General features: G+C 62.3%; 52 protein-coding genes (2 of these 52 only partly in view). 16 read left to right on the top strand and 36 right to left on the bottom strand.

Going from position 1 to position 57,333, the window contains the following annotated elements:
* The 5 genes from KEM63_RS07280 to KEM63_RS07260 all read right to left on the bottom strand — a co-directional run.
* A protein-coding gene (locus KEM63_RS07280; protein WP_223655526.1) for a sensor domain-containing phosphodiesterase crosses the window boundary here: on the bottom strand, nucleotides 1-2,800 show its 5' portion. Its footprint begins 323 nt before the window's first position; only the first 2,800 of its 3,123 coding nucleotides appear in the window; its start codon is at nucleotides 2,798-2,800; its stop codon lies beyond the left edge, outside the window.
* 11 nt (nucleotides 2,801-2,811) lie between these two features.
* The gene (locus KEM63_RS07275) at nucleotides 2,812-3,603 is read right to left on the bottom strand and encodes an acyl-CoA thioesterase (protein WP_223655525.1); all 792 of its coding nucleotides are present in this window, start codon (nucleotides 3,601-3,603) and stop codon (nucleotides 2,812-2,814) included.
* 98 nt (nucleotides 3,604-3,701) lie between these two features.
* A complete protein-coding gene (locus KEM63_RS07270; protein ID WP_223655524.1) occupies nucleotides 3,702-4,412 on the bottom strand; it encodes a hypothetical protein in 711 nt (236 codons plus the stop codon).
* On the bottom strand, nucleotides 4,396-5,421 hold the full coding sequence (locus KEM63_RS07265) for a DUF697 domain-containing protein (protein ID WP_223655523.1): 1,026 nt from the start codon (nucleotides 5,419-5,421) through the stop codon (nucleotides 4,396-4,398). Before KEM63_RS07265 ends, KEM63_RS07270 begins: the two co-directional genes overlap by 17 nt.
* Entirely contained in the window at nucleotides 5,418-6,776 is a 1,359-nt protein-coding gene (locus tag KEM63_RS07260; protein ID WP_223655522.1) for a YcjX family protein, read from the bottom strand. Before KEM63_RS07260 ends, KEM63_RS07265 begins: the two co-directional genes overlap by 4 nt.
* Before the next feature lie 74 nt (nucleotides 6,777-6,850).
* On the opposite strand from KEM63_RS07260, the gene KEM63_RS07255 reads away from it, so the two are divergent.
* The 7 genes from KEM63_RS07255 (at nucleotide 6,851) to KEM63_RS07225 (ending at nucleotide 15,370) form a co-directional block, all read left to right on the top strand.
* On the top strand, nucleotides 6,851-7,252 hold the full coding sequence (locus tag KEM63_RS07255) for an NINE protein (protein WP_223655521.1): 402 nt from the start codon (nucleotides 6,851-6,853) through the stop codon (nucleotides 7,250-7,252).
* 88 nt (nucleotides 7,253-7,340) lie between these two features.
* On the top strand, nucleotides 7,341-7,697 hold the full coding sequence (queD, locus tag KEM63_RS07250; RefSeq protein ID WP_223655520.1) for a 6-carboxytetrahydropterin synthase QueD: 357 nt from the start codon (nucleotides 7,341-7,343) through the stop codon (nucleotides 7,695-7,697).
* A 2-nt stretch (nucleotides 7,698-7,699) separates the two neighbouring features.
* Nucleotides 7,700-9,253 (top strand): acyl-CoA ligase (AMP-forming), exosortase A system-associated, encoded by a 1,554-nt coding sequence (locus KEM63_RS07245; RefSeq protein WP_223655519.1) that lies wholly within the window; start codon nucleotides 7,700-7,702, stop codon nucleotides 9,251-9,253.
* Between the two features lie 135 nt (nucleotides 9,254-9,388).
* The gene (locus KEM63_RS07240; RefSeq protein WP_223655518.1) at nucleotides 9,389-11,980 is read left to right on the top strand and encodes a bifunctional diguanylate cyclase/phosphodiesterase; all 2,592 of its coding nucleotides are present in this window, start codon (nucleotides 9,389-9,391) and stop codon (nucleotides 11,978-11,980) included.
* 83 nt (nucleotides 11,981-12,063) lie between these two features.
* A complete protein-coding gene (locus KEM63_RS07235) occupies nucleotides 12,064-13,845 on the top strand; it encodes a putative bifunctional diguanylate cyclase/phosphodiesterase (protein ID WP_223655517.1) in 1,782 nt (593 codons plus the stop codon).
* 61 nt (nucleotides 13,846-13,906) lie between these two features.
* Entirely contained in the window at nucleotides 13,907-14,131 is a 225-nt protein-coding gene (locus KEM63_RS07230; protein ID WP_223655516.1) for a DUF3820 family protein, read from the top strand.
* An 18-nt stretch (nucleotides 14,132-14,149) separates the two neighbouring features.
* Nucleotides 14,150-15,370, top strand: coding sequence for a pyridoxal-dependent decarboxylase, exosortase A system-associated (locus KEM63_RS07225; protein WP_223655515.1), 1,221 nt, complete (start codon nucleotides 14,150-14,152; stop codon nucleotides 15,368-15,370).
* A gap of 1 nt (nucleotide 15,371) precedes the next feature.
* Here the strand turns inward: KEM63_RS07225 and KEM63_RS07220 are convergent, their stop codons facing one another.
* Both KEM63_RS07220 and rnd read right to left on the bottom strand, forming a co-directional pair.
* A complete protein-coding gene (locus KEM63_RS07220; RefSeq protein WP_223655514.1) occupies nucleotides 15,372-15,665 on the bottom strand; it encodes a YcgL domain-containing protein in 294 nt (97 codons plus the stop codon).
* Nucleotides 15,655-16,809 (bottom strand): ribonuclease D, encoded by a 1,155-nt coding sequence (rnd, locus tag KEM63_RS07215; protein ID WP_423747839.1) that lies wholly within the window; start codon nucleotides 16,807-16,809, stop codon nucleotides 15,655-15,657. The genes KEM63_RS07220 and rnd overlap by 11 nt, the downstream gene beginning before the upstream one ends.
* Nucleotides 16,810-16,998: 189 nt before the next feature.
* On the opposite strand from rnd, the gene KEM63_RS07210 reads away from it, so the two are divergent.
* Nucleotides 16,999-18,441 (top strand): methyl-accepting chemotaxis protein, encoded by a 1,443-nt coding sequence (locus tag KEM63_RS07210; protein WP_223655513.1) that lies wholly within the window; start codon nucleotides 16,999-17,001, stop codon nucleotides 18,439-18,441.
* Nucleotides 18,442-18,476: 35 nt separating this feature from the next.
* Here KEM63_RS07210 and KEM63_RS07205 read toward each other — a convergent pair whose 3' ends face one another.
* From KEM63_RS07205 to leuC, 17 genes are all read right to left on the bottom strand, one after another.
* A complete protein-coding gene (locus tag KEM63_RS07205; RefSeq protein WP_223655512.1) occupies nucleotides 18,477-18,758 on the bottom strand; it encodes a ComEA family DNA-binding protein in 282 nt (93 codons plus the stop codon).
* Between the two features lie 190 nt (nucleotides 18,759-18,948).
* Nucleotides 18,949-20,160 (bottom strand): O-succinylhomoserine sulfhydrylase, encoded by a 1,212-nt coding sequence (locus KEM63_RS07200; RefSeq protein WP_223655511.1) that lies wholly within the window; start codon nucleotides 20,158-20,160, stop codon nucleotides 18,949-18,951.
* 45 nt (nucleotides 20,161-20,205) lie between these two features.
* Complete coding sequence (gene purF / locus KEM63_RS07195) at nucleotides 20,206-21,711, bottom strand: amidophosphoribosyltransferase (protein WP_223655510.1); 1,506 nt, start codon at nucleotides 21,709-21,711, stop codon at nucleotides 20,206-20,208.
* A 54-nt stretch (nucleotides 21,712-21,765) separates the two neighbouring features.
* Entirely contained in the window at nucleotides 21,766-22,248 is a 483-nt protein-coding gene (locus tag KEM63_RS07190; protein WP_223655509.1) for a CvpA family protein, read from the bottom strand.
* A gap of 73 nt (nucleotides 22,249-22,321) precedes the next feature.
* The gene (locus KEM63_RS07185) at nucleotides 22,322-22,927 is read right to left on the bottom strand and encodes an SPOR domain-containing protein (protein WP_223655508.1); all 606 of its coding nucleotides are present in this window, start codon (nucleotides 22,925-22,927) and stop codon (nucleotides 22,322-22,324) included.
* Complete coding sequence (gene folC / locus KEM63_RS07180) at nucleotides 22,920-24,206, bottom strand: bifunctional tetrahydrofolate synthase/dihydrofolate synthase (RefSeq protein WP_223655507.1); 1,287 nt, start codon at nucleotides 24,204-24,206, stop codon at nucleotides 22,920-22,922. The genes KEM63_RS07185 and folC overlap by 8 nt, the downstream gene beginning before the upstream one ends.
* The gene (gene accD, locus KEM63_RS07175) at nucleotides 24,206-25,105 is read right to left on the bottom strand and encodes an acetyl-CoA carboxylase, carboxyltransferase subunit beta (RefSeq protein ID WP_223655506.1); all 900 of its coding nucleotides are present in this window, start codon (nucleotides 25,103-25,105) and stop codon (nucleotides 24,206-24,208) included. The genes folC and accD overlap by 1 nt, the downstream gene beginning before the upstream one ends.
* Before the next feature lie 42 nt (nucleotides 25,106-25,147).
* Nucleotides 25,148-25,951, bottom strand: coding sequence for a tryptophan synthase subunit alpha (gene trpA / locus KEM63_RS07170; RefSeq protein ID WP_223655505.1), 804 nt, complete (start codon nucleotides 25,949-25,951; stop codon nucleotides 25,148-25,150).
* A gap of 12 nt (nucleotides 25,952-25,963) precedes the next feature.
* Nucleotides 25,964-27,181, bottom strand: a complete 1,218-nt coding sequence (gene trpB, locus KEM63_RS07165; RefSeq protein WP_223655504.1) for a tryptophan synthase subunit beta — start codon at nucleotides 27,179-27,181, stop codon at nucleotides 25,964-25,966.
* Nucleotides 27,174-27,788: a phosphoribosylanthranilate isomerase gene (locus KEM63_RS07160; RefSeq protein WP_223655503.1), complete on the bottom strand. Its 615-nt coding sequence runs from the start codon at nucleotides 27,786-27,788 to the stop codon at nucleotides 27,174-27,176. The genes trpB and KEM63_RS07160 overlap by 8 nt, the downstream gene beginning before the upstream one ends.
* A 62-nt stretch (nucleotides 27,789-27,850) precedes the next feature.
* The gene (gene truA / locus KEM63_RS07155; protein ID WP_223655502.1) at nucleotides 27,851-28,708 is read right to left on the bottom strand and encodes a tRNA pseudouridine(38-40) synthase TruA; all 858 of its coding nucleotides are present in this window, start codon (nucleotides 28,706-28,708) and stop codon (nucleotides 27,851-27,853) included.
* 3 nt (nucleotides 28,709-28,711) lie between these two features.
* Nucleotides 28,712-31,768: a motility hub landmark protein FimV gene (locus KEM63_RS07150; RefSeq protein ID WP_223655501.1), complete on the bottom strand. Its 3,057-nt coding sequence runs from the start codon at nucleotides 31,766-31,768 to the stop codon at nucleotides 28,712-28,714.
* Between the two features lie 187 nt (nucleotides 31,769-31,955).
* Nucleotides 31,956-32,972 (bottom strand): aspartate-semialdehyde dehydrogenase, encoded by a 1,017-nt coding sequence (locus tag KEM63_RS07145; RefSeq protein ID WP_223655500.1) that lies wholly within the window; start codon nucleotides 32,970-32,972, stop codon nucleotides 31,956-31,958.
* A 90-nt stretch (nucleotides 32,973-33,062) separates the two neighbouring features.
* Nucleotides 33,063-34,175, bottom strand: a complete 1,113-nt coding sequence (gene asd / locus KEM63_RS07140) for an aspartate-semialdehyde dehydrogenase (RefSeq protein ID WP_223655499.1) — start codon at nucleotides 34,173-34,175, stop codon at nucleotides 33,063-33,065.
* An 80-nt stretch (nucleotides 34,176-34,255) separates the two neighbouring features.
* Entirely contained in the window at nucleotides 34,256-35,335 is a 1,080-nt protein-coding gene (gene leuB / locus KEM63_RS07135; RefSeq protein ID WP_223655498.1) for a 3-isopropylmalate dehydrogenase, read from the bottom strand.
* A 57-nt stretch (nucleotides 35,336-35,392) separates the two neighbouring features.
* Entirely contained in the window at nucleotides 35,393-36,040 is a 648-nt protein-coding gene (leuD, locus tag KEM63_RS07130) for a 3-isopropylmalate dehydratase small subunit (protein ID WP_223655497.1), read from the bottom strand.
* Nucleotides 36,037-37,470 carry a 3-isopropylmalate dehydratase large subunit gene (gene leuC, locus KEM63_RS07125; protein WP_223655496.1) on the bottom strand — a complete coding sequence of 478 codons (1,434 nt, stop codon included), beginning with the start codon at nucleotides 37,468-37,470 and terminating at the stop codon, nucleotides 36,037-36,039. The genes leuD and leuC overlap by 4 nt, the downstream gene beginning before the upstream one ends.
* Nucleotides 37,471-37,600: 130 nt before the next feature.
* Here leuC and KEM63_RS07120 point away from each other — a divergent pair, with 130 nt between their 5' ends.
* The 3 genes from KEM63_RS07120 to KEM63_RS07110 all read left to right on the top strand — a co-directional run bounded on the left by KEM63_RS07120 (nucleotide 37,601) and on the right by KEM63_RS07110 (nucleotide 41,733).
* Nucleotides 37,601-38,470: a LysR family transcriptional regulator gene (locus KEM63_RS07120; RefSeq protein ID WP_223655495.1), complete on the top strand. Its 870-nt coding sequence runs from the start codon at nucleotides 37,601-37,603 to the stop codon at nucleotides 38,468-38,470.
* Between the two features lie 85 nt (nucleotides 38,471-38,555).
* The gene (locus KEM63_RS07115; RefSeq protein WP_223655494.1) at nucleotides 38,556-41,072 is read left to right on the top strand and encodes a sensor domain-containing protein; all 2,517 of its coding nucleotides are present in this window, start codon (nucleotides 38,556-38,558) and stop codon (nucleotides 41,070-41,072) included.
* Between the two features lie 124 nt (nucleotides 41,073-41,196).
* Complete coding sequence (locus KEM63_RS07110; RefSeq protein ID WP_223655493.1) at nucleotides 41,197-41,733, top strand: glycine zipper 2TM domain-containing protein; 537 nt, start codon at nucleotides 41,197-41,199, stop codon at nucleotides 41,731-41,733.
* Between the two features lie 30 nt (nucleotides 41,734-41,763).
* Here the strand turns inward: KEM63_RS07110 and KEM63_RS07105 are convergent, their stop codons facing one another.
* Entirely contained in the window at nucleotides 41,764-42,660 is an 897-nt protein-coding gene (locus KEM63_RS07105; RefSeq protein WP_223655492.1) for a LysR family transcriptional regulator, read from the bottom strand.
* A gap of 100 nt (nucleotides 42,661-42,760) precedes the next feature.
* Here KEM63_RS07105 and KEM63_RS07100 point away from each other — a divergent pair, with 100 nt between their 5' ends.
* Nucleotides 42,761-43,534 (top strand): ferredoxin--NADP reductase, encoded by a 774-nt coding sequence (locus KEM63_RS07100; protein WP_223655491.1) that lies wholly within the window; start codon nucleotides 42,761-42,763, stop codon nucleotides 43,532-43,534.
* A 3-nt stretch (nucleotides 43,535-43,537) separates the two neighbouring features.
* On the opposite strand, the gene KEM63_RS07095 is transcribed toward KEM63_RS07100, so the two are convergent.
* The 6 genes from KEM63_RS07095 to aroC all read right to left on the bottom strand — a co-directional run bounded on the left by KEM63_RS07095 (nucleotide 43,538) and on the right by aroC (nucleotide 48,181).
* Nucleotides 43,538-44,095 carry a histidine phosphatase family protein gene (locus KEM63_RS07095; protein WP_223655490.1) on the bottom strand — a complete coding sequence of 186 codons (558 nt, stop codon included), beginning with the start codon at nucleotides 44,093-44,095 and terminating at the stop codon, nucleotides 43,538-43,540.
* 2 nt (nucleotides 44,096-44,097) lie between these two features.
* Nucleotides 44,098-44,859 carry an SDR family oxidoreductase gene (locus tag KEM63_RS07090; RefSeq protein WP_223655489.1) on the bottom strand — a complete coding sequence of 254 codons (762 nt, stop codon included), beginning with the start codon at nucleotides 44,857-44,859 and terminating at the stop codon, nucleotides 44,098-44,100.
* A gap of 4 nt (nucleotides 44,860-44,863) precedes the next feature.
* The gene (locus KEM63_RS07085; RefSeq protein WP_223655488.1) at nucleotides 44,864-45,055 is read right to left on the bottom strand and encodes a PLDc N-terminal domain-containing protein; all 192 of its coding nucleotides are present in this window, start codon (nucleotides 45,053-45,055) and stop codon (nucleotides 44,864-44,866) included.
* A 108-nt stretch (nucleotides 45,056-45,163) separates the two neighbouring features.
* Entirely contained in the window at nucleotides 45,164-45,697 is a 534-nt protein-coding gene (locus KEM63_RS07080; protein WP_223655487.1) for a hypothetical protein, read from the bottom strand.
* 70 nt (nucleotides 45,698-45,767) lie between these two features.
* Nucleotides 45,768-46,916 (bottom strand): MFS transporter, encoded by a 1,149-nt coding sequence (locus KEM63_RS07075; protein WP_223655486.1) that lies wholly within the window; start codon nucleotides 46,914-46,916, stop codon nucleotides 45,768-45,770.
* A gap of 173 nt (nucleotides 46,917-47,089) precedes the next feature.
* Complete coding sequence (gene aroC / locus KEM63_RS07070; protein WP_223655485.1) at nucleotides 47,090-48,181, bottom strand: chorismate synthase; 1,092 nt, start codon at nucleotides 48,179-48,181, stop codon at nucleotides 47,090-47,092.
* A 116-nt stretch (nucleotides 48,182-48,297) separates the two neighbouring features.
* On the opposite strand from aroC, the gene KEM63_RS07065 reads away from it, so the two are divergent.
* A complete protein-coding gene (locus tag KEM63_RS07065; protein WP_223655484.1) occupies nucleotides 48,298-49,068 on the top strand; it encodes a TSUP family transporter in 771 nt (256 codons plus the stop codon).
* A gap of 53 nt (nucleotides 49,069-49,121) precedes the next feature.
* Nucleotides 49,122-49,880: a hypothetical protein gene (locus KEM63_RS07060; protein WP_223655483.1), complete on the top strand. Its 759-nt coding sequence runs from the start codon at nucleotides 49,122-49,124 to the stop codon at nucleotides 49,878-49,880.
* Here the strand turns inward: KEM63_RS07060 and prmB are convergent.
* Nucleotides 49,877-50,776, bottom strand: a complete 900-nt coding sequence (gene prmB / locus KEM63_RS07055) for a 50S ribosomal protein L3 N(5)-glutamine methyltransferase (protein ID WP_223655482.1) — start codon at nucleotides 50,774-50,776, stop codon at nucleotides 49,877-49,879. The two genes, KEM63_RS07060 and prmB, sit on opposite strands and share 4 nt — an antisense overlap.
* A 101-nt stretch (nucleotides 50,777-50,877) precedes the next feature.
* Between prmB and KEM63_RS07050 the strand changes: the two genes are divergently transcribed.
* Nucleotides 50,878-51,450 carry a Smr/MutS family protein gene (locus tag KEM63_RS07050; protein WP_223655481.1) on the top strand — a complete coding sequence of 191 codons (573 nt, stop codon included), beginning with the start codon at nucleotides 50,878-50,880 and terminating at the stop codon, nucleotides 51,448-51,450.
* 268 nt (nucleotides 51,451-51,718) lie between these two features.
* Here KEM63_RS07050 and KEM63_RS07045 read toward each other — a convergent pair whose 3' ends face one another.
* The 4 genes from KEM63_RS07045 to KEM63_RS07030 form a co-directional block, all read right to left on the bottom strand.
* Entirely contained in the window at nucleotides 51,719-52,480 is a 762-nt protein-coding gene (locus KEM63_RS07045) for an SDR family oxidoreductase (protein ID WP_223655480.1), read from the bottom strand.
* A gap of 211 nt (nucleotides 52,481-52,691) precedes the next feature.
* Entirely contained in the window at nucleotides 52,692-53,813 is a 1,122-nt protein-coding gene (gene mnmH / locus KEM63_RS07040) for a tRNA 2-selenouridine(34) synthase MnmH (protein WP_223655479.1), read from the bottom strand.
* Nucleotides 53,813-54,850 (bottom strand): selenide, water dikinase SelD, encoded by a 1,038-nt coding sequence (gene selD / locus KEM63_RS07035; protein WP_223655478.1) that lies wholly within the window; start codon nucleotides 54,848-54,850, stop codon nucleotides 53,813-53,815. Before selD ends, mnmH begins: the two co-directional genes overlap by 1 nt.
* 55 nt (nucleotides 54,851-54,905) lie before the next feature.
* Nucleotides 54,906-55,907, bottom strand: a complete 1,002-nt coding sequence (locus KEM63_RS07030; RefSeq protein ID WP_223655477.1) for a patatin-like phospholipase family protein — start codon at nucleotides 55,905-55,907, stop codon at nucleotides 54,906-54,908.
* 88 nt (nucleotides 55,908-55,995) lie between these two features.
* Here KEM63_RS07030 and KEM63_RS07025 point away from each other — a divergent pair, with 88 nt between their 5' ends.
* Nucleotides 55,996-57,333: the 5' portion of a penicillin acylase family protein gene (locus KEM63_RS07025; RefSeq protein ID WP_223655476.1), read on the top strand. Its footprint extends 1,095 nt past the window's final position; only the first 1,338 of its 2,433 coding nucleotides appear in the window; it begins with the start codon at nucleotides 55,996-55,998; its stop codon lies beyond the right edge, outside the window.

The raw sequence follows: 57,333 nt of genomic DNA, 5'->3' as shown, positions 1-57,333 counted from the left end.
TCAGCTCATGCAGCGTCTGCTCGCCCTGCTCGGCGTTGGTCATCAACGCGCTTTCGGTGATTTCCAGCTCCAGCATGCTCGCCGGCAGGCCGCTGTCGCGCAGCGCGGAGCTGACCAGCGCGACCACATCCTGCTGCACGAACTGACGCGGCGACAGGTTGACGGCGACTGACTCGAGCCCCAGCCCCTGCTGCTGCCAGAGTCGGGCCTGGCGGCATGCCTCGTTCAGCACCCAACGCCCGATGGGTACGATCAGTCCATTCTGCTCGGCCAGCGGAATGAACACGTCCGGACTGACCATTCCCCGCTCGGGGTGGCGCCAGCGCAATAGCGCCTCCACGCCGATCGCACGCCGAGTGCGGACCTGAATCAGCGGCTGGTAGTAGAGTTCGAGCTGGTCGTTCTCCAGTGCCTTGCGCAGCGCCCGGTCCAGCTCGAAGCGTTCGTTGGCGGCCTCGGTCATTTCCCTCGAGTAACCGCACACGCGGTCGCGACCGAGGACCTTCGCGTTGTCCATCGCGGCGTCGGCGTTACGCACCAGGTCAGCCGAACAGTCGCCGTCCTCGGGGTAACAGGCGTAACCGACGCTGGCGCCGATGTAGACTTCGCGCCCGTCACCCAGAACGATCGGCATGCGCATGGTCGAACAGGCACTTTCCGCCAGACGCTGAATGGCGTCGCGATCACGATCCTGTGCGATCAGCAGGAATTCGTCGCCGCCCAGCCGGGCGAGTATGTTGCCCGGCTCGCATACGGCGAGCAGCCGCGCGGCCACCTGACGCAGCACCGCATCGCCAGCTGCATGACCCAGCCCGTCGTTGATCGCCTTGAAGCGGTCGAGATCGATGAACAGGGCGGCGATGCTGCTGCTGTTCACCTGCGCCATCTGCAGTCCGCTTTCCAGGCGCTGCATGGCAAAATTCCGGTTCGCCAGCCCGGTGAGACTGTCGTACTGCGTCAGTTGCTGCAACTGCTCCTGACTACGGCGCAAACGGCTGATGTCACTGAACATGATGACATTGCGGCTGACCTTGTCGTCGGCATCGCGAATGGCCGATGCCGTCACCAGCAATGTCACGCCCCGCTCGCGCTCGGTATCCAGGACCGCCTCGCCCTGCCAGTAGCCGTCCTCACGCAACGCATTGGTGATATTGCGGATGAGGTTGCGGTGTTCGTGGACGCGATCGCGCACGAACGGACGGCGGCCGATGGCCTGTTCCCGCCCCATGCCGGTGATGCGCTCGAATGCCGGATTGACGTTGACGATGCGGAAATCCGAGTCGGTGATCAGCATGCCCTCGCGGCTGCTTTCAAACACCGCAGCCGCTTCGCGAAGTGCCTGCTCGCTGCGCCGCCGATCATCGATCTCCTCGGAGAACAGTACGAAATACAGTGGGTTGCCAGCATCATCTCGTACCAGCGTAACGGTGAGCCTGACCCAGTTATACGGCTCTTCCGTGCCACGGTATCGCGCCTCCATCGCCACGCTGGCCACCTGACCGGCGAGCAGACTGCAGAGACCGGCCTGAAGAGCTGGAAGATCGGCAGGATGTACCAGGTCGCGGGCCTGAAAGCTTATCTCGTCCCCGCGCGCAAGACCTGTGCGTTCATAAAAACGCGGATTGCCGCTGAGCAGTTTGCCGTCGGGCGTGATCAGGCTGATGCAGATCGCCGCATACTCGAAGATCGCCTGGAAGCGCTTTTCCGATGATTTTCGCTCCGCAGCCAGCCGGGACTTCTGCACTACCAGCGCCACCAACCGGCTGAACTCCCCCAGTGCCGCGATTTCTCGAGTATCCGGCAGGCCGTCACGGTCACCGTATACGGCAAAGGTACCGAGCGCTGCCCCGTGTTCATCCTTGAACGGCACCGACCAGCTCGAGCGAATGTTCCATTGCGCGACGATATCCCGAAAGTCGGCCCACAGCGGGTCGCTGGCTGCGTCAGCGACATACACCGGCTCACCTCGGTGAATCGCGGCGCCACAGCTGCCCACCGAGGGTCCGGGGACCAGACCTGTGAGCCGCTGGCGGTAATCTGCACCGAAGCTTGGCGCTGCGGCTACCACCAAGGATCCATCCGGCTGCATAAGCAGGATGGTTACACGGTGGCCAGGCTGGAAGGTTTCCCACTCGCCGGCGATACGATCGAGCAGAGCGTCAAGGCTGGTGTGGCTCAGCAGCCCGTCGAGCACGCTGGTTCGGGCAGCCTGCAAACGTGCCTGCTGCTGATCGCCGTGTGTATCGTGCAAGGTGCCGATGACCGCGCTGCCGGTCTCCAGCGTGGTGAAGCGTTTGGCAGTGAGCGTTGCCCAGCGATAGCGTCCGGTTTGCGAAAGCACCTTTACCGTGGCTTGCAGCGCCTCGCTATCACCGTCGCGCACCCGCGCAAAGAAGTCTTCCAGCTCGGATCCACTGCCCGAGCGGATGTAGTCGAGCAGGTTGCGACCGAGCACCTCGGTTGGCGGAATGTCGGTGAGGTCCTGCCAGGCCGGGTTGATGTAGGCGATCCGGCCTTCAAGGTCGGTCCGGTAGATGACGTCCTGAATATTGCCGAGCACCTGGACATTGCGCCGCATCACCCGCGCCGCGTCGTCGCGCATCGTGGCGATAGTGCATTCTCTGGCGCGGATGGCGCGGCGCATAGACACCATCAGGAGCGCCAGGCAAGCCAGTGCCAGGACCGCCATGGCCGGTATGTATACCGGCGGGATGAAAGGCAACGAGATCGCGATCAGCGCGAGCAAACCGGCGGATGCGTACAGGATTCCACCAGGATAGGGACGACGGGGCGTCAGCACGTAGTGAACGCCTATCCGAAGACCGTAACGGTCTGTCGACTGATGGCGACCAATTCACCGTCCGGCGTCCAGACCATTGCCGCAGCATGGCCGTAGCCGTCACGGGCGTGTTCGATATCGGCGCGATACAACAGCCAGTCGTTATTGCCGATGGCAGGCTGCGGCTGGACGAATTCGATGGTCCAGGTCAGCGAACTGGCCGGCGCCTTGGAGGTAAGGTGCGGCAGTACCGCCGGCGGCCAGACGTCCACGAGACCGAGCAGATGCGCCGCACCGATTTCACCCTCGTCTTCCTTGAAGCGCATCCAACCGCCCATCTCGCGCTTGCGACTGCCGCTGAACGGCAGATCGCCGAACGCCCAGCGCACGGAGAAATGGCGGATGAAGCTCGGGTTGACGCCTTCTCTGTACGGCATCTCCACGCAATCATGCGCGGGCCGGGCATGCGGAGCGGGTTCGGCTTGAACGTTGACTACCGATTCGCGCGAGGCACCGAAGCTGCCCTGGATGATGCACATGGTTTGCCCGCCCTGGACTGCGCGACCGAACATCTGGGTCACGGCCTTGCCTTCGCGCAGCACTTCAGCTTCCACCTGCATCGGCTCGCCGGGCGCCACCGGGCCGACGAAGGTGATGGCCAGCGAACGCACCGGTCGACCGGCGGCGACCTTCTGCCGCATCCCCTCGTAGACCAGCGCGGCGATCAGGCCGCCGTAACCGGCGCGACCCTGAGCCCAGCCGGGCGGCACGGTAACCTGATTATCGGAAGCGGCGAGTTCAGCGAGTAGCTCTGCGAATGTCATGCTCTGGCAATCCCTGTAATAAACATCAGCCGATGGTAGGCTGGCGGTACCGTGGTCGCAAAGGCGCGAAGAGTATCATAGCGTCACGGAATGATCAGTCATTTTCCAGGCGCCATTCTTTCGCCATCATGTGCCCGCAAAAGCGCTATCCAGCCGAACGCGAGCCATGCAGCGGGTATATCGGGCCAGTCATTTTCGCCTGCCCCGCCGTGCCCCATCTGCTGGGCTCCGCCGTACGCAAGCAGGCGTTCATACCACCATCGCAGATACCCGCCCTGGCCAGGCGCCATGTCATTGGCCATCACCGTGCGCAAACGCATCGGCAGTGATTCGAACAACAGCTCGTCAATGCGCGGCATGATCTTGCGCTCGTTCTCGATATAGGCCGCCGGGGCCGCGCTGGGCAGCCCCAGCTCCTGGGCCAGCGTCGACAGCTGCTGCGCATACTGACGGTGCGTGTGCAGCGGATCCAGCCGGGCACGCCAGTCAAGCTGCAGGCGCTCGATCGCCTCGACCAGGGTCTCAGCGCCCGCAGCCGGGGCATCGACCAGGACGGCGAGCCAGCGGCGCTCTTGCAGCGGCAAGGCGCGAAGAACCAGTAGCAACTCTGCGCTGCTTGAGCCAGGCGCTGGCGTCCAGTCGCTGAAGTTGGCATCGGCAACGCTGCGCATGCGCGCACAGCGGGTTGGCCAGTCGGCGGGCACCAGCTGCTTGCGCAGCGTGCTCCAGTATTCGGCCAGATCGTCGGTGCGAGCCTTGACCCAGCGCTCGATCAACCAGCGCGGCCGGGACTTATACCTGTTCTTCATCCCTGCCTCTGCCCAGCCGCTCCTTCAGACCCTTAACAATGCCGCGATTGTCTTCCACCAGCATTTCCCTGTCGGTTATCGGCACGGCCCGGCAAAGATCAAGGGTGAAATGACCCAGTCGCGAGCTGTACAGACTGATGCCCACGCCTTGCCCGATCCGCGCCGCGAGCTTTTCCATCAATCCTGAAAGCAGGCTGTCACTCAGCGCTCCGATGGCCATCTCGGTACCGCCGGCCAGCGCGATGTTGCGCAACACATGCCGCGCCAGCCGCCAGCGACCCAGCTGTCCGATCGGCAAGCCAAAGCACACGGCGACCTTCTGCATCATGCGGATGTTGCGCCAGACCACCAGCATCAGGTCCACTGCCACCCAGGGGCTGGTCGCGACCAGCATGCCGGTGCCTATGGCGTCACGCCGGATCATCCGTCGGGCCTGTTCGTCCAGCGGCTTGTAGAACAGCAGATTGAGTCGTCGGGCGACTTCTTCGGCGCTGTGTGACCCGTCCAGCTCCTTGCATACGGCGCGTAACCGACCGGCCAGTGGCGTGTCACGGTACAGCGCCTGGAGTCGCTCCAGCCAGTCGACGCTGAGGCGCTCGTTGTCAGCCAACGCACGCTGCATCTCCAGCCGAAGCTGTTCCAGTTCATTCAAGCGGGTGCGCTGCCGACGTATATCGCGCCACGCCAGTAGGCCACTGCACACCAGCGCCGCCCCGATACCGCCGAGCAATACGCCGGCCACGGGCTGCCAATGCCAGGCGCTGACCGTCCATTGCGCCCACTCATACGTCGCACCGCCAAATACCGCTGCCAGCGCCAGCCGCCCCAGACGCTGCGGCCAGCGCGTCAACGGTGGGGCATTCAGACTGCCGGGCAGCGGCAATTGCTCTGCCAGCTCCTGCTCGCGCGGCGACAGGGTCGCTTCGCCGAGAACACGGGTGATATCCGGCTCGCTCGCGACAGTCGGCTCCCAGGTTTCCAGGATACGTGTCTTGCCCGGGTCCTTCATAACGAGCGGCCCTCCAGCATCCACGCCAGCACGTCGTCCATACGATAGTGCGGAAACGGCTCACTGCGGTGCAGTCCTGGTGGCGGGCGCAGCCGAAGCAGTTCGGGGCCATTGACCGTCAGATCCAGTGGCAGGTGCTCGGGAATGCTGCCGGGCTGGTAGCGCACCCAGCCCTGCTGGCCTACCAGCCCCGCAACCAACGCATCACCCTCCTGGCGCGTTGCGCGCACGGCCGACAACGGCAGCCCCCGCACGGTCACGCCGCCGTGTCGTACCTCGGACAGGCTGTCGGTGATCAGGTCTTCCAGGCACTGCTGTACGGCGCGTTGTTGGTCAGGCGTAACCTGATCCACCTTGGTGGCGCAGATCGCCAGGCGGTTGATGCGCGGCTTGAACAGCCTTTCGAAAAAGCTGCTCGGGCCGTAACGAAAGCTTTCCATGACCGCCTCGAGTGCGGACTTCAGATCGGTCAGCGCCGGCTGACCCGCATCCATCGGAGCCAGCATGTCGACCAGCAGTACCTGCCGGTCCAGACGACTGAAGTGTTCATCGAAGAAACCCTTGACCAGATAGTCCCGGTAATAGCGAAAACGCGCATCGCACTGTGCCCACCAGCTGCCCGCCTCTCCACCGGCGTGTCGGTTGCCCGACAGTAAAGGTACGAACGCCAGCATCTCTGCGGAAACGCCGCTACCGGGCAGCAGGAAGCGACCGGGCTGATTGCGTGACAGGCCCGCCTCGGTACGGCAGCGCTTGAGGAAATCGGTCCATTGGACAACAAGTTCGTCCAGCTCCTGCTGATCATGGGGTTGTGCCGGATCGATGGCCAACAGGCGCTCGCGTAGTGGGCCTGCCAGGGTTCGGCGCGGTTCGGCGTCCAGCCAGGCGCGCATCTGTTCGCACCATTGGCCGTAGTCCAGACGCAACAGCGGCAGATCGAGCAACCACTCGCCTGGGTAATCGAGTATCTCCAGGCGCAGCGAACGGGCTCCCTGCACCTTGCCCAGCAGGCCCTGGGGCCGGAAGCGCAGGTCGATCACCACCCGCGACAGGTCGGTGGTCGAGTCAGGCCATTTCGCCGGGTCGGACGCCAGCGCCGCAAGCGACTCGATATAGCCGAACGGCTGCTCGATGCCGTCCTTCAGCCAGCGGACCGACTCCAGCCGGTCAAACGGAGGCCGCCGGGCCAGCAGGCCGCGGCGATGGTTTTCAAGCTGATTGATCAGGCTGGTGATGAAGGTGGTCTTGCCGGCTGCGCTCAGCCCTGTCACGCCAACGCGCAGATGAGTGCCGACCAGACGACTTGCCTGCTCCCTGGCCTGACGCAGCCAGCGCTGATTTTGCATTCCCGCCATGCACTCACTCCGAAAATCATTTAAGGTCTAGCCCAGTATTGCATAACCACTCAGCGCTATAGAGGATTGAGCCCATGGCCTACTCGGACACGCACAGCAAGGGAATCGGCTATCTGCTCTGGATTTTCGGCTTCATGGGTGCGCACCGTTTCTACTACGGAAAGCCCTGGACGGGGACCCTGTGGTTTTTCACCCTCGGCCTGTTCTTCATCGGCTGGATCATCGATCTGTTCCTGATTCCGGCAATGGACCGCAAGGCGGACCTGCGATTCCGCAGCGGGCGGACCAATTTCAACCTGTGCTGGGTATTGCTGACCTTCCTCGGCATCTTCGGCGCGCATCGTCTGTATATGGGCAAGTGGATCACGGCGATCATCTACTTCTGCACCGGCGGCCTGTTCCTGATCGGCGTGCTCTACGACTACTGGACGCTGAACGAGCAGATCTCGGTCAAGAACATGCAGCGGGACTGGTAGGCAGACCGAGTATCCGGAGCACAACGCCACCCTTCGCAGCGCGCACGGATCAGGTACACTGCGCTTTTTTCAGATTAGGTGGTCCAGCGTGGAGATCTTCAAGGAATTCACTTTCGAGGCAGCTCATCGTCTGCCGCATGTTCCGGAAGGCCACAAATGCGGGCGCCTGCACGGTCACTCGTTCATGGTTGCCATCCACATCGCCGGCGAGGTGAACCCGCATACAGGCTGGATCCGCGACTTCTCCGAGCTTAAAGCCATCTTCAAGCCGATCTATGATCAGCTCGATCACAACTATCTCAACGACATTCCAGGCCTGGAAAACCCCACCAGCGAAGTGCTGGCGCGGTGGATCTGGGTCGAGCTCAAGCCTCTGCTGCCCGAGCTTTGTCAGGTCACCATCCGCGAGACCTGCACCAGCGGGTGCATCTACCGCGGCGACTGAGCATGCCCTACCGGCTGTATCAGCTGATCGAGCGCGCGGCAAAACGTAACCCTGATGCGCAGGCCCTGCTCTGGCGCGACGAAGTGCTGACCTACTCGCAGCTCTGGGCGCATATCGAAGCGCTGGCCGGGTCGTTGCAGGCACTAGGACTCGAGCGCGGTGAACGCGTCGCGGTGTATCTGCCCAAGCAGTTCGAGACGGTCATCTCACTGTTCGCCTGCAATCGCGCCGATGCGGTGTTCATCCCGATCAATCCTCAGCTCAAGCCTGAGCAGGTGGCGCACATTCTGGCGAACGCGGGCACCAGCCTGCTGGTGACCAGCGCACAGCGCGCCCGCCAGCTTGACCGCGAGCTGCACGGAATCACGTCCCTGCGCGGCGCGATTCTGACTGACGGTCCCGCGGAGTTGTCAGTTCAACACTGGCAATGGGGAGCATTGACGCGACGGACGCCGACGCCAGCGCAGAACATCGATACCGACCTCGCCGCACTGCTCTATACCTCAGGCAGCACCGGCTTGCCCAAGGGTGTCATGCTGACCCAGCGCAATTTGCTGTGCGGCGCCGAAAGCGTGGCCGACTACCTGCGCAATGAGCCGCAAGACCGCCTTCTGGCGGTGCTGCCACTGTCTTTCGACTACGGCCTGTCGCAGTTGACGACGGCGTTTCACGTAGGTGCGAGCGTGGTACTGTGCGAGTACCTGTTGCCACGTGACGTCGTCCGCGCCGTGGCCCGCTATCAGGTCACCGGTCTCGCCGGCGTCCCACCCCTGTGGCATCAACTGGCGGCGGTCGACTGGCCCGACGATGCCCGCTGCCTGCGCTATTTCACCAACTCCGGCGGCCGGCTGCCCGACGACACGCTGAACCGACTCCGGACACGTCAGCCGCAGGCCGAACCGTATCTCATGTACGGCCTCACGGAGGCCTTTCGCTCCACGTGGGTGCCGCCGGCGTGGCTGGAGCGCAAACCGGGTTCGATCGGCATTCCCATTCCCAATGCAGACGTGCTTGTCGTGCGCGAGGACGGCTCGGTGTGCGATGCCTTTGAGGAAGGCGAGCTGGTGCACCGCGGTAGCCTGGTGGCATCGGGTTACTGGGCCGACCCTGAACGCACCCGCGAGCGGTTTCGGCCGCTTCCGCAAGGTCCCGGCAGGCCGGCGGCCGACGCGGTAGCAGTCTGGTCCGGGGACCGGGTCTATCGCGATGATGACGGCTTCATGTTCTTCGTAGGCCGACGTGACGAGCAGATCAAATGCTCGGGCTATCGAATTTCACCCGATGAGATCGAACAACAGATCCTCGCCAGCGGACTGGTCGATGAAGCGGTGGTGACGGCTGCCGAACACCCTGCTCTCGGCGAAGCGCCAATCGCCATTCTGACCGGCGACCCGCAGCGACTGCCAGAGCTGCAGCACTGGATCAAGGCCCGGCTGCCCGGTTACATGCAGCCACAGGCCTGGCTCTGGTATCCCGCAATCCCGCGCAATGCGAATGGCAAGTACGATCGCAGCCTGCTCAAACGGACGCTTGCAACACAGTTCCGGTCGGCCTGATCGCTCGTCTGTCGGGAAAACCCGCCATACCTGCTTATATAGCTATTCGCCACCACATGCCGTCGGTATACTGACGCCAGCTTTTTGCAACACGGACGTTGCCTGACCTTTACCGTCCACCTGCCGGGGCTGCGAATGCCGCACACCGAACCGCGGGCTGCTTCAACGGAGGCCGGCCCGAGCCTTCGACACACACGGCGCTCCCTGTTGCTCATCGCCGGGCTGATGCTGTCGTTGTTTCTCGTCGCCAGCGCCACGCTCGTCGTCATCGCGTTTCAACAGAACCACGCCGCCCTCGAACACTCTCGGCAATATGCCGCAAGAGCCATCGACTCACAGTTGCGCGCGCTGGAAACCGTGGTAAGCGACTATGCATTCTGGGGCGACGCCTATCGCCACCTGCACGTTACCGTCGATACAGGGTGGGCCTACGAAAGACAGAACATGGGGCCGTCGCTGTATGAAGACTTCGGCTACGAAGGCCTGCTCGTCATCGGTCCCGACGACACGACCACCTACGCGGTGATACGCGGCGCGCTGACCGATCTTTCCGCGGAGCGCTGGCTGGGACAGGGGCTGGACGGCGTCCTTGCACTTGCTCGGGCGCAGTACGAGGCAGAAGAGCCGGTGAGCGTCATCCACAACATGAATGGACAGCCGGTGCTTGTTGGGGCCGCGCCGCTGACGGTCGGCAGCGATCCGACAGTAACGCCGATGCGGGGCGGGACGTCGGTTGTGCTGTTCGTCTCCATCATGAGTCCGGAGAAGCTGCTGCAAATTGGCAGGGATCTTGGTGTCGATGGATTGCGCGTGGCAGATCAGGGCGCTTCCAACGAGCGGGCCTGGCTCGATCTCGACACGCAGGGTCCGTCCATCGCTCTTACCTGGGATCCGGCGCGCCCGGGCGAGCAACTCTTGTACGTGATGCTCCCCCTGCTACTGCTTACCGGGATTCTGTGTGCCGGTCTCGCGTTGGCGATCCTGCAGCGCGCGTTCAACACCGCGCGAGATGTCGATGCCAGCTACGCGTCGTTGTCGGCCAGCCAAGCGGCGCTGGCCATCAGCGAAGCGCGGTTCCGCGACGTTGCCGAGGCCTCGTCCGACTGGATATGGGAAACCGACTCGGACCTGCAGATTACCTACCTCTCAGACCGCTTTGCCAAGGTGACCGGTCACCTTCGCAAGGACTGGCTGGGTCGCCCTATCACTGATTTTCTGCGTTGCCCTGCCAACCTGGCCTCCTGGCTCAACGGTCAGATCGGGCGCACGCCCGGCGGCGACACCTGGCAGTGCTACTACATGTCTCGCGATGGTCGGCGACGCGTCTGCATGGTCTCGCTGCGTTACATTGAAGAGAGCCCGCTTGCGGGCGGGTACCGCGGCACCGCCAGAGACATTACCGACGAAGTCGAGGCACGCGCCAGGATCGAACATCTGTCACAGCACGACTCTCTGACCGGCCTGCCCAACCGCAACCGGCTGCAGCAGTTTCTCGATGGCCGGCTCAAGGACACGGCTGCGGAGAACGAACCGCTGGCCATGTTGAGCATCGATCTGGACCGATTCAAGCCGGTCAACGATACCTTCGGCCATCACGCGGGCGACCTGGTGCTGACCGAAGTTGCGAACCGCCTGCGCAGTTGCCTGCGCGACGGCGACCTGGTGGCGCGTCTGGGCGGCGATGAATTCATCCTCATAGTCAGTGGGCTGGCTACGCAGGACGAGATTGCCCGCCTGTGTGCGCGGTTGATCGACAGCGTCGAGCGCGTTATCGAGTATCGTGGGCAACGCGTGTTCATCAGCGCCAGTATTGGCGTGGCCATGGCGCCGATGGACGCCACCGATCCGGCTGAGCTGTTGCGCTATGCGGACATCGCGCTCTATGAGGCCAAGGGCGCAGGGCGCAAGACCTGGTGCTTCTACGCCAGCGACATGAATGAGCGCATCCTGCAGCGCAACCAGCTCGAACGCGATCTGCGCCAGGCGATAAAGGACCAGACTCTGCACATCGTCATGCAGCCGCGCTACCACGTCGAGTCAGGCCGCATGGTCGCAGCCGAGACGCTGGTTCGCTGGTATCACCCGGTTCGCGGACAGCTGGGGCCGGATCTGTTCATTCCCATCGCCGAAGAAACCGGGCTGATCCATCCACTGAGTACCTGGATCCTGCGCAGCGCCTGCGAGGAGGCCGTAGCCTGGAAGAACGATGTGCGGGTCTCGGTCAATCTGTCCCCCAGCGAGTTCCGCCGAGGTGATCTGGTCGCTCGGGTTCACGACATTCTCCGGGAGACCGGTCTCGAACCACATCGTCTGGAACTGGAAGTCACGGAGAACGTGATGCTGGAAGATGCCGAGCGCGCGCTGGAGGTCATGCTGCAACTCAAGGCCCTGGGGGTGCGACTGGCGATGGATGACTTCGGGACCGGCTATTCCTCACTGAGTTATCTGAGCAATTTCCCATTCGACGGACTGAAGATCGACCGAGCATTCATCGCCGGGCTGGGCGACTCAGCCTCGAGTCAGGCGATCGTCGAGGCAGTTATCGCACTCGGCAGCGCGCTCGACCTCACGATCACCGCCGAGGGTGTGGAAACGTCGGAACAGCTGGAACAACTGCGGCGCCTTGGCTGCTTCGAAGCACAGGGCTACCATCTGGACAGACCGATGCATCTGAAAGACCTCCGGAAGATGATGGTGCCCGTGCAGTCCATCGGAGAAAGCAACTAATGCTGGCATAGTCTGTTTCAATTAGGCATTTTCCGCCTTCCTGACTACGCTGCGCCGACTTTCGAGGAGAACTGACCGAACTCATGAGCGTGCACTCGTCCCATCCCTTCGCCAACTACGAACGCGAGCGTCTACAGGCGCTGCGTCAGCTTAACCTCCTCGACACGCCACCCAGCGAAAGCTTCGACCGCATCACGCGCATGGCTGCGCGGCTGTTCAACCTGCCGATTGCCGCTGTTTCGCTGACGGACGAAGACCGGCAGTGGTTCAAGTCCCGAGTCGGCGTTGAACACTGGGAGATCCCGCGCGAACGTGCCTGTTGCGGAGAGGTCGCTGACACAACCCGTATGTTGGTAGTCAACGATCTGCTCGAGTCCGATACCTACCGGGACAGTGTGCTGGCAAATTCGGGTATCCGTTTCTACGCCGGCGCCCCTCTCCTCACCCGCGAAGGCTACAGCCTCGGCGCGATGTGCGTATTGGGCACCGAGCCGCGCCAGGCGACCAGCGAGGAGCTAGCCGCGCTTCAGGACCTCGCGGCGATGGTCATGGCGCAGATCGAACTGCAGCATGCATTCGGCCGGATCGAACCCACCACCGGCCTGCCGAATCGCAGCCAGTTTGCCGAAGACCTGGAGGATCTGGGTCGTGACGCACCGGATGACCGGCGGTTTGCCGTATTCATTGAACTGCTCGACTCACAGCAGATATCGACCGTCCAGCGGGTCATGGGTCAGACCGTGCTCGACTCCCTGTCGCGCAAAGTCGCGCGGTTCCTGCTGGAAAGACTGCGTCCCAAGACCCAGGTCTATCAACTCGGCTCCTGCCAGTACGTCTACATCTGCATCTACCGCGATGAAGCCGCTGCCGTCGACTACGCCGTGGGCCTGAGGCATGATCTGCTGGCACTTTGCAGGGAGCACGACACCTCGATCAGCATCCGGCCCGCGTTGGGCGTATCACCCTTTCTGCCAGGTTCGGTCGAGGCCAGCGATCTGCTGCGCACTTCGCACAGCGCATGCCTGGATGCGCGGCAGACCGAAGCAGGCGTCGGCGTCTTTTCCATGAGCATCGATGCCGGACATCAACGCCGCTTCACCCTGCTGGCAGACATCCGCTCTGCCCTGCTCAGCCAGGATCAGTTGCGCCTGGTGTTTCAACCGCGCATTGAGTCAGCCACCGGCCGCTGCGTTGGCGCCGAAGCCCTGCTGCGCTGGCGTCATCCGACGCTGGGCGACATCTCGCCCGCCGAATTCATCCCGTTGCTGGAAAACACCCCGCTGGCTCGACCGATCACCGCCTGGGTCATGCAGGCAGCTATCGCCCGCAGCGCCATCTGGAACCGACAGGGTCGGGACCTGCGTATATCGGTCAACGTGTCGGCAGCGAATCTGGATGAGGATGACTTCGTCGACAACGTGCTGGCAACGATGCGACAGCACGGACTGCCGAGCTCGGCGCTCGAGCTTGAGCTGACTGAAAGTGCGCTGATAGGCAACAGTCGCTCGGCCTCGGAGCGGCTCGGCCGCCTGGGTGCAGAAGGCATTACCGTGGCGATCGACGACTTCGGTACAGGCTACAGCAGCCTCGCCTACCTGCAGGAAATCCCGGCGCACGTGGTCAAGATCGACCGCTCTTTCGTCAGCCGCCTGGACACACATGCCCGTAGCCAGACGCTGGTGCGCAACATGGTCTCGATGGCCCACGACATGGGCTATCGCGTCGTGGCCGAAGGCGTGGAAAGCATCGAATCACGCGATTTCCTCCATGCCCTGGGCTGCGAAGAGCTGCAGGGCTATCTGATTGCCCGCCCCATGTCCGCGGAAGCCCTGGAGCAGTGGTTGATCGAACGCGAACCGGACTGAACGAGAAATGGCGTCAACGCTTCGGGCATAATGCCACCTTTGACACTGTCCACGGATTTCCATGAAGCCTGAAGACCTGCAACTGCTAGTGACTCGTCAAATGCCCTTCGGCAAGTACAAGGGTCGGCTCATTGCCGACCTGCCGGGGCATTATCTGAACTGGTTTGCCCGGGAGGGCTTTCCGCCGGGAGACATCGGTCGCTTGCTGGCGCTCATGCAGGAAATCGATCACAACGGACTTTCTCCCCTGCTCGATCCGTTGCGCTCGTCGCCGCGGGTACGTTGAACCTTCCCTGGACGCCGAATGCCCCACTCTGCGCTAGACCGTTTTACCGATGCCGGCCCCGAACTGCTGATAAACGGCCTTACGCTTGATCAACTGGCTCTGCGCGCCGGTGGAACGCCGTTTTACGCATACGACCGGGCCGCGATCGTGCAGCGTGTCGACACACTTCGATCGGGCCTGCCACAGCGCGTCGAGTTGCATTACGCAATCAAGGCCAATCCGATGCCGGCCGTGGTCAATCTGCTGGCCAGCTGCGTTGACGGACTGGACGTCGCGTCGATTGGCGAACTGCGCGTAGCGCTGGACAGCGGCACCGCTGCCGCGGACATCAGCTTCGCAGGGCCCGCCAAGGGTGATGACGAGCTCGCCGCAGCCGTCGCCAATGGCGTATTGATCAACGTTGAGTCAGCAGATGAGTTGCGGCGCATACGAGGCATTGCATCCAGGCTGCAGTGTCCTGCGCAGATTGCGCTGCGGGTCAATCCGGACTTCGAGCTGAAGTCGTCGGGTATGAAGATGGGCGGCGGTGCCAGACCCTTTGGCATCGATGCCGAGCGGGTCCCCGAACTGCTCGATACATTGCGCAGCGACGAGCTGGTTTTGAAGGGGTTGCACATCTTCAGCGGCTCGCAGAACCTGCGCGAGGAAGCGATCGCCGAAGCGCAGAGCCTGACCTTTGAGTTGACCAGACGTCTCACCCAGTTCTGGGGCAACCCGTTCGAACTGATCAACATCGGAGGGGGACTTGGCATTCCGTATTTTCCTGCCGACCGGCCGCTCGACGTCACGCGTGTTGGCGAGCAGCTGGCGCGACTGATCGACGAGAATGCCCATTGGCTTGGCAACACGCGGTTGATCATGGAGCTGGGGCGATACCTGGTCGGCGAAGCGGGCTATTACGTGTGTCGCGTCATTGAGCGCAAACACAGCCGCGGCCAGACGTATCTGTTGTGCGACGGTGGTCTGCATCACCATCTGGCCAACTCCGGCAACTTCGGCCAGGTGCTTCGCAAGAATTATCCGGTGGTCATTGGTAATCGCCTGAACGAGCAACCAGTGGAAATGGTCAGCGCCCACGGGCCATTGTGCACGCCGCTGGATATTCTCGCGGACAAGGTCGAGCTGCCGCGCGCGGAGCCAGGCGATTTTCTGGTGGTCCTGCAATCAGGTGCCTACGGTCCGAGCGCAAGTCCCACCGCGTTTCTCGGCCACCCTGCAGCCATCGAGATGCTGGTCTGATCTAGATGGGATCGTTGCGGGTCAGCAGTTCTTCGGGCAGATGCACGATCCAGTCTTCAGCCTGCGGCGGCATCTGCACGTGATAGCCCTGTTGCGACAGATTGCGCAACACGGCATGAGTGTCTTCCTTGGCCAGCTTGCGGTGCTCGTGCAACTCCAGGTCCATGGCGTGCTCCAGCAATCCGGCCATGTGCTGTATCGGCTCGGGCAGGTCGCTGACATCCGCTCCGCGGCGTAGATAGATGTACATACCCGGCTTGCGCTTGCTGCGATAGATTGAGCATTCAACCGACATCGTTGCCTTCCTGTGTTCCGTTTGCGACCTGAAGGAGTTGCTCACCCATGAGCTGTCGACGCCAGCTCACCAGTTCATCGGGTAACTGGTACGGCCCGCCAGGGTAGCCGGTCCTCACCATGGCCTCGAGCACCTTCTTGCGTAACATGATTTCCGGGGCGATGCCCAACCGGGTGGCATGCGCCTGACCCACCTTGCGCAGCGCCTTGAGCATCTTGTTGGCGTCCGCCGGAAGCGGCTCCGGCAGCCGTGCCGGCCACTGATCCTGCGGCACCGCCTTGCCCTGCCGGATCAACTCGAGAATCTGCTGGCCGTCCTGGCGCACCGAGCGGGGGTGCATGTCCTCGATACGCGCCAGATCCTGGAGGCTATCCGGCTGACGCTGAGCAAGTGGCACCATCGTGGTCTCTCTGAGCAGCCGATTGCGCGCCTGATTGCGAGCCCGGGACTCGCGCTCCCGCCAGGCGGCCAACCGCTGCAGCACGGCCAACTGGTCCGGGCGCAGACGCCAGGCCTGTTTGATCGAACGATAGGCTTGATCCGGATCCTGCTGGAGACCCACGACCGCGCTTTGCTCGGCGGTATCGCTCAACAACCACGCAGTGAAGCCGGCCTGCTCGATACGCGGAGCCAGCTCCTTGTAGATGTCCGCGAGATGTATCGCATCGTCTGCGGCATATTGCAGCTGAGTTTCACTGAGTGGACGCTGCAACCAGTCCGAGCGCGTCTCGTCCTTGGCCAACTCGATGCCCAGCAGAGCATTGACCAATCGTGAATAGCCCATCGAGAAGTCCATACCCAGATAGGCGGCCGCCAGTTGCGTATCGAACAACGGTTTGGGCACCGCCCCGCACAACTGGTGAAACACCTCGAGGTCTTCACTGCATGAATGCAGCACCTTGATAACCTGCGGATCCTCCAGAAGCGCCACCATCGGCGCCCAGTCGGTAATGGCCAGCGGATCGATCAGGTAGGCTTGCTCGCCGTCACCGACCTGAATCAGGCCGGCGATCGGAAAGAAGGTCTCGGTGCGCACGAACTCGGTGTCCACCGCAATGAACGGCAGCGTCCGCCAGCGTTCGCACCAGGCGGCAAGTTCGGAATTGTCGGCGATCATCAGGGGCTGAGCCCGGGATGCGGTCATGATGCGGTTCCTTGAGCGGGGCGACAGTATAACCGATGAAACGGCCGGCGCCCGGCCCCGAAAGCGATACCGAACGTGTCCCTTCACCATCAAGATTGATCCGTATCAACCGATACAGTCACTGGATTCTTATAATTGGCGCTCATCGGCGTCCCCTCGTCCGATACGAGTGCAGCGAATGGAGCAGGCATGGCTTTTCAGCATTTACCGTTGAAGTACAAATTCTGGGCGGTCAATGGCGTGACGTTCATCAGTACGCTGCTGCTGGTTCTTGTCGCGCTCTGGGTCGAGCAACGCACCCTGCACAAGGAGCGTCAGGCCGTGGCCGGCTCGCTGATCACGCAGCTCGAAGCGGGTCAACCCGTGCCGCACCTGACATGGCTGAATGCAGACGCTCTGGGCACAGCGCCGCCGGCGCTGGGTACTGCGCCGGTCTGGATCGATGCAGACAGACTGCCACCAGCAATGGCAGGCGGAGTACACGGCGCCTGGGGCATGCGCAACGGCGAGCAGACCGTGTTGCTGGCAGTGAATCATCAGCCGTACTTCGCTCTGCTGATTGCCCAGGCCCCTTTCTACGCCGTGACGGTGTTCGTTCTGATGCTCGGCGTACTGGTGGTCTCGCAGCTGTTGATTCTGTTCATCACCCGGCACATCACTGCGTTGCGCGATGTCATGCTCGCCGTTCAGGAAACCGGCGATCTGACCCTGCGCGCGAAAGCCGATTCTCGCGATGAGGTGGGCTCGATCGCACGGGCATTCAACGCGATGCAATCCGCTCAGCAGGAGGTGGTGGGGGCCGTGCGACATGCTGCCGAAGACCTGGACCGCGGCACCTCCGAACTGGCTAGACTGATGGGGCAGGTACGCGACGGCATGATTGCGCAGCAAGGCGAAACCGATATGGTGGCGGCTGCTGCGAACGAAATGAGCGCTACGGTTCAGGACATTGCCGGCAATACGGCGGCATCACGGGACCAGTCCGATCAGGCGGATCAGCTGGCGCGCCACGGGCGCGACCAGGTGTTGAAGGTCAGTGGCACCATAGCCGGGCTGGCGACCAGCATCGAGCGTTGCACCCACCATATGCAGAAACTCGAAGGGCACAGCCAGGAGATCAGCGGCGTGGTGCGGGTCATTCGAGACATTGCCGAGCAGACCAACCTGCTGGCGTTGAACGCGGCTATCGAAGCCGCCCGTGCAGGGGAATCCGGCCGCGGCTTTGCGGTGGTCGCCGACGAGGTGCGCGCGCTGGCGCAGCGGGTACAGAAGTCGACTGACGAAATTCACCGCATGATCGAAGCCTTGCAGGGCGGAACGCAGGATGCGGTGCGCGACATGCAGGCCAGCGCCGAGCTGACGCACGATTCGGTAGAACAGATCGAAGAAGCAGGTGCATCACTGGGCAGAATCACCTCGGCCGTGAGCCAGATCCTTGCCGGGAACAGCGAAATCGCTTCGGCAGTGGAACAGCAGAGCCAGGCCGCCGAAGCCATTACGCAGAGCGTGGTGCAGATTCGCGATGTGACCGAGCAGACCGTCCAGCAAACTCACCGTAGCGCCTCGACCAGCGAACAGCTCGCGACACTCGCGCACACGCTCAGTGCATCGGTCAGCAAGCTGCGTACCTGAACCTGAACCGGGCAGCGCCTGCTGCCCGATGTCTGCTATTGAACCGCAATCCGCTCGCGGTTCTTTTCCACCGTCGCCGCACCGATTCCGCTGACCGAGCTGAGCGCTTCAGGCGACTCGAACTGCCCATGCTCTTCCCGATACGACACGATGGCCTGCGCCTTTGCCTCGCCCACGCCCTGAAGTGTCTCGGCGATCTCCGCTGCGCTGGCAGTGTTGATGTTGACGGACAAGTTCGGCGTTGTGGTTTCAGCGAACGCGGGCGCCACGAGCCATGCAGAAGCAACAAGAACAACGGTACTGAGTAGTTTTTTCATGAGGATCACTCCTTGTGAGTAGTTGCGAAGCCGTACTACAAGGGTGACTACTGAGGCTTACTGCTCGGAACGCCCGCTTCCCTGCGGCAGGCGTACCCTAGGATAAATGCGCGGCGATGCCAAACGCGATGCTCAAATATGCGAACCGTTCGGCAACCGGCACGCCGCAGACAGCGTGCCGGCCCACCGGTCAGACCGCGTCGAGCCCGCGTTGCAGATCGGCTCGAATGTCCGCCACGTCTTCCAGACCCACCGCAACGCGTATCAGGTTGTCCCTGATACCCGCAGCCGACCGCGCCTCCGGCGTCAGCCGTCCATGGGTAGTGGTGGCCGGATGCGTGATGGTCGATTTTGCATCGCCCAGATTGGCAGTGATCGAAAGCAGCCGCGTGGCATCGATGAATCGCCAGGCTTCCTCACGCCCCCCGCGTACCTCGAAGCTGACCACTGCACCGAAGGCACTCTGCTGCGCGCGGGCGAGCTCGTGCTGCGGGTGGCTGGGCAAGCCGGCGTAATAGACGTGTTCGACCTGCGGTTGCTGCTCAAGCCATTCAGCCAGCGCCTGCGCACTGGTGCAATGGGCCTGCATGCGCAGCCGCAATGTTTCAAGGCCCTTGAGGAATACCCAGGCATTGAACGGGCTCATGGTCGGGCCGGCGGTGCGCAGGAATCCGACGACTTCCTGCATGTGCTCGCGACGCCCGGCGACCACGCCACCCAGCGCCCTGCCCTGGCCATCGATGTACTTGGTAGCGGAATGGATGATGATGTCCGCGCCAAACTCGAGAGGCTTTTGCAGCGCAGGCGTGCAGAAACAGTTGTCCACCGCCAACAGCGCGCCCTGCTCGTGCGCAACCTGCGCGAGGCCGCGAATGTCGACCAGCTCGGCGAGCGGGTTGGACGGCGATTCGACGAAGAACAACCGCGTATTGGCCCGGCATGCTGATCGCCAACCCTGCAGGTCGCCCAGCGGAACGTAGTCGACCTCGACGCCGAAGCGCTTGAAGTACTTTTCAAATAGCGTCACGGTTGCGCCGAACACGCTGCGAGATACGACAATGTGGTCGCCAGCCGAGCATAAACTCATGACCGTGGCCAGAATCGCCGCCATGCCGGAGGCCGTTGCCACGGCCTGCTCGGCGCCTTCAAGCGCGGCAATACGCTGCTCGAAGGTGCGTACCGTCGGATTCATGTACCGCGAGTAGACGTTGCCTGGCGCGTCGCCAGCGAAACAGGCCGCCGCGTCAGCTGCGGTACGAAACACATAACTGGAGGTCAGGAACAGCGCCTCGCCATGTTCTGCTTCCGGCCCCCGATGCTGACCTGCGCGCACCGCCAGGGTGTCGAACGCTACGCCGTCGAGATCACTGTCCAGCCGGCCGGCTTCCCATTCGTTGCTCATCGCTGTCCTCTCGCCAGAATCAGGTGCTGCCCGGCTTCGCCGGGCTCAGTTATTGTGCAGGTCGATGATCGCACTGGCTACGTTGTTGGTAGATTTGGCCGCATCGTTGCGCGCCTGCTCGATCTTGCCCAGATAGGCTTCGTTGACGTCACCTGTCACGTACTTGCCATCGAACACCGAGCAATCGAATTCGGTGATGTTCGGATTGCCTTCGCGAACCGCTTCGACCAGGTCGTCCAGGTCCTGGTAGATCAACCAGTCGGCGCCGATGAGTTCCGCCACTTCCTCGGTGGTGCGCCCGTGTGCAATCAGCTCGTGAGCGCTGGGCATGTCGATACCGTACACGTTGGGATAGCGTACCGCGGGCGCAGCCGAACAGAAGTACACGTTGGCAGCGCCGGCTTCACGCGCCATCTGGATAATCTGCTTGCAGGTGGTCCCGCGCACGATCGAATCGTCGACCAGCAGCACGTTCTTGCCGCGAAACTCCAGCTCGATGGCGTTGAGCTTCTGTCGAACCGACTTCTTGCGCGCCGCCTGCCCGGGCATGATGAAAGTACGCCCGATATAACGATTCTTGACGAACCCTTCGCGAAACTTGACGCCCAGCCGGTTCGCCAGCTCGACGGCAGAGGTCCGGCTGGTATCGGGAATGGGAATGACCACATCGATGCCGTGATCGGGACGGTCGCGCAAAATCTTCTCGGCGAGCTTCTCGCCCATGCGCAGTCGAGCCTTGTACACCAGCACCCCATCGATCATCGAGTCGGGTCTGGCGAGATAGACATGCTCGAAGATGCACGGAGCATAGTGACCGTTCTTCGCACACTGCAGCGTGTGCAGCTCGCCAGCGTCGGTGATGTAGACCGCCTCGCCAGGTTCGAGGTCGCGGATCAGCTCGAAGCCGAGCACGTCGAGGGCAACGCTTTCGGATGCGATCATGTATTCGATGCCATCGGGTGTTTCACGCTTGCCAAACACGATAGGCCGAATGCCGTTCGGGTCGCGAAAGCCGACGATGCCGTAGCCGGTGACCATGGCGATGGCCGCATAGCCGCCGCGACAGCGGTTGTGGACAGCTCGCACGGCGTTGAAGATGTCATCCTGATTCGGCCGCAGTTTGCCTCCACTGGCCAGCTCATGAGCGAACACATTGAGCAGCACTTCGGAGTCCGAATTGGTGTTGACGTGGCGCAGGTCAGCTTCGTAGATCTCGCGCGACAATTGCTCGACATTGGTCAGATTGCCGTTGTGCGCAAGCGTGATGCCGTACGGCGAGTTGACATAGAACGGCTGTGCTTCGGCCGAGCTTGACGAACCGGCAGTCGGGTAGCGAACGTGGCCGATGCCCATGTTGCCGACCAGCCGCTGCATGTGGCGCTGATGGAACACGTCGCGCACCAGGCCGTTGTCCTTGCGCAGAAACAGTCGTCCACTGTCGCAGGTCACGATGCCGGCGGCGTCCTGACCGCGATGCTGCAGGACGGTCAAGGCATCATAGAGCGCCTGGTTGACGTTCGTTTTGCCTACTATGCCAACAATGCCACACATGGCTGAACACCTTTCGTTGAAGTTTGAAACGCTCGCGCCGACCCGGCGCGGACATCAGCGTCCGACCATGCCAAGGATGAATCCCTTGGACCAGTCGGCCACCAGAAGAAAATGAGGAATCAACTCAGACTCGCGCCACCACAAATCGCCCTCCACGGGCGCAAGGCTCAGCAATCCGACCGCGATCACCACCAGCAGCACCCCGCGGGCGGCACCGAAGACCATGCCCAGAAAGCGATCGGTCCCGGTGAGCCCGGTGACCGCGACCAGCTGCCCGATAAGGTAATTGACCAGCCCGCCAAGTATCAGCGTCAGCACAAACAGAATGGCACAGGCTGTGATGACACGTACCGAAGGCGTCTCAATGTATCCGACGAGCAGTTCGGCCAGCGCCCCGCCAAACGTCCAGGCCACCAGGCCTGCGACCACCCAGGTCACCAGCGACAGTGCTTCCTTGACGAAGCCCCGCGTCAAACTGATCAGAGCCGATACCGCGATGATGCCGATGATCAGCCAATCCACCCAGGCAAATGTCACGCTGCGCTACCCTGTCGAAAAAAGGGGGTCATTCTAACAGAGCCGCATACCGCATCGGAACAATCCGGACGAGCTATCGCGCGCGGGTCGATGCGTCATAAGCCACTACCATTCCCTTGCTGCCGCTCCGGCGAGCCAGCTCGTCGCGCAGCCGATTGGCGCCGTCGCGGTCGACCACCGGCCCAACGAATACGCGAGTGATGCTGTTTCCGTTCACCTGGGAAGGCACGGTATAGGCGTTATATCCCTGCGTGCGCAACTTCTCGCTCAGCGCACTGGCATTGCTTGCGCTGGAAAAGCTGCCCAGCTGCACCACCCAGTTACCCTGCGCAGCGGCAGGTTCGGGTGCGGCCGGCGGAGGTGGCGACGCAACCGGCGGGGCCGCCGGGGCAACAGCCACCGCCGGCTCGGGCGGGGTCTCGGGCTCGCCGGGCTGCGGCGGTTCAATCGGACCGGGCGTCGGCACGCTAGGCGGTATATCAGGTAACTGCTCTGGCTCGGCCAACTCCACCGGCGCTGCACGCGCGATCGGCGTAGGATCCATTTCCGGCGGCTCCGGTGCATCGACCTCGACACGGACCGTCTCGTCCTGACCGGACAGCAGCATGGGAAGAAAAATCACCGCCGCGATCACCAGTACGATCGCGCCTATGATTCGCTGCTTGAGACCATTATCCATTGGTGAGCTCCTGAGTCTGGGTCGAAAGCCAGAGTATGGCGTCAGCCACACAGAAAAACGACCCGAACACGACTATTTCGGTACCGGCCGGCGTCTCGTCAAGCGAGGTTTGCAATGCCTCGGCTACCGATTCACAGGCCTCGGCCCGCTCGCCGGTAGCAATGAGATGCGTCACCAGGTCCCGCGCCGGCCTGCTTCGCGGACTCGCCAGCGGCGCAACAGCCCAGCCATCGAAGATACCGTGCAGCTCGGCCACGACACCGCTGAGATCCTTGTCTGCAAGCAGGCCGAACACTGCATGCCGCGGCACCTGGTCCCGGCGTAGCGCGCGAGCCAGAAACGCTGCGGCGTGCGGATTGTGCCCGACATCGAGCAACAGGCGGCGTGGCTGACCGTGCCAGCTGATGGTCCGGCGCTCCAGTCGGCCGGCAACGAATGCATCGCGCAGTGCCTGAGCAGCTACCGCGTCGGGCATATCCAGGCCGGCCAGCCAGAACGCCTGCAAGGCGAGCACGAGGTTGTCGATCGGCAGTGGTGTGTCCGGCACGCTCAGCGTTCGGACGTGCCCACCTGCGTCAGCCCCCTGCAACTTGGTGCCCTCGGCATCAGCGCGGAGGTGAAAATCGCGTCCACGCCAGATCAACCGAGCCTGACGACGCACAACTTCCTGCACGAACCCGTCTGGCAGATCGGGCTCGCCGCAAACGAGCGGCCGGCCTGCGCGCCCGATGCCGGCTTTCTCGTATCCGACCGAGTCGCGGGTATCGCCCAGGTACTCGGCGTGATCCAGACCGATGCTGGTGACCACCGCGATATCAGCATCGACGATATTCACCGCATCCAGCCTTCCGCCCAGCCCGACCTCGAGCACGACGGCGGCAACCCCCGCTCGGCGGAAGAGCCAGAGCGCGGCCAGGGTCGCAAACTCGAAGTAGGTGAGTGAAATAACGCCGCGAGCGGCTTCGATGGTTTCGAATGCCAGGCACAGATCCGCATCGGGCACCGGCTGGCCGTCTATACAGACACGTTCGTTGTAACGGAGCAGGTGCGGCGAAGTGTACAAGCCGGTGCGCAGCCCTGCGGCACGCAACAGGCTTTCAAGACCGGCGCAGGTCGAACCCTTGCCGTTGGTGCCGGTTACGGTGAATACGAGCTCGGCAGGTTTGAGGACATCGAGGCGGCGAGCCACCTCGGCAACCCGCGCGAGCCCCATGTCTATTTCGGTAGGATGCAGCCCTTCGAGACGGGCCAGCCACTCGGGCAGGCTGCTGGGCAACATCAGACCTCGCCGTCAGGCAAGGCGATGAGCTGATCTTCCGGAGCAGGCTGATTGAGCATCATGGACAGAATGCCAGCAAGGCGATCACGCATCTGATTGCGCGGAACGATCATGTCCAGGGCCCCGTGCTCAAGCAGGAACTCGCTACGCTGGAATCCTGCCGGAAGCTTTTCGCGTACGGTCTGCTCGATGACCCGTGGCCCCGCAAAGCCGATCAGCGCGTTGGGTTCGGCGACGTTCAGATCACCTAGCATTGCCAGGCTGGCGGACACCCCACCGTATACCGGATCGGTCATGACCGAAATGAAGGGAATGCCCTCTTCCTTCAGACGGGCCAGCGCAGCACTGGTCTTGGCCATCTGCATCAGCGAAAACAGCGCTTCCTGCATACGCGCACCGCCGGAAGCCGGGAAGCAGACGTACGGAATTCGCTCGCGAAGCGCCACTTCGGCACCCCGAACGAACCGCGCACCCACCACGCTGCCCATCGAGCCGCCCATGAAGTTGAACTCGAAGGCACTGGCTACCAGCGGCATGCCCTTGAGCCTGCCCTGCATGACCACCAGTGCGTCCTTCTCCCCAGTCTCCTTCTGCGCTGCGCTGAGCCGGTCCTTGTACTTCTTGGTATCACGAAACTTCAGCTTGTCGATGGGCTCGAGCTCGCCGGCGATCTCGCTGCGATCATCCTCGTCGAGGAAGATGTCGAGCCGGCGGCGGGCGTTGATGCGCAAGTGATGGGTGCACTTGGGGCACACGTCCAGATTCTTTTCCAGCTCGGGCCGATACAGTACCGCATCGCATGATGGGCACTTGCGCCACAAGCCTTCAGGTACGCTGCTCTTCTGAGCCTCGGAGCGCACTATGGAAGGAATCAGTTTGTCCACCAGCCAGTTGCTCATCGCCAATCCTTATCTGTTATTCAGTGCCAATTAGGGGTTCGCTCAACTGTCCATCGCGCGGCGCATATCACGAATGATTGCGCTGATCGCTTCGCGTGCGCGCTCCGGCTGGTCGGCGTGACGAGCAATCTCGTTCACCAACACCGAGCCCACCACAACCCCATCCGCGACCGCACCGACGGCGGCCGCCGAGGCGCCGTCACGGATGCCGAAACCGACACCGATCGGCAGATCGGTAACGGTGCGCAGTTTTTCCAGTTTCGCAGCTACATCGGTGACGTCCAAAGCACTGGAGCCGGTCACACCCTTGAGTGAAACATAATAGACATATCCACTGGCGCGCTCGCAAATCTGCCGAGCCCTGTCCAGCGTGGTGGTCGGAGACAACAGAAAAATACACTCCAATCCATACTGCTTGAAGAGGTCGGTCACGTCGTCAGCCTCTTCCGGCGGCAGGTCGACCGTCAACAGGCCATCCACGCCGGCTTGGGAGGCGTGGCGCGCAAACTCCTCGTATCCCATCCGCTCGATCGGGTTGAGGTAGCCCATCAGCACCACCGGCGTGGAGTCGTTGGTGTGTCGAAACTCCGCCACCATTCCGAGTACCTGACGCAGGCTGACGTGGTGGGCCAGGGCCCGTTCCATGGCCAGCTGGATCACCGGGCCGTCGGCCATGGGATCGGAGAACGGAATGCCCAGCTCGATGATGTCGGCGCCGGCGTCCACCAGCGCGTGCATCAGGGGCAGCGTCATCGCAGGGTTGGGATCGCCCGCCGTGACATAGGGAATGAGTGCCTTGCGGTTCTGCTCGCGCAGCGACTGGAAACAGGTATCGATTCGGCTCATAACGTACTCGTGTCAGATGCTGATGCCGTCGAGGCCGGCGACGGTGTGAATGTCCTTGTCACCACGTCCGGAAAGATTGACCACGATGGTCTGATCCGGGCGCATGGTCGCCGCCAGCTTCAACGCGTAGGCGACGGCGTGGCTGGACTCCAGAGCGGGCATGATGCCCTCGGTACGGGTCAGCTCACGGAACGCTGCCAGGGCTTCCTCATCGGTCGCATCCACGTAGTTCACGCGCCCGATATCCTTGAGCCAGCTGTGCTCCGGTCCGACACCGGGATAATCCAGCCCTGCGGAAACCGAATGGGTTTCGATGATCTGTCCGGCTTCGTCTTCCATGAGGTAGGTGCGGTTGCCGTGCAGTACCCCCGGACGACCCGCGCTAAGTGGCGCGGCATGCATGCCGGTGGCGATGCCGTGTCCACCGGCCTCGACGCCATACATGGCGACCGAGTCATCCTCGAGAAATGGATGGAACAGACCGATGGCATTGGACCCGCCACCTACGCAGGCGACCAGCGCGTCCGGCAGGCGGCCGGTCTGGGTCAGGCATTGCTCGCGCGCCTCACGGCCAATCACGCACTGAAAATCACGGACCAGCTTCGGGTACGGATGCGGACCTGCCACCGTGCCGATGATGTAGAACGTATCATCCACATTGGTTACCCAGTCACGCATGGCCTCGTTCATCGCATCCTTCAGCGTGCGCGATCCGGACGTCACAGGGATGACCTCAGCACCAAGCAGCTTCATGCGGTAGACATTGAGGGACTGACGCTTGACGTCGTCCGCGCCCATGTAAACCTGGCATTTCAGGCCGAGACGCGCAGCGACGGTGGCGGTTGCCACGCCATGCTGCCCGGCACCGGTTTCAGCGATCACTCGCGGCTTGCCCATGTGCTTGGCCAGCAATGCCTGTCCGATGGTGTTGTTCACCTTGTGCGCGCCGGTATGGTTCAGATCTTCACGCTTGAGGTAGATCTGCGCTCCGCCTACCCGCGCGGTCAGACGTTCGGCGAGGTACAGCGGCGACGGCCGGCCTACGTAGAAAGCGAGATCGCGGTCAAACTCGGCCTGGAACTCGGCGTCCTGGGACAGACGGTTGTACAGCGCCTCCAGCTCCTGCAGCGCATCCATCAGCGTTTCGGAGACGAAGCGGCCACCGTAGGGGCCGAAGTGACCGCGCTGATCGGGGATCAGCTTGTAATCGACGGGATTTGACTCAGACACGCTTCACCTCTTGAACAAAAGCGTTGATTTTTTCCGGATCCTTGATGCCCTTGTCGGCCTCGACGCCGCCGCTGACATCGACTGCCCAGGGCCTCGCCAGATCGATCGCCTGGCGCACATTGCTCGCGTCGAGCCCGCCTGCCAGAACGAGCGTCCAGCTGCGGCTCGCCGGGATCATCGACCAGTCGAACCGTTCGCCGGTACCACCGGGCATGCCAGGCTTGTAAGCATCGAGAAGGATTGCGCATGCGCCCGGCCATTGCGCGGCCAGTGCGTCGAGATCGTCGCCCGGACGTACGCGCAGCGCCTTCATGTACGGGACGCCGAAACGGCTGCAGAATTCGTCCGGCTCGTCTCCGTGGAACTGCAGAAGGTCCAGCGGAACCTGACGAAGGACCTCGCGCACGTCAGCCTCGCCAGCATCGACGAACAAGCCAACGGACGTCACGAAGGGGGGCAGCGCCTTGACGATCCTGGCGGCTGCATCCGGGGAGACGTGTCGCGGGCTACCGGGATAGAACACCAGCCCGATGGCATCTGCGCCTGCGCCGGCAGCCGCCAAGGCGTCCTCGGGGCGAGTAATACCGCAGATTTTGACTCGAACCATGGGTCTGACCACGCCGCTGCCTGAAACAAGGCTGACGATAGTAGCAGATGTGCCAGGGAGCGTCAGTCGTCGAGCTCGTTGAGCGGCGCCAGAAAATGTGGACCGATGTAACGCTGCGGAAGAACGAAGCGCTCGGGATAGGTGACATCAACCAGATACAGACCGAACGCCGGGGCAGTGAGCCCGCCCGACCGTCGATCCCGCGCATGCAGGATGTCGCGGGTCCACTCCACCGGGCGCTCCCCGCAGCCGATCTGCATGAGGGTTCCGGCTATGTTGCGCACCATGTGATGCAGAAATGCATTGGCGCGAATATCGAGGACAATGAAGCGGCCGAAGCGAACCAGCCGCAGATGATGAACCTTCTTCACCGGCGACTTGGCCTGACAGGCGATGGCGCGGAAGGAGGTGAAGTCGTGCTCGCCGACCAGAACCTCGGCCGCAGCCTGCATGCGCTCCAGATCCAGCGGTCGGTAATTCCAGGTGACTTCGTGAGCCAGATGCGCAGGGCGAACCCGATCGTTGTAAATCACATACCGGTAGCGCCTGGCCATGGCGGAGAACCGGGCATGGAAATCCATCGGCATGGCTCGTGCCCAGGACAAACTGATGTCGGACGGCAGATTGGCATTGGTCCCGAGAAACCAGTTCTCCGAGGAGCGGATCGCGGTGGTGTCGAAGTGGATGATCTGACAGGACGCGTGGACACCTGCGTCCGTTCGTCCGGCACAGGAGGTCTGAACCGGATGATTGGCAACGCGTGACAAGGCCTTTTCGACGGCGCCCTGAACACTCGCGACACCAGGCTGCTGGAGCTGCCAGCCGCGGTAAGCCGAACCGCGATATTCGATGCAGGCAGCAACCCTGGAAATGCCAGCGGCCGCCCCGAGGGCGGCCGCCTTGGACTCACTTTCAGCCATTGATCAATCCAGCTGAGCCAGCATGTCCCGAGCATCCTGCTGCTGTTGATCGGAGCCCTCTTCCACTACTTCGGAGAGGATATCGCGCGCGCCCTCTTCGTCTCCCATGTCGATGTAGGCCCGCGCCAGATCCAGCTTGGTCGCGCACTCATCGGTACCGGAGAGGAAATCGAACTCGTCTTCCATGCTGTCGCTCATAGCCTGTTCGGTTGGTAGATCCGCTGCGAACGGGTCCAGCGCATCCGGCAGCTCGCTGGGCTGATCGCCGACACGCTCGCCACTCACTGATTCCGCTGCGTCGCTATCCTGCGCGTCGCCTGAATCGAGTTGGGCACTTTCGGCTTCGATGGAGGCATTCAGCTCCTCTTCGAAGCCAGCGAGGTCCTCGTCGGAAAGATTGAAATCCTCGACTGACGACTCGGTGCGGGGCGCTTCAGCAGCGTCGCCGGCCTCGTCCTGCATCGCCTCGAATTCTGCCAGCAGTTGCTCCGCCTGCATGTCTTCGTTGAGCGACAGGTCGTAATCGTCGTCAAGCGATGCTTCCAGCGACTTGTCGAGAGGCGCCTGAGCGGCTGGCTCTTCGGTGCTCGCCTCCTCGTCCAGGTTGAAGTTCAGATCGAATTCGGACGCATCGAATGCTGCCTCATCGGTCGACTCAGCGGCTGCGGGAACAGTGTCGACCGGAGCGACGGGCTCGCTCGCCGGATACCCCTGGTCGAGCGATTGCGGCTGGCCTTCTCCGGCAAGCGTGTCTTCGAGATCAAAATCAAGGTCGAACTCGGCTTCTTCGACTGGCTCGGCTGGCTCGGCTGGCTCGGCTACCGGTTCGGCAGCTTTCTCCGATTCAGGCTCGACCGGCTGGGACAGGTCATCCCCCAGATCGAAATCGCTGAAATCGAAGTCTTCGGCAGGCGCCTCTTCTGCCACCGGCGCTTCGGTCGCGTACGCCGCTTCGTCGGTCGAGTCGAATGCAATGGTCTCGTCATCGTTTGCCAGCGTGGCCGAGGCGCCAAGCAGCGCGGCAGTCATCGCCGGGAAGCGCAGGTTGAGCGCCTCGATCTGGGAGTCATGCCCACCCATGTTACGCAGTGCTTCGGCCTGAGCGGCATAGCCATCCGGGTGATTCAGCAGGCCTTCGACTTCCATCAGCTTGAGACGCAAATCGGCGCGGTCCGGATCTTCAGCAATACCCGCGCGCAACACCTCGGCGGCCTCTTCCAGCTTGCCGTAGGCAATCAGCGCATCGGCCTCCGTCAACGGATCCTGAGCTATGGACTGCTCGTCTCCAGCGGAATCGAAGGACGCAAGGGCGACGTTGAAATCGTCAGAAGCCGGCTCATTATCGTGACCGACCGGCACCGGGGCTATGTAGCTATCGGCGAGCGACTCTTCCCGGCGGGCATTGCGACGGGCCAGCGCCATGAGGATCAGCAGGAGCACCAGCAAGGCGGCTGCGCCTGCGACCAGCATGAGGGTCTGATTCTGCAGCATGCGCTGCAACAGCGACTCGATCCCGTCGTCACGCTCGGCGGAAGACTGCTGCGCGCTGACCTCTTCGGGGGTTGGCTGCAGCACGGGTGCGACGTCAGGTGCTGTGTCAGCGTCGGCAGCGCTCGCCGCTTCGTCAGCAGCTACCTGGCTCGCCGACTCGGACGCTTCGATGCCTTGCTCGGCGTCGGAGCCTTCGAGCAGAGGCTCAGCAGTCGCAGCCTCTAGCTCTTCAGTTGACTCCAGCGCAGCGATTTCAGCCGGGTCGATGGACTCAGCCGCTTCAGAAGCCGGCGATGTTTCGGCTCCTTCGGTACCTGGGTCGGATTCGTTCGCGGTCTCGGTATTGGCATCTGCCTCGGATGCAACGGCCTCCGGGTCCACCGGAGGAACCTGCGCCACATCGGCTGCGGCTTGTCCGTCTTCACCGAGCTGGTCCTGCAGCGCGGCAAGTTGCGCATCCTTGAGCGCCAGGAGACGCTGAAGCGTGTCAAGTTGACCCTGTACGTCCTGCAGCCGATCAGCCATTTCGGCCTTTTCCCGCTCCGCGGAATCGAGCTGTTCCTTGGTACGGTCAAGCGAATCGCGCAGTTGCGACGCTTCGCCATTGTTGTTTTCGGTTTCTGCTTCGCCACCGCCGCCCTCGCCCGTCCCGGCAAGCAGGCGAAGGGAATCACCGCCATCGGTCGTGGCTGGTGCGGCTGCGGCAGTGTCACGCTCCCGCGCATCCAGCTGCCGCTGCACGGGTTGAGCGACCTGACGACCACGTTGCCATGCCGCGTTCTGCTCGGCGACCTGATTGATGGCTTCTGCCTGAGTGCGCGCTCCGGCCTGCTCGGCGTCCGGCATGGTCAGGGTAGAGCCCGAGAGCATCCGGTTGATGTTGCCATCGACGAACGCGTTCGGATTCAGATCCTGGATGGCCAGCATGGTCTGGTGCACGGAGGCGCCCTGTGGACGATAACGCTGGGCGATTTCCCACAGGGTATCCGAGCTATTGGCACGAACCTGCCCGCTGGCTCCGGCCCCGTCACCTGAAGCGCTGCTGGCAGCAGGTGCGGCCTGAGTGGAGGAGGTGCGGGGGGGTGTGACCTGGGGTTGCTGGCGGTTGACCGACGGCTGGGAGGCAGCGGAGGTCGGCGGCGCCGGCCGGCCGGCGAGCGGCGCAGGCTGGTACAGCGGGGGATCAAGCAGCAGGGTGAATTCACGCAACACCCGCCCGGACGGCCATTTCACTTCCATCAGGAAGTTGAGAAACGGTTCGCGGACTGGCTTGTTCGAGGTAACACGAATGATCGCGCGACCATCGGATCGAACTTCTGGAGTGAACTTCAGGTCTGTAAGAAAGAAGTCACGGTCGATTCCGGCTCGACCGAAGTCATCTGGCGAGGCGAGTGCGGGGCGTATTTCTGCACTGGAAAGATCTCGTACCTGCAGCAGCTCGATTTCTGCATCGAGAGGCTGATTCAAGGCCGAACGCAGGTTGATGTCCCCTACCCCCAGCGCGTGTGCCATATTCGAAGACATCAGCGCACTTGCTGCGGCGACAGCCAAAACCAGTTTGCGAACCATAGCGAAAATCCTTTGCTTTTATCGTTTTCTCACGCGTCCCAGAGATTCCGCCACCCATCGCCCGGCCTATGTAGTGCTCCCCATCCGGCCGACAGGTGTCATTCCAGCAATTCAGCGAGTCCAACGAGCTTCCAGCGCTCCGGTACCAACCTAAACCGCTTGATACAAAATCCACAGCAAGTATCGATTACAAAAAGTCTTTTATCAACCGCGCTGCGACCGCAAGACTGTTAAGTACGACACCTTTTCGAAGATTGTCGGAGACCACCCACATGTTGACGCTGTGCGCGTCGAGCGCGTCCTGACGTAAACGCCCTATCCACACGTGATCACTGCCCGTCGCATCACTGACAGGAGTGGGATATCCGCCGGCGGCCGGTTTGTCAAGCAGCTTCAGACCAATCCCCTTGCGCAGCAGCCCGGCGAGACGCTTCGGTGCCACCACTTGCTCGGTAACAGCCTGCAGCGACTGAGCGCTGCCAAAGAACACCGGAACCAGTACACAGGTCGCTGAGACGGGCAGTTCCGGCAGATTCAACACGCGCCGTACGTCCTCGGCCAGCGCACGCTCTGCGTCCGCGGCACCTGTCTCGTCGACATCACCGATACGGGGCAGGAGATTGAACGCCGCCTGCTTGTCGAACGCACCCTTCTCTGCCGGCTGACCGTTGAGCAGGCGGCCGGTCTGAAACGCCAGTGCTTCCAGGGCATCCTTACTGTGGGTCGACATCGACTGGTATGTGGATACTGTTACAGAGCGCAAGCCTGCTTCATCGAGCAGCGGCTTCAATGCCGTCACCGTCTGAACCACCTGCGCATCGGGGCAGGACAGGATCCGCCGGCCCGCGAAGTCGCCGATCTGCTGTGAATTGACGTCTGCCACAATGACCGGAATATCGGCCTGGCCTCTGTGCGCACCGGTGGTATCGACAACCACGCATCCCTTCGCTGCGACGACAGGGGCCCAGTGAGCCGCCTGCTCGGCATCGCCGAGGAAGATCACAACCTTGATGCCGGCAAAATCGAAGGACTCGAGCGCCTCGACGCGCTGACTCTGCCCTCTGAGCATCAGACGCTCGCCAGCCCGATCGGTCGGCTCGATCAGATGCACTGCGGCGAAGGGATACCCCTCATCTGCGAGCACGTCGAGCAGGCTTTCGCCTTCGAGACCGGTTACACCAACGATTGCGATATTACCTGACATTAGTAGCCCAACCCTATGTTTTATAGACTTTTTAAACGCAAAGGGCACCCCGGTTTCCCGGGATGCCCTGGCCTGCGGCGCTGCTACGAATCAGCTTTCCTGCAGGATCCGCAACATCCGGCGCAGCGGCTCGGCGGCACCCCACAACAGCTGATCACCGACGGTAAACGCGGACAGGTACTGCGAACCCATGTTCAACTTGCGCAGGCGGCCTACCGGAACGGTGAGCGTACCGGTCACCGATGTAGGTGTGAGGTCACGCAGCGTATCTTCCTTGGTGTTGGCCACGACCTTCGACCACTGATTGTGCTGCTCGAGCATCGCTTCGATGTCAGCCAGAGGGACATCCTTGTTCAGCTTGATGGTCAGCGCCTGGCTGTGGCAGCGCATGGCGCCAATGCGTACACAGATGCCGTCGACCGGAATCGGGCGACCGCTGCGACCAATGATCTTGTTGGTTTCGGCCTGGGCTTTCCATTCCTCGCGGCTCTGCCCGTTGGGCAGTTGCTTGTCGATCCAGGGAATCAGGCTGCCCGCCAGCGGCACTCCGAAATGCTCGGATGGAAAGGAATCGCTGCGCAGCGTCTCGGCAACCGTACGATCGATCTCCAGAATGGCGCTGGCCGGGTCGGCAAGCTTCTCGGAAACCGACGCATTGATGGTGCCCATCTGGGTGATCAGCTCGCGCATGTTCTGAGCGCCGGCGCCGCTGGCGGCCTGGTAGGTCATCGCGCTCATCCACTCGACGAGACCATGCTCGAACAGCCCGCCCAGACCCATCAGCATCAGGCTGACGGTGCAGTTGCCACCTACATAGGTACGGATTCCGTCGCGGATTGCCTGATCGATATTGCGGCGATTGACCGGATCCAGAATGATCACCGCATCATCTTCCATGCGCAGCGTGGAGGCTGCGTCGATCCAGTAGCCGTTCCAGCCTTCGGCGCGCAGCTTCGGATAGACTTCCTTGGTGTAATCGCCGCCCTGGCAGGTAATGATCACGTCCATGGGCTTGAGCGATTGGATGTCGAAGGCGTCCTGCAGCGCGGGGATGTCCTTGCCAATGTCCGGGCCCTTGCCGCCGACGTTGGAGGTGGTGAAGAACACCGGATCGATGCCGGCAAAATCGTCTTCTTCGCGCATGCGCTGCATGAGTACGGAACCCACCATGCCACGCCAGCCAACCAGACCTACTCTTTTCATAACTGCGACCCCCGTGGGGTAAAAAATTCAAAGACAACGGCGCCCAGCCAGCAGGCCCGGCGCGCAAAGAGCCGTACAGGTTACAGGGTTTCCAGAGCGGAAGCCACGGCATCACCCATTTGCGAGGTGCCCACACGGCGACAGCCTTCGGACAGGATGTCTCCCGTGCGCAGACCCTGATCGAGCACCAGACTGACCGCCTTTTCAATCGCGTCAGCCGCTGTCACCTGATTGAAGCTGTAGCGCAGCATCATCGATACCGACAGGATCGTCGCCAGCGGATTGGCCACACCCTGGCCGGCAATTTCCGGCGCACTGCCATGGCAAGGCTCGTACATGCCCTTGTTGTTCCGATCCAGCGACGCGGACGGCAACATCCCAATGGATCCGGTAAGCATCGAAGCCTGATCGGACAGGATGTCGCCAAACATGTTGTCCGTGACGATCACGTCAAACTGCTTCGGCGCGCGGACAAGCTGCATGGCGCAGTTGTCGACGTACATGTGCGATAGCTCGACCTCGGGGTAATCCTTTGCAACTTCCTCAACGACCTCCCGCCACAACTGGCTCGAGGCCAGTACATTGGCCTTGTCTACCGAACAGAGCTTGCGATTGCGCACCATGGCCATGTCAAAGCCGACCTTGGCGATGCGGCGGACTTCGCTTTCGCTGTACGGCAATGTGTCGTAGGCGTGCCGCTCGCCATTGTCGAGGGTGCGGCGCTCGCGCGGCTGGCCGAAGTAGATGCCCCCGGTCAATTCGCGGACGATGAGAATGTCCAGGCCCGACACCACTTCAGGCTTGAGCGTCGAAGCGCTGGCCAGCTGCGGATAGAGGATCGCCGGGCGCAAATTGCCGAACAATTCCAGCTGCGAGCGAATTTTCAGCAGACCACGCTCGGGACGCAGCGCGGGGTCGATCGTGTCCCATTTCGGGCCACCGACTGCGCCGAGCAGCACTGCGTCGGCGGCACGCGCACGTGCCAGCGTCTCGTCAGCCAGTGGAACGCCGTAACGATCGTACGCTGCCCCACCGAGATCGTCGTATTCGAGTTCAACGCCAAGATCGAACTTGTGATTGGCGATCGTCAGCACCTTGACCGCTTCGGCCATGATTTCCGGGCCGATGCCATCACCGGGCAGCACAAGTATCTTTGTCATTCTATGCATTCTCCAGTTTGAGCGCCGCGGCTGCGCTGCAGCCGTAGCGTCCAGTCGTTACTTGATTGCGCCGAACAGCCAGGGCTGGCTGGCCTTGTGTCGGGACTCGAAGGCGGCGATGGCGTCGCCGTCCTGCAATGTCAGGCCAATATCGTCCAGACCATTGAGCAGACAATGCTTGCGGAAGGCATCGATCTCGAAGGTGTACTGCACCCCGTCAGGCCGGGTCACGGTCTGGGCGGCCAGGTCGATGGTTAACCCATAGCCTTCCTGCGCCTCGGCCTGGGCAAACAGTTCATCCATCTGTTCTTCAGTCAAAACAATGGGTAACAGGCCATTCTTGAAGCTGTTGTTGTAAAAGATATCGGCAAAGCTCGGCGCCAGTACCGCACGAAAGCCGTACTCGTCCAGCGCCCAGGGCGCATGCTCGCGGCTGGAGCCGCAGCCGAAATTCTTGCGCGCCAGGAGCACGCTGGCCCCCTGGTAGCGCGGCAGGTTGAGCACGAAATCCGGGTTCAGCGGACGTTGGGAGCTGTCCTGCCCCGGATAGCCTTCATCCAGATAGCGCCACTCATCGAACAGATTCGGACCGAAACCGGTGCGCTTGATCGACTTGAGAAACTGCTTCGGAATGATCTGGTCGGTGTCGACATTGGCGCGATCGAGCGGCGCGACCAGTCCAGTGTGCTGGGTAAACGGCTTCATGCGTGCGCCTCCTCTTTGAGCATCTCACGAACATCGACGAAGTGGCCGGCGATCGCCGCGGCGGCCGCCATGGCCGGACTGACCAGGTGCGTACGTCCGCCGTTGCCCTGGCGGCCTTCAAAGTTCCGGTTGGAGGTGGAGGCGCAGTGTTCGCCTGCCTGCAGCCGATCGGGGTTCATCGCCAGGCACATCGAACAGCCCGGATCGCGCCACTCGAAGCCGGCCGCCTTGAAGATGATATCCAGGCCCTCTCGCTCAGCCTGCTCCTTCACCAGACCCGAACCGGGTACAACCATCGCCTGCTTGACCGAGGGGGCAACGTGCCGACCCTTGGCCACCGCCGCTGCAGCACGCAGATCTTCGATGCGCGAGTTGGTACAGGAGCCGATGAACACACGATCAAGCCTGATTGATGTGATCGGCTGATTGGCCTCGAGCCCCATGTACTTCAGCGCCCGTTCGTAACCGTTACGCTTTACCGCGTCGGCTTCATCGACAGGATTCGGCACGGCGGCGTCAACAGCCACGACCATTTCCGGGGACGTACCCCAGGACACTTGCGGCTTGATGTCTTCGGCGGCGAGCTCGACCACAGTATCGAAGTGCGCATCGGCATCGGAGACCAGCCCCTTCCATACGTCAACCGCGCGCTCCCAGTCCTCACCGACAGGCGAATACGGGCGACCCTTGACGTACTCGACGGTCTTGCTATCACAGGCCACCAGACCGACGCGCGCCCCGGCCTCGATGGCCATGTTGCAGATGGTCATACGGCCTTCCATCGACAGGTCACGGATCGCCGAGCCGGCGAACTCGATCGCATGCCCGTTGCCGCCAGCCGTTCCGATCTTTCCGATGACCGCCAGCACGACGTCCTTGGCGGTCACGCCGAAGCCGAGCTTGCCGTCGACCTTGACCAGCATGTTCTTCATTTTCTTGGCGACCAGGCACTGCGTAGCCAGCACATGCTCGACCTCGGAGGTGCCGATGCCATGCGCCAACGCAGCAAAGGCACCGTGCGTGGCTGTGTGCGAATCGCCGCAGACGATGGTCATTCCCGGCAGCGTCGCGCCCTGCTCCGGCCCGACCACATGGACGATGCCCTGGCGGCGGTCGGTCATCTGGAATTCGAGAATGCCGAAGTCGCGGCAATTGTCATCGAGTGTGGTGACCTGCAGCTTGGAAACCAGATCATCGATACCGGATACACCCGCCGCGCGGTTGGTGGTCGGCACGTTGTGATCTGGCGTCGCCAGGTTGGCGTCGATTCGCCATGGCTTGCGGCCAGCGAGGCGCAGGCCCTCGAAAGCCTGTGGCGAGGTCACTTCATGCAAGAGATGCCGATCGATGTAGAGCAGTGCCGACCCATCGTCGCGCTGCTTCACCAGATGGCTATCCCAAAGCTTGTCGTAAAGTGTTTTGGCGGACATGTGGCGCTCCAGATCAGGCTGCTCGTTCAAGGCTCGAATTGGCCCTGAATCATCAGGAAGCGATGGTAAGAGCTGGTATCGAATAAAACAAATTCATATTATTCATGGAAAGTATTCCTTAGAGGAATTTATGGATACCGCCAACCTTACCGCGTTCCTCGCTGTCGCCAAGTCCGGCTCGTTCTCCCAGGCCGCGGACATGCTGCACCTGACCCAACCGGCGGTGAGCAAGCGGATCGCCACGCTTGAGCACCAACTCGGCGCGCGACTGTTCGATCGCATCGGCCGGCACATCTCGCTCACCGAAGCCGGACGAGCGTTGCTGCCCCGCGCGGGCCAGGTTCTGCAGACACTCGAGGATACCCGTCGGGCGCTGAGCAATCTGTCGAGCAAGGTTGAAGGCCGGCTGGTGCTCGGCACCAGCCACCACATCGGGCTGCATCGTCTCCCGCCAGTGCTCAGACAATTCACGTCCCGGTATCCCGACGTGGCGCTGGACATACGTTTTCTGGATTCGGAGGTCGCCTACGATCAGGTCCTGCATGGAGAAATCGAGCTGGCGGTGATCACCTTGGCTCCCACGCTGGACGAGCCCATCGTGGCCAGACACATCTGGGACGATCCTCTCGACTTTGTCGTATCCCCCGAGCACCCCCTGGCCGACTACGGTTCGGTGACGTTGAGCGAACTGGGGCGATTTCCCGCCGTATTTCCCGGGCCTAGTACCTTCACCCACCGCGTCGTCAGCCGGCTGTTCCAGCGTGAGGAGGTGGTTCCGCAGATCAGCATGACCACCAACTATCTGGAAACCATCAAGATGATGGTCTCGATCGGCCTGGCCTGGAGCGTACTGCCCCGCACCATGGTGGATGAACAGGTCACGCCACTTACCGTCGCCAACGGTGACATCAGTCGTCAACTCGGTTGTATCTGGCACAGCGGTCGCACCCTGTCCAATGCGGGCCGTGCGATGGTGGAGATGCTGCAAACCGACGGCTGACGCGTACTCAGGCGCGGTGCGCCTTGTCGCTTCAAACCCCGCCGACTATGTTGAACTGCGGGACAGCTGAATTAGAGGACGGTCTATGGTCCACACGCCGGGCGCATTCATGGCCGATAATGCGTTTTATCAGGACGAGGCATTTCGGCTGCTTTTTCACCGGCTGCCCATGGCCTGCATGCTGGTCGATCACAACAGCGGCCGCATCATTGACCTGAACCGCGCCTTTCACCTGCGTTTGGGTTGGCGTCCGGAGTCGATCATTGGCCAGCCGGAGCGCGACTTCCCGATGTGGAGCGATCGGCAGCAGCGTCGGCGCCTGCACGCAGCCAACGTGGAGAACGCTACTCAAGAGCCGCTGGAGATGCTGCTGCGTAGCCGGGACGGCACCATCAAACCCGCGCTGGTGTCAGTCGAGTATCTTGAAGTGGGCGGCATCGACGCTCGGCTGTATACCATCCGGGGGCATGCCGGCAGCGTGGTCGGCCCCGGCCTGCCGCCTCTGTCTCAATCCGACACGGCGCTCGAGCAGAGTCAGGAGCGTCTGCGCCTGGCGCTGGACGCGTCCCAGATGGGCATCTGGGAGCTCGATCTCTCGGACGGAAAACTGCACGCCTCAGCCCGTGCGGCCAGACTGCACGGCTTCAGCGGAGCGGATTGGGAAGGCGCGCTTGGCACCTTCATGGCGGACACCGCTCCAAGCGACCGCAAGGCCATGCGCAAGGCCTTCGTCGCCATCTGCCGCGGCGGGCAACAGCGCTATCGCCTGACCTACCGCCTGCAGCGGCGCACCGGCGAGCCTCGCTGGCTGGAAGCCATGGCCACGCTCAATCGCAGCGCCAGCGGCAAACCCCTGGGCATGGTCGGTACGCTGGTGGACATCACCGAGCGTCGGCGCAGCGAGCAGGCATTGATCGACAGCGAAAACAAGTTCGCCTCACTGTTTCAGGGCTCGCCCGACCCCTACGCGCTGCTCAATACCCGGACCCATGTTTTCATCGAGATCAATCGAAGCTTCGCCGACGTGTTCGGCTACCAACCCGAGCAGATCATCGGACGCACGCTGGGCGAGATCGCGCTATGGCCGAAGACGGCTCTGGCCGAACGAATTCACGGCGTGCTGGCCACCGGAGAATCGCTGAGCAACGAACTCATGGAGCTGTGCGATGCCGAGCGCAAGGTTCACGTATGCGAGGTGTCCAGCTCCCTTCTGACGATCAACCGGCAGCGCTGCGTTCTGTTCGGCTTTCGTGATGTAACCGAACGCAAGGCGATCGAGGCGCGGGTGAAGCACCTCGCCTATCACGATGCCCTCACCGATCTGCCCAACCGCGCGCTGCTGAAGGACCGGCTGGAACAGCATATTGCGCTGTACGACCGGCATCAGCTCAAAGGGGCGTTGCTGTTTTTCGATCTCGACCATTTCAAGCACATCAATGACTCGCTGGGTCACTCCTGCGGCGACGCGGTACTGCAGGAGGTCACCAGACGGCTGGCAGAGCACGTGCGTCGCGAGGACACAGTCGCACGCCTCGGCGGCGACGAATTCGTGGTCCTGCTGAGCGGGCTCGAGGCAAACGATGATGCCTTTGTCGAGGGCGTCCAGACCACGGCAGAAAAGCTGCGGTCGGTACTGTCCGAACCCATGCTCATTGAGGGCCATAGCCTTCAGTTGAGCACCAGTATCGGCGTGGCGCTGATACCCGATCACGGCGAGAGCCCCGATGACCTGCTCAAGCGAGCGGATATCGCGCTCTATCGGGTCAAGGAAAGCGGGCGCAACGGGGTGGCCTTCTTCGAACAGTCCATGCAGGTCACGGCCAGCAACCGGCTGGTCATCGAAAACGAATTGCGTCGCGCTCTGGCACGCAGCGAGTTCAAGGTGCACTACCAGCCGCAGTTCGACAGCCTGTCGCGTCGGATCATAGGGGCCGAAGCGCTGCTGCGCTGGGACCATCCCGAGCAGGGCCTGATCGGGCCCGGCAGCTTCATCAAGGTTCTGGAAGAAAGCGGCATGATCATCGAGACCGGTCGCTGGGTGTTGGCAGAGGCCTGCCGTTTTTTCTCACGGCTAGGCGAAGCCGGGCTGGTCGGCTTCGATCATTTCAGTCTGAGCGTCAACATCAGCCCACGCCAGTTCCGCCAGACCGGATTCGTCGATCTGGTGCGCGAGAGCATCGGCTCGCACGCCCTGCCGGCCGGATGCATCAAGCTGGAAATCACCGAAAGCGTGGTCATCGAGAACATCAGCGACACCGTGGAAAAGATGCAGGAGCTCCGTCGGCTGGGCGTCAGTTTCGCCATCGATGACTTCGGCACCGGCTACTCGTCTCTGTCCTATCTCAAGCGGCTCCCGCTCGACCTGCTGAAAATCGACCAGTCGTTCGTGCGGGATTGTGCCAGCAACGGCAATGACGCGGAAATCATCCGGGCAATCGTCGCCATCGCCCGTAGCCTGAAACTGGACATGATTGCCGAAGGGGTGGAAACCGAAGAGCAATTGAGCTTCCTGCGTGGTGTCGCCTGCCACTGTTACCAGGGCTATCTGTTCAGCGCACCGCTCAGCGAAGCGGATTTCGTCGAGCTGCTTCGGAAAAGCTGAGCTCCGTTTACTGCGACAGAGTTCACATAACGTTCGTCAAGCGAGACGGGGGACGCGTCCGCGTGGCAAACTCGGCGCGGCGGGAATTGAATCCCGTCAGGCATCAACCTATCGGAGCAACACGATGAACAAGTCAATGCTGTCAGGTATCGTGCTCGGCGCTGTCGTCGCCACAGCCGGCGGCGCCATTGCCGGCTACAGCGCGATGGCAAACAAGACCCCGACCCATGCTGACGTCACCAGGGTCGCGGAGATCAAGGAACAGGAAAAAACCCCACGCCAGGTCTGCCGTGACGTCACCGTCACGCGTCAGAAGCCGGTCAAGGACCAGCACCAGGTGATCGGCACCGTCGCAGGAGCAGTGATTGGTGGCGTACTGGGCAATCAGGTCGGCGGCGGTAACGGCAAGAAGGTTGCCACCGTGGCTGGTGCTGCTGCGGGTGGTTACGCAGGCAACAAGGCCCAGGAGCAACTCCAGGCCAACAGCACCTACACCACTACGGAACAGCGCTGCGAAACCGTCTACGACATCAACGACAAGATCGTTGGGTACCAGGTGGATTATCGCATCGGCGAAGAAACTGGCACCGTTCGCATGGACAGTCATCCAGGCGAGCGCATCCCCCTTCAGAATGGCCAGCTGGCACTGAATCTTCAGTAAGCCTGCAAGGTGCCTGCCCCGGCAGGCACCTTATTCTCCCGCCACCGGCATCACTTCACGACAGAGCTCGATCCAGCGTTCAATCCCGGCGCTACGAAACTTGCTCTTCTGCAGGACGAAATAGAACGCGCGATGGAAGTCCCGGTGCGGCACAGGCAGGGGCACCAGGCTGCCTCGGCGAAACGCATCGCCAAGCGTGATCGCCGACAGACAACCGATCCCCAGTCCCGCCTCCACCGCTCGCTTGATCGCCTCGGTATGCTGCAGCTCCAGCTTGATGGTGAGCTCCGGCAACAGGCCGTGCATGGCCCATTCGAAATGCTGTCGTGTCCCGGATCCCGGCTCGCGGACAATCCAGTCTGCATCGAGCAGCTCGGCGTCCGTCAGCCACGGTTTTCCGGCCCAGGGATGATCCGGCGCGCAGAAAACCACTAGCTCATCATCACGCCAGTGCTGCATGTTGAGCTCCGGATGATGCACCTCGCCCTCGATCAAGCCGATGTCCAGCTCGAAGTTCGCCACCTTCCTGGCAATGGTCGCGGTATTGGCCACCTCGAGTTCAACGCGGGAACCGGGCTGGTCGACCATATACCGAGCCATGATCTCCACCGCCAGATAGTTGCCGATACTGAGCGTAGCGCCCACCTTCAGGTGACCCACATCCTCATGTTGCGCCAGCGCGGTTTCCAGGCTGCGCGCCTGATCAACGAGACTCTGGGCCCGCGGCCGAATGGTCTGTCCCAACTCGTTGAGCTGCAGACGCTTGCCGACCCGGTCGAACAGCTGTACGTCGAACTGTCGTTCCAGATCGCGCAGCGCACTGCTCGCTGCAGACTGAGACATGGCCAGACTTTCGGCAGCGCGCGTGAGATTCTCGTGATAGGCGGTGGCCAGAAAAACATCAAGTTGCCGGAGGGTGAATTTCATTATCGGTTTTTCCGTTAACGGTTATGAAAATAACTCGCTTAACCGATATGTTACCAAAGCTTAGACTTGTCGCCATCGCAAACGAGCATGAGAGCCTGCAATGTCCGGATTCAACAACGAGCGCGTCCTGAGCGTCCATCATTGGACGGATACGCTGTTCAGCTTTACCACGACGCGCGACCCTGCTTTCCGTTTCAAGAACGGTCACTTCATCATGATTGGCCTGGAGGTCGAAGGCCGACCGTTGATGCGGGCGTACAGTATCGCCAGTCCGAACTACGAGGATACGCTGGAGTTTTTCAGCATCAAGGTGCCCGACGGCCCACTCACCTCGCGCCTCCAGAACATCCAGCCCGGCGATCAGATCATGCTGAGTCGCAAGCCCACCGGTACCTTGGTACTCGACCATTTGCTGCCCGGCCGCAATCTGTACCTGCTGAGCACGGGCACCGGGCTAGCCCCGTTTATCAGTATCATCCAGGACCCGGAGACGTACGAGCAGTACGACAAGGTCATCCTCACCCACGGATGTCGATACGTGCGTGAACTGGCCTATGAAAAGTTGATCACCGAAGAGCTGCCCAACCATGAGTTTTTTGGTGATCAGGTGCGCGAGAAGTTGATTTACTACCCTACCGTCACCCGCGAGCCATTTCGCAATCAGGGGCGCCTGACGGACCTGATGAACAGCGGCAAGCTTTATCAGGACATCGGTCTGCCGCCGCTGGACCTCGAACATGACCGTTTCATGCTCTGCGGCAGCCCGAGCATGCTCAAGGATACGTGCGCGATCCTCGATGCTCAGGGGTTCAAGGAAGCCCGACACGGTGACCAGGGGCACTACGTGATCGAGCGGGCGTTCGTCGAAAAATAAGGCTCAGGGCGGCGGGATGCGAGCGAGGATGTCCGGCGGGTCGGTCAGCGGCAAGGCGATGAGCAGCGCCTCTCCTGAAGCCGGGACGATACCGGTCAGCGCGGTGATGTTCACCTGATGGGTGACCAGCACCGCCAGTTGGCCTTCAGGTAACTCGTCGACGAAGGATTTGAGCTCGTGTGTCGCCTGCTCCGACCGCCCACGCTCGCTGAAGAACGAATCTAGCGCCGGCACTTCCACAACCGGACCCAGATCCATGCCCGTTGCCGTGTCCAGCGCACGACACCAGCGGCTCGAGTAGAGCTGGATCGACCCTGCCAGTGGGACACTGCGAAGCTTTCGGCCCCAGGCACGCGCCTCGTTCCGGCCTTGCTCATCAAGATTGCGCTGGGTATCGCAGTCTCGGAGCTTAAAGTGCTCCGGGTCGCCAATACCCGGCGCATGAGCGTGTCGCATCAGCAGGAAAGCCCGGTCTGCCTGCAGATTGGCCAACGGGTCAGCATGCGCTGCGAGGCAGGCCAAAAGCACTGCAGCGCCCACCCCACCGCGCCAGGCAACCATGGCTACTCCGCGTAGATCATCTGACGGCTGATGCCGCCGTCGATGGTGAAGTTCTGCCCGGTAACGAAGCCGCTTTCATCGCCCACAAGGTAAGCGACCAGCGCTGCCACATCCGCCGGGCGGCCTACTCGCCCTGCTGCGTGCTGCGCGTGATCAATCGGTCGCAGTGGCTCCTGTTGCCGCTCGGCCTCACCGCGGGTGTCGATCCAGCCGGGACTGACCGCATTGACGCGTACATCCGGGCCGAGGCTGACCGCCGTCGCGTGCGTGAACGCGACCAGGGCGCCCTTGCTCGAAGCGTACGCTTCGGTGTTCGGCTCTGACTGTGCCGCCCGCGTCGACGCCATGTTGACAATACTGCCATGCGACTCGCGCAGCATCGGAACGCTGTGCTTGGTCATCAGAAACGCACCGGTCAGGTTGGTGCCCAGACGCCGGTTCCATTCGGCGAGCGAGAGTCGCTCCAATGGCCCATTGTCGGGGTCGGCTATGCCGGCATTATTGACCAGGGCGTCGAGCCGTCCGAACCTGGCGCGCACCGCATCGATACCCTGTACAACGCTTGCCTCGTCGGAGATGTCGATCTCGACAAACATTGCTTCACCGGTGCCGGCCAGCGCGTCGAGGGCGCGACGGCCCTCGTCCGCGTCGATGTCGGCAAGCGCCACCGACCAACCTCGAGCCAGCAGGTCGGCAGCAATGCCATGGCCGATACCGCGCGCCGCACCCGTTACCAGAGCGACTCGAAGACCGTGATCGGCCACGGCCCTAGGCCCTTGCGCTTCGCGGTCCGGCGATAGCCCAGATGATCAGACCGACGACCGGAAGCAGAAGGATCAGCAGTACCCAAAGCACCTTCGAACCGGTGCTGGAGCCACTTCCGATAACATTGATGATCGCCCAGATGTCCAGCGCCAGGATGATCAGGCCAATAAGGCCCCCGCCTATACCTAAGTCCATAAGAATCCCCTATGGTCGACACATGACTTGTCCCGTTGCGGCTATCGGAAGCCGCTTGGGTCTCATGTTTTCCGACTGCAGCGAAACAGGATCGTTCGGACAGGCCAATCACAACCCGAACCCGGGGAAGCGCGCCGCCAGGTCGCTTCCGCTCGGACACCGTTCGAGCGCTGCCGCAACGGGGGCCGTGCGCAGAATGATGCAGCGCTGACCGGCAGCCGGTCGAAACCAGTGCCGTGTACCTGCGGCGAGGCCCACGGCCTCACCCGGGCCGCACTCGACTACGGCAAGCGTATCGCCTATGCGCATCACCAGCTGTCCGCCGCCACGGATGACATGCCAGACGACCGGACCGCCGGCCAGTGCCTCCGGCTCTGCCCGTGCATCGGACGCAACGGCGTAACCGGGAGGCCCCTCCATGCGCAGCACATCGCAGCACGCATGCCCACCAGGCAGAACCCGGGCTGCCGCATCCAGCAACTGCGCATCATCCTCGAGGACGGCCCGATCCAGCCCCCGCATAGCGCCATCGTCAGCACAGTGAATATCGGCGCCTCCTAGCGCCGCGTTGATATCGTCCAGATGGGTGAGCACCTTGACCGGACACTGCAGGTCATCAACATGAAAAACGGCTAGGAACATGGCGAGGCCTTCTGAAAAACGTCCGTGCAGTATAGGTGCCAGCGTCGGCCCCGGGCACGCTGCGATGGTCTTATGGGCGAGCAGGCAGCTGGCGCCACAGCAGCAGGGCAGCCGTCGCCGCAGCGAGGCTCGCGATTGTGAAAGTCCAGAGGGCACCAAGATCATGCCAGGCATACCCGGAGTACAGCGCACCTAGCGCGCCACCGATGCCCGCGAGGGTGGCATACAACGCCTGACCCTGCCCCTGCAGCCGCTCATCGAAGCTGCGCTGCACAAAGTGGATGGACGCCACATGGAAGGCGCCAAAGGTGGCAGCGTGCATCAGCTGCGCCAGCAGCAATACGGGCAGGCTGGAGGCGAGGGATCCGATCAGCAACCAGCGTAACGCAGCCAATGCAAAACTGGCGACGAGCAGCTGTTTGAGTGACGCCGCGGCCAGCACCCGGGCCATGAACAGGAAGAGCACGATTTCGGCGATCACTCCCAGCGCCCATAGAAAGCCGATCAATGTTCGTCCGTAGCCAAGGGCCTCCAGATGCAGCGTCAGGAAGGTGTAGTACGGGCCATGCGACAGCTGCATCAGTGCTACCGATACGAAAAAGGCGATGACGCCAGGCCGGCGCAGCTGCTGCAGGAAGCCGCTGGCGGCCTCGCCACCGGCTCGCGGGCGAAGGGTCGGTGGCGCAGGGACGACCAGGCTGCAACAGAAGATTGCCAGCATGATGCCGAACATCACCGCCGGGTAGACATCCAGTGTCGACCATTCCAGTGCCATGCCCAGCAGCGCTACCGTCGCGATGAACCCTACCGAACCCCACAGGCGAATCCGTGCATAGCGAGAGCCCTTATCGCCGAGGTGTGACAGCGTGATTGCCTCGAACTGGGGCAGTACGGCGTGCCAGAAGAAACTGTGCAGAGCCATGATCATCGCCAGCCATAGATAATCCTGACGCAGAAAGATGCCGCTGAAGGCAACTGCTGTACACAACGCGCCCAGCCGCACGATCAGCAGGCGCTGCCCGGTACGATCGCCCAGCCATCCCCACAGATTCGGCGCCAGGCAGCGCATCAGCATTGGAATGGCGACCAGCTCGCCGATACGCGCCGGTGAGAACCCCAGATGGTGGAAATACAGCGACAGGAACGGCGCTACCCCGCCCAGCAACGCAAAGTAGGCGAAATAGAAACTCGAGAGGCGGACGTGAGGGATGGGGGGCATGTGGGATAGCTTCGCTTGGCTGGAGGCTGGAGGCGCAACGCTGAAGGCTGAAGGCCTGAAGCTGGAGTCGCGTACGTCGCGTCGCCATTCACAACTACAACGTTCAGTAAGGCGAGACCTTCCAGCCTTCCAGCCTTCAGCCGCTTAGCCGCCAGCCCTCAGCCCAGGGCGGATCAGAGCTGCCCGAGCACCGGCGTATCGACCCGCACGTCCGCGTTTTGCCCGCGGTGTCGCAACAGATGATCCATCAGCACCAGGGCCATCATCGCTTCGGCGATCGGCGTGGCGCGGATACCCACGCACGGGTCGTGGCGACCCTTGGTGATCACTTCCACCGGCTGGCCATGCACATCGATCGAGCGGCCCGGGGTGGTGATGCTCGAGGTCGGCTTCAGCGCGATATGCGCGACAATCGGCTGCCCCGATGAGATGCCGCCCAGCACCCCGCCAGCGTTGTTACTGGTGAAACCGGCGGGCGTCAGCTCATCGCGATGCTCGGTACCGCGTTGAGCGACCGAGGCGAACCCGGCGCCGATCTCGACCCCCTTGACGGCATTGATGCTCATCAGCGCGTAGGCCAGTTCAGCATCGAGCCGGTCAAAGATCGGCTCACCGAGGCCCGGCGGGACGCCATCGGCAACGACAGTGATTCGCGCGCCGACCGAGTCCTGGTCGCGACGCAACTGGTCCATGTAGGCCTCAAGCTCGGGGACCTTGCTGGGGTCGGCACAGAAAAACGCGTTGTCTTGCACGCCTTCCCAGCTGCGGAACGGGATGTCGATGGGTCCAAGCTGACTCATATAACCGCGCACCTGTATGCCCTGAGCAGCCAGATACTTGCGGGCGATGGCACCCGCGGCGACGCGCATGGCTGTCTCGCGTGCAGAAGAGCGCCCACCGCCGCGGTAATCACGGATACCGTACTTGTGGTGGTAGGTGTAATCGGCATGCGCCGGACGGAACAGATCCTTGATCGCCGAGTAATCCTTGGACTTCTGGTCGGTATTGCGTATCAGCAGACCGATGGGGCTTCCGGTCGTGCGGCCTTCGAATACGCCGGAGAGAATTTCCACCTCATCCGGCTCCTGACGCTGGGTGGTATGGCGGCTGGTACCCGGCTTGCGCCGATCCAGATCGCGCTGCAGATCATCGGCACTGAGCTCGAGGCCGGGTGGGCACCCGTCGACGATGGCAACCAGGGCCGGACCGTGACTTTCGCCGGCGGTGGTAACGGTGAACAGAGTGCCAATGGTATTCCCGGACATGCTTCGAACCCGATGTCTGCTTATCGAAAGGCGAGCAGTATAGCGTCACGCCTGCATGGGTGACAGCACGAAGTCCCGACGCTACGCTTGGCTTTTCGGCCCGGGCGAATTCTTGAATGGAAGCCATGCTGGAAGTTGTCATGCCTCCCGGGCTGGACCTCGCTGCCGCCTGGATACTGGTCATCGCCGCGGGATGCACGTCGGCCGTCACGGCGTCCCTGGGGATCGGCGGTGGGGTTCTGCTGCTGGCGATCATGGCACTGATCATGCCGCCGGCGGCGATTATCCCGGTGCATGGCGTGGTGCAGCTGGGCTCGAACGCCAATCGCGCCCTGATGACCGTCCGCCACATCAATCTTCGGGTCATTGCCTGGTTCGCGCCCGGCGTCGTCATCGGCGCGGCCCTGGGCAGTCTGTTGCTGGTGGAGCTGCCACTGGCGGTCGTTCAGTTGGCGATCGCACTATTCATCCTGCTGCTGTGCTGGGGTCCGCCTATTCCAAGACTGGCGACCGGGCGAGTCGGTACCCTCCTCGCCTCGATCATGACCACGTTCATCAGCCTGTTCGTCGGAGCAACCGGGCCGCTGGTAGCGGCCTTTGTCAAGCAACAGCAAGGCGGCGAGCGTTTCAGCACGGTGGCCACCTTCGCCGCCGCGATGAGCCTGCAGCATGCTCCGAAAGCGCTGGTATACGGTGCAGCAGGCTTCGTATTCCGGGACTGGCTGGGCCTGATGGTGATGATGATTGTGGCAGGCGCCGTTGGCACCTGGGCCGGACTGCGATTGTTGACTCATGTCAGCGACCAACGCTTTGCGCGGATATTCAACGTGCTGCTCACCCTGCTCGCGCTGCGTCTGGCCTGGACAGCGATCAGCGGCTGGATCTGAGTCAAGTATTCGCCGGCGAAGCCGATACAAAGCGGGTAGCCAAAGGTGCAACCATGAGCAGCGAACCGACCGTCATCGACACTGTGCAAATAACCCCGCCGCGGGATCCGTTCGCACGCGCGCAACCTACAGATTACCTCTGGGTGCTCCTGCGGCCGGTCTACAAGGCCCGACAACTGATTCATTCCGAGCGCCTGGTGCGCATCGCGGTGACCAATCAGAAAGCCGGCAAGCTCGAGCTGCTGCGCCTGGAAGCACTAACCGAGGGCGAGGCGACTGTATCCGAAGGCAATCGAATCGAGGTTCTGGTCGACCACGGCACCCAGCGGCTGCGCTTTGGCCCGTCCAATCTGCAAATAGTGCCGCCGCGGCGGGGCCTCGGCGGCTTCATGCTCGCGCATAGTGTGGACTGGTGCCATCGTACCTGTCCGGAGTACATCGTAACCCCGATCCTGCTGCCTGGGGCGGAGGGTACGGACACCGCGGAAGCGCGCGACAAACTGTTCAGGCGCGCCGGTTTCGATATCCAGCCACTGGATGGCGGCAAAGTCCGGGCACAGGTTGGTCGAGCGGGCGACCTGGTCAGCAGCTGGGACATGCAGCGGGTGGAGCTTCTGGAAATGGCTGATCTGCTGCGGCGTCTGCGGGAGCAGGAGAGCGAAACACTGAAAACACAGGCGAGCAACAACACCCTCAAGGCGCAGATCGAACAGCTTCGCCGAACCGATATGGGCAGCCGTTTCGCCATAGGCTGCCTGATCACCCTGGCAATCTTCCAGGCGTTGCTGCTGCTCTGGGTGGTGCTGCGTTAGAAGAGATCCTGGTAGTGGCGGCACTGCTCCGCTGACAGGACGAACACGCCATGCCCGCCCCGTTCGAACTTGACCCACTCGAAGTCCACTTCAGGCCATTCGGCCATGACATGAACCATGCTGTTACCTACCTCGACAACCAGCAGACCATCTTCAGTCAGGTGATCGGCTGCCTCGGCCAGCATCCGCCGTACCAGATCGAGGCCGTCTTCACCGCAGGCCAGACCGATCTCGGGCTCGTGCAGGTACTCATCGGGCAGGTCGCGCATGTCTTCAGCGTCGACATAGGGCGGATTGCTGACGATCAGGTCGAAGCGCTCGCCGGCCATCCCGCTCAAGCCGTCTGACCAGCGCGCCTCAACCCGGTCCTGCAGACCATGGGCATCGATGTTCAGCTCGGCAACGGCCAGTGCATCGCCGGACAGGTCGGCCAGCACAACGTCAGCTTCGGGGAACGCATAGGCGCATGCGATGCCGATACAGCCGCTGCCGGTACACAGGTCGAGGATGGTCAGCGGATCCCGCTCCAGCCAGGGTTCGAAACGGTTCTCGATAAGCTCGGCGATGGGTGACCGCGGCACCAGCACGCGTTCGTCGACTATGAAATCAAGCCCCGCGAAGCGCGCGTGGCCGGTCAGATAGGCCGCAGGGATGCGTTCATCGACCCTGCGCTGCAACAGGCTGAGCACCGCATCGCGCTCATCATCGGTGACATGGCAGTCGAGATAGTCCTGTGGTGTTTCCCAGGGGAGGTACAGGGCCTCGAGCACCAGCAGGCGGGACTCATCCCAGGCGTTATCGGTACCATGCCCGAAATAGACCCCGGCCTGATGAAATCGACTGACGCCCCAGCGCACCAGGTCTCTAATGGTCTTGAGTGCGGCTGTTTCGAACATGCTCGGGCCCGGGTCGGAGAAAAGCGCATTCTAACCGCATCGCTCCACTACGGCACTACTGGTAAACTTGAACACCCCACTTATCGATACAGTCGCGCACCATGACCCAGGACAGCAACGAACCGGACGAGCTGGAGCTGTTTCGGCAAGCCACCCAGGGCGTCAAGCGCATCTCCACCGATCGGGCTGATGTCGGCAAGCCGCGTACGGACCGCACACTGGTCAGAACGCTCCAGGCACGCGCCACGCGTGATCAGCAGGGCATCAAGGTCGATGGCCTGTCGGATCAGTTCGTGATCGACGTACACCCGGAAGAAGCGCTCAGCTGGGCCGCCAATGGCGTCCAGGAATCACAGTTGAAGAAACTCAAGACCGGGCAGATTCCCTTCGAGGGCAGTATCGACCTGCACGGCATGACCGTAGAACGGGCCCGCGAGTTGTTGTGGGCGTTTCTCGCCGAGGCCGCGAGGATGGAAGTTCGCTGCGTTCGGGTCACCCATGGCAAGGCGCTGCGCAAGGATGGCCGCAAACCGATTCTCAAGAGCCACGTCAATACCTGGCTCCGCCAACACGTCCAGGTCCTCGGATTCACATCCTGTATCCCCCGCCACGGCGGCACCGGCTCGGTCTATGTACTGCTCAAGCGGACCATGCTCGAAGGGAGGGATGACTAACCGCTCGCGAGCGGCTAGTCATGAGCGGCAAGCGGCAAGCGTCGAGCTACTAGCTACTAGCTACTAGCTACTAGCTACTAGCTACAAGGTTGAGATTTGGGTTCAGGCTTGAGGCTGGAGGCTTATGGCTGGAAGCCAGGGCTCGGCGCTCGGGCTGAAAGCCTGAGCTTGACGCGAGCCTGCTTTGGTTTTTGCTTGAAGCTTGCTGCTTGAGGCTTACCGCTGCCGTTGCGCTTGCAGCTTGCCACTTGAAGCTTGCATCTGCTGTTCAGACGCAGGTGGCGCCGCCGTCGACGGGAAGCGCGATGCCGGTGGTAAATGCGGCGCCGTCCGAACACAGGTAGAGCACTGCGGCGGCGATTTCCTCGGCCGTGCCGATCCGACCGACCGGATGCATGGCAGCGGCGAACTCGGCCTTGCGTGGATCGAGAGCCGCAGCGCGGCGGAACATGTCGGTGTCGATGACTGCTGGACACACCGCGTTGACCCGGATGTTCTTTCTGCCGTATTCAACGGCTGCCGAGCGGGTCAGGCCGAGGACGGCGTGCTTGCTTGCGCTGTAGATACTCATCTTTGGTGCAGCACCCAATGCGGCCACGGACGCCGTGTTCACGATGGCTCCCCCACCCTGCTTGAGCATCAGGGGTATCTCGTGTCGCATGCACTGCCACACGCCTTTCACGTTGACGCCCATGATGCCATCGAATTCTTCTTCAGTGCCTTCGGCGAGCTTGCCCTTTTCGTACTCGACACCTGCGTTGTTGAACGCACAATCAAGCCGACCGTAGCGAGCAATGACCGCTTCCATCAACGCTGCAACCTGCTTGCCGTCGATCACATCGCAGGCGACGAACAGCGCTTCGCCGCCGTCGGCACGAATCGCTGACGCGACCACCTCGCCCACGTCGACACTGACGTCCGACAGCACCACTTTCGCACCGGCGGCGGCGAATGCGCGTGCCGTGGCCTCGCCGATGCCCGCTGCGGCACCCGTCACCAGCACAACCTTGTCTTGGAATTGCTTGCTCACTTCGCAGTCTCCCCCATGCGCTGCCGACGAACGTCGGCAAATGCGAAGATCATACGAGAGGATTCGTCAGAAACCGACCAGATTCTTGCGAGTGTTCACGCTATATCCGTGCGCTTGATATCAGTCACCGCCGCTGCTCATGAGGGTGCCACGTCAACCGCCGGTCCCGCAGGAACGGCTTTGCCACGCAGGCACGATATCGGCCGCCCTGTCAGACGCCAGGTCCGGACTGAGCCGGGCGCTGGGCCCGCAGATAATCGATCACCTCATCCTGGGTACCGCTGAATACAACGCGCTCCTCCTTGCCGGATCGCTGATAGGCGTACATCGGGTCGTAATAATGCTCCAGCAGCGCGGCAATCCAGGCGCGGTGTTCCTGCTCGTCGCCGGTCCGCTGGTGCACGTCGAGCGCAGCCTGCATAAGCGCCTCCAGCTGCTGATGACGTTCTCCGCCAAGGCGTTTGCGAATGCGCAGCAGACTACCCAGCAGATGCTCGGAGAGGGCAGCGAACGCTCTGTCCGGCTCCTCAGGATACAGCTCGTCGAACTCGGCCTGCATGTCGATAACATAGTCACCCAGGATACGGCTGACGCGGTTATCAAAACTGTCATCGAGCCACACCAGGGGCGCCGCCTGCATTGTGCGGAACAGTTCGACCGGAACCGAGCAGCTGCCGACTATCCGCCCTTCATCCTCGAGTACCAGGGAGCGGTGGCCTGCTTCGAGCACGTGCAGGGCCTCGATCGCCAGACGGTTCTCGAAATCGATCTGCCCCGGCTGCGGCGTGGCGTGGCGACCAAAACTCGAGCCACGGTGGTGAGCATGCCCCTCGAGATCCAGGCTGTGGTCGAGCGCCGCAATGACTTCGGTCTTGCCGGTGCCCGTCAGGCCCGCCACCAGCGTGAGGGGGCACTCGGCTACCGCATGATCAAGTGTATCGATCAGAAAACGTCGCATCGCCTTGTAGCCGCCGACCACCCGCGGGTACTCCACGCCCGCTTCCGCAAGCCATTGCTGCACGATCTGCGAGCGCAGGCCGCCACGGAAACAATAGAGATAGCCGTTCGGGTTGGCTTCGGCGAATGCGCGCCACTGATCGATGCGCTGTTGCTTGATCTTGCCGCGCACCAGCGTGTTGCCCAGATCAATTGCCGCCTGCTGGCCCTGCTCCTTGTAGCAGATACCTACCTTCTGCCGCTCGCCATCGTTCATCAATGGCCGGTTCTGCGCATTGGGGAACGCGCCCTTGGCGAACTCGATGGGCGCACGCACATCCATCAACGGCGTGCCGGACAGGAAAAGCTGACGGAAGTCCTCCGTGTTGCCGCGCATCAGACCACCTCGACCCAGGCACCGCCATCGGAGGGGAGGCACTCGCCGATGGCTTCGAGCCGCAGGCCTTCCGCGCTCGCAAGGTCAAGAAACTGCGCCTCTGCGACAGGATCAACTGCCACCAGCAGGCCACCGCTGGTTTGTGGATCACACAGCAGGTTGCGCCACCCTTGGGCAAGCTCCGCCACCTTGTGGCCGTAACTGGCGAAGTTTCGACCGGTTCCACCCGGCACGCAGCCCTCGGCCAGATAGTGTTCGGCACTGGCCAGACGGGGCACCCGGGCGTACTCGATGCGCGCCTTGACGCCGGACCCTTCGGCCATCTCGACCAGATGCCCGAGCAGACCGAACCCAGTCACATCGGTCATCGCCTGCACGCCCTCGAGCGTGGCGAATCGGGCGCCGATACGGTTGAGCTGACACATCAGATCACGGGCGACGCCGATGTCGTCCGCGCGCAGCTTCTTCTGCTTTTCGGCGGTGGTCAGAATACCAATGCCCAGCGGCTTGGTCAGATACAGGCGCGCCCCGGGCCGGGCCGTGTCGTTGCGCTTGAGATGAGGGCGGCGTACCACACCGGTCACGGCCAGACCGAAGATCGGCTCGGGTGCATCGATCGAATGCCCACCCGCCAGAGGCATGCCGGCCTCGGTACATACCGAACGGGCGCCAGCCACCACTTCACCGGCCAGCGCGGGAGGCAGCAGGTTTACGGGCCAACCGAGGATGGCGATCGCCATCAGCGGCGAACCGCCCATTGCGTAGATGTCGCTGATGGCATTGGTCGCGGCGATGCGGCCGAAGTCGAAGGCATCATCGACGATCGGCATGAAAAAGTCGGTGGTGCTGATGATTCCCTGGTCGTTATCCAGACCGAAGACGGCAGCATCATCGCGGCTGTCATTGCCGACCCAGAGGTTGGCAAACGCCGGCCCCGGCTGCCCGACCGCAAGGATCTCGTCGAGCACTCTCGGCGCGATCTTGCAGCCGCACCCGGCGCCATGGCTGTATTCGGTGAGTCGGATCTGCTGTGTCATGGCGCTCTCTCGCTGAAAACCAGCCGCGCATTCTAGCAGGCTGAGCGGTAGCGGCCTACGCGTGCGGCGACTGCCGGCCTTCGAAACGGTCCAGCGTGTCGCTGGTCACGAGCCGACCAAGTTCGATCAGCTCGGGCGCCCTGTGGAAGTCGAAGAAGCGGCTGAGGCGCTTGGGAATATCGATCACCAGGTCCGGCGGGTAACCGGCAATCTTGTATTGGGTCAATGAAGCCTGCATGGTTTCGAAGGACAGGTTGACCAGATCGAGCATGCTCGCCGGCCCCACGTGCTCCTCGACCTCGACCGGCGCATGCTCGTCACGCCGGCGCTTGGCTGCTGCCTCAGCCGGTGGCTCCAGCTCCGCTGTCTCGAGAGCGTCCAGCACGTCTACCGCCTCCCCTTCACGGCGGCCCATCCAGCTGCGCGGACTTAGATTTTCCAGCAACTGGTCCCATTGCTGGCGAATGGGTGCGGGGCGCTCGATCAACGGCAGCACATAGCCACCGCTGTGAATCGCGTTCAGATTGACCGCCATGATCAGGTCGCAGTGGGAGGACACGACCGGGACGATCGGCAGCGGATTGAGCAACCCGCCATCGACCAGCACGCGTGTGCCCTGGCGCACAGGGGAAAACAGGCTGGGGATTGCGGCCGAGGCGCGCATTGCCTGGTGCAGGCACCCTTCCTGAAACCACACTTCCTGCTGGTTGGTCAGATCCGTCGCGACCGCGGTGAAGGAGATCGGCAGATCCTCGATCCTGACATCGCCGAGGATCTCGCGAATGCGGCCGAACACCTTCTCTCCGCGTATCGCTCCCAGACTGCCGAACCCGATATCCACCAGGCGCAACACATCCAGATAATCGAGACCCGACACCCATTCCTCATACGCTTCCAGCCCGCCGGCGGCATAAATGCCGCCAACCACCGCGCCCATCGAGCAGCCCGCGATGCAGCTGATCTCATAGCCGCGCCGCTCGATCTCCGCGATCGCACCGATATGTGCATACCCTCGGGCACCGCCACTGCCCAGCACCAGCGCAACGCTTTTTCCCATTAGCCTTTCCCTGTTGCGAATCCCGATTGACGCCGAATGGCTCTCTCAGCATGATGCCGGCTTCGTCTGCTTCAATACAAGGCACCCTGTGATACAGCGCCGTTTCCTGCTCAAGCTTGTAGCCCTCCTTCTGCTCATCGCTGCACTGATCGCTGCCGCGGGTCTGTGGGCTTTTCGCAACACCCAGGCGCAGCGCTCCGGGGAGCTGACGCTATCCGGCCTCACCCAGCCGGTGACCGTGTATTACGACGCCTGGGGCGTGCCGCACATCAATGCCGGCAATGACGCTGACGCCTACCGCGCGCTGGGCTACCTGCATGCGCAGGACCGTCTGTTTCAGATGGATCTGCTACGCCGGATCGGCGCCGGCCGGCTGTCGGAACTTTTCGGGCACGAGTCCTTCGCCACCGACCGGTTCTTTCGCACCCTGGGTATCAGCCGTTATGCCAGAGACTATGCCGAGCGGCTGGAGAGCCAACCGGACGCTGCACACGTAAAACTCATCAAGGCCTATCAGGATGGCATCAACCAGTACATCGACAGCGGCAGGATGCCGCCGGAATACCGGCTGCTGCTGACCAGCCCTGACTACTTCACCTTGCCGGATATCGCCCATGTGATGGGTTACATGGCGTACTCCTTCGCTGAAGCTTTCAAGACCGACGCCCTGGTTGACCACGTCCGGGGCACCCTCGGCGAACGCCACATGCGTGATCTGGTGCCAGGCTGGCCGACCAACCGACGGAGTCCCGTATCGCCTCCGTCAGGGCAGATTTCCGCGCTGACCCCGGTCTTGGAGCAGTTGGCGCAGGTAGAGCGGTACCTGCCGGCCGGCCAGTTCATGGGCAGCAATGCCTGGGCGGTCAACGGCAGCCGCAGCCAAAGCGGCATGCCCATGCTGGCCAATGATCCACACATTGGCTTCGCAATACCGGCGGTGTGGTACGAAGCCCATATCCGTACACCGGAGCATGAGGTGTACGGGCATTTTCTGGCCGGCCTGCCCTTCGCGCTATTGGGACACACTCGCCACCACAGCTGGGGCCTGACCATGCTGATGAATGACGAGGTGGACTTCTACCGCGAGCGGGTCAATCCGGACAATGCCCGGGAGATCTGGGATCGCGGTCGCTGGAAGGCCCTGCAGCAGCATGAGGAAGTGATCCGCATCCGCGGTCAGGAAGACCGGCTGGTGCGTATGTACAGCTCCCGCCGCGGACCAATCATCAACGATCAGCCCGGCGGACCTCAGCAGGGTGCCGACCGCCGACCGGTCAGCCTGTTCTGGACGTTCCTCGACCCGCAGAGTGACTCCACCGAAGCCTTCCATGGCTTCTCACGGGCCGAGAGCATGGCCGAATTCGAGGAGGCGGCGGCAAAACACTGGTCTCCCGGTTTGAACGTCATTTATGCCGATGTAGAGAAC

The organism is Halopseudomonas nanhaiensis (genome assembly GCF_020025155.1).
Classification (GTDB): Bacteria; Pseudomonadota; Gammaproteobacteria; order Pseudomonadales; family Pseudomonadaceae; genus Halopseudomonas; species Halopseudomonas nanhaiensis.
This window is presented reverse-complemented; position numbering and strand designations above follow the sequence as displayed.

Excerpts from the sequence above, each read along its gene's own strand:
- KEM63_RS07240 (WP_223655518.1), top strand. The coding sequence starts at position 9,389 with ATGCCGCACACCGAACCGCGGGCTGCTTCAACGGAGGCCGGCCCGAGC.
- KEM63_RS07205 (WP_223655512.1), bottom strand. The coding sequence starts at position 18,758 with ATGAAAAAACTACTCAGTACCGTTGTTCTTGTTGCTTCTGCATGGCTC.
- KEM63_RS07185 (WP_223655508.1), bottom strand. The coding sequence starts at position 22,927 with ATGGATAATGGTCTCAAGCAGCGAATCATAGGCGCGATCGTACTGGTG.
- KEM63_RS07115 (WP_223655494.1), top strand. The coding sequence starts at position 38,556 with ATGGTCCACACGCCGGGCGCATTCATGGCCGATAATGCGTTTTATCAG.
- KEM63_RS07060 (WP_223655483.1), top strand. The coding sequence starts at position 49,122 with ATGAGCAGCGAACCGACCGTCATCGACACTGTGCAAATAACCCCGCCG.
- leuC (WP_223655496.1), bottom strand. The coding sequence starts at position 37,470 with ATGTCCGCCAAAACACTTTACGACAAGCTTTGGGATAGCCATCTGGTG.
- KEM63_RS07065 (WP_223655484.1), top strand. The coding sequence starts at position 48,298 with ATGGAAGCCATGCTGGAAGTTGTCATGCCTCCCGGGCTGGACCTCGCT.
- folC (WP_223655507.1), bottom strand. The coding sequence starts at position 24,206 with ATGTTGCCCAGCAGCCTGCCCGAGTGGCTGGCCCGTCTCGAAGGGCTG.
- KEM63_RS07030 (WP_223655477.1), bottom strand. The coding sequence starts at position 55,907 with ATGGGAAAAAGCGTTGCGCTGGTGCTGGGCAGTGGCGGTGCCCGAGGG.
- KEM63_RS07050 (WP_223655481.1), top strand. The coding sequence starts at position 50,878 with ATGACCCAGGACAGCAACGAACCGGACGAGCTGGAGCTGTTTCGGCAA.
- KEM63_RS07145 (WP_223655500.1), bottom strand. The coding sequence starts at position 32,972 with ATGTCAGGTAATATCGCAATCGTTGGTGTAACCGGTCTCGAAGGCGAA.
- leuD (WP_223655497.1), bottom strand. The coding sequence starts at position 36,040 with ATGAAGCCGTTTACCCAGCACACTGGACTGGTCGCGCCGCTCGATCGC.
- KEM63_RS07245 (WP_223655519.1), top strand. The coding sequence starts at position 7,700 with ATGCCCTACCGGCTGTATCAGCTGATCGAGCGCGCGGCAAAACGTAAC.
- KEM63_RS07085 (WP_223655488.1), bottom strand. The coding sequence starts at position 45,055 with ATGGACTTAGGTATAGGCGGGGGCCTTATTGGCCTGATCATCCTGGCG.
- truA (WP_223655502.1), bottom strand. The coding sequence starts at position 28,708 with ATGGCTGAAAGTGAGTCCAAGGCGGCCGCCCTCGGGGCGGCCGCTGGC.
- KEM63_RS07220 (WP_223655514.1), bottom strand. The coding sequence starts at position 15,665 with ATGTCGGTTGAATGCTCAATCTATCGCAGCAAGCGCAAGCCGGGTATG.
- asd (WP_223655499.1), bottom strand. The coding sequence starts at position 34,175 with ATGAAAAGAGTAGGTCTGGTTGGCTGGCGTGGCATGGTGGGTTCCGTA.
- KEM63_RS07225 (WP_223655515.1), top strand. The coding sequence starts at position 14,150 with ATGCCCCACTCTGCGCTAGACCGTTTTACCGATGCCGGCCCCGAACTG.
- rnd (WP_423747839.1), bottom strand. The coding sequence starts at position 16,809 with ATGACCGCATCCCGGGCTCAGCCCCTGATGATCGCCGACAATTCCGAA.
- KEM63_RS07075 (WP_223655486.1), bottom strand. The coding sequence starts at position 46,916 with ATGCCCCCCATCCCTCACGTCCGCCTCTCGAGTTTCTATTTCGCCTAC.
- accD (WP_223655506.1), bottom strand. The coding sequence starts at position 25,105 with ATGAGCAACTGGCTGGTGGACAAACTGATTCCTTCCATAGTGCGCTCC.
- KEM63_RS07080 (WP_223655487.1), bottom strand. The coding sequence starts at position 45,697 with ATGTTCCTAGCCGTTTTTCATGTTGATGACCTGCAGTGTCCGGTCAAG.
- aroC (WP_223655485.1), bottom strand. The coding sequence starts at position 48,181 with ATGTCCGGGAATACCATTGGCACTCTGTTCACCGTTACCACCGCCGGC.
- mnmH (WP_223655479.1), bottom strand. The coding sequence starts at position 53,813 with ATGCGCGGCAACACGGAGGACTTCCGTCAGCTTTTCCTGTCCGGCACG.
- KEM63_RS07160 (WP_223655503.1), bottom strand. The coding sequence starts at position 27,788 with ATGGTTCGAGTCAAAATCTGCGGTATTACTCGCCCCGAGGACGCCTTG.
- KEM63_RS07095 (WP_223655490.1), bottom strand. The coding sequence starts at position 44,095 with ATGGTTGCCTGGCGCGGTGGGGTGGGCGCTGCAGTGCTTTTGGCCTGC.
- trpA (WP_223655505.1), bottom strand. The coding sequence starts at position 25,951 with ATGAGCCGAATCGATACCTGTTTCCAGTCGCTGCGCGAGCAGAACCGC.
- KEM63_RS07150 (WP_223655501.1), bottom strand. The coding sequence starts at position 31,768 with ATGGTTCGCAAACTGGTTTTGGCTGTCGCCGCAGCAAGTGCGCTGATG.
- KEM63_RS07110 (WP_223655493.1), top strand. The coding sequence starts at position 41,197 with ATGAACAAGTCAATGCTGTCAGGTATCGTGCTCGGCGCTGTCGTCGCC.
- KEM63_RS07105 (WP_223655492.1), bottom strand. The coding sequence starts at position 42,660 with ATGAAATTCACCCTCCGGCAACTTGATGTTTTTCTGGCCACCGCCTAT.
- purF (WP_223655510.1), bottom strand. The coding sequence starts at position 21,711 with ATGTGTGGCATTGTTGGCATAGTAGGCAAAACGAACGTCAACCAGGCG.
- KEM63_RS07230 (WP_223655516.1), top strand. The coding sequence starts at position 13,907 with ATGAAGCCTGAAGACCTGCAACTGCTAGTGACTCGTCAAATGCCCTTC.
- KEM63_RS07260 (WP_223655522.1), bottom strand. The coding sequence starts at position 6,776 with ATGGCGGGAATGCAAAATCAGCGCTGGCTGCGTCAGGCCAGGGAGCAG.
- KEM63_RS07210 (WP_223655513.1), top strand. The coding sequence starts at position 16,999 with ATGGCTTTTCAGCATTTACCGTTGAAGTACAAATTCTGGGCGGTCAAT.
- KEM63_RS07120 (WP_223655495.1), top strand. The coding sequence starts at position 37,601 with ATGGATACCGCCAACCTTACCGCGTTCCTCGCTGTCGCCAAGTCCGGC.
- KEM63_RS07275 (WP_223655525.1), bottom strand. The coding sequence starts at position 3,603 with ATGACATTCGCAGAGCTACTCGCTGAACTCGCCGCTTCCGATAATCAG.
- selD (WP_223655478.1), bottom strand. The coding sequence starts at position 54,850 with ATGACACAGCAGATCCGACTCACCGAATACAGCCATGGCGCCGGGTGC.
- KEM63_RS07255 (WP_223655521.1), top strand. The coding sequence starts at position 6,851 with ATGGCCTACTCGGACACGCACAGCAAGGGAATCGGCTATCTGCTCTGG.
- leuB (WP_223655498.1), bottom strand. The coding sequence starts at position 35,335 with ATGACAAAGATACTTGTGCTGCCCGGTGATGGCATCGGCCCGGAAATC.
- KEM63_RS07100 (WP_223655491.1), top strand. The coding sequence starts at position 42,761 with ATGTCCGGATTCAACAACGAGCGCGTCCTGAGCGTCCATCATTGGACG.
- KEM63_RS07235 (WP_223655517.1), top strand. The coding sequence starts at position 12,064 with ATGAGCGTGCACTCGTCCCATCCCTTCGCCAACTACGAACGCGAGCGT.
- KEM63_RS07265 (WP_223655523.1), bottom strand. The coding sequence starts at position 5,421 with ATGAAGGACCCGGGCAAGACACGTATCCTGGAAACCTGGGAGCCGACT.
- prmB (WP_223655482.1), bottom strand. The coding sequence starts at position 50,776 with ATGTTCGAAACAGCCGCACTCAAGACCATTAGAGACCTGGTGCGCTGG.
- KEM63_RS07200 (WP_223655511.1), bottom strand. The coding sequence starts at position 20,160 with ATGAGCAACGAATGGGAAGCCGGCCGGCTGGACAGTGATCTCGACGGC.
- KEM63_RS07270 (WP_223655524.1), bottom strand. The coding sequence starts at position 4,412 with ATGAAGAACAGGTATAAGTCCCGGCCGCGCTGGTTGATCGAGCGCTGG.